The 57,671-nt window shown below is 65.9% G+C and carries 50 protein-coding genes (2 of these 50 cut by a window edge); 40 read left to right on the top strand and 10 right to left on the bottom strand.

The window, feature by feature from the left end; all coding sequences use genetic code 11:
• Positions 1-205, top strand: partial view of a histidine--tRNA ligase gene (gene hisS / locus AC5RT4_RS03380; protein WP_494104859.1) — the final stretch only. The gene continues 1,172 nt to the left of window position 1, outside the view; the window shows 205 of its 1,377 coding nt (coding positions 1,173-1,377); its start codon lies beyond the left edge, outside the window; its stop codon occupies positions 203-205.
• 6 nt (positions 206-211) lie between these two features.
• Here hisS and AC5RT4_RS03375 read toward each other — a convergent pair whose 3' ends face one another.
• Positions 212-1,453 (bottom strand): APC family permease, encoded by a 1,242-nt coding sequence (locus AC5RT4_RS03375; RefSeq protein WP_494104858.1) that lies wholly within the window; start codon positions 1,451-1,453, stop codon positions 212-214.
• A gap of 109 nt (positions 1,454-1,562) precedes the next feature.
• Here AC5RT4_RS03375 and aspS point away from each other — a divergent pair, with 109 nt between their 5' ends.
• Together aspS and AC5RT4_RS03365 are read left to right on the top strand one after the other, a co-directional pair.
• The gene (aspS, locus tag AC5RT4_RS03370; RefSeq protein WP_494104857.1) at positions 1,563-3,341 is read left to right on the top strand and encodes an aspartate--tRNA ligase; all 1,779 of its coding nucleotides are present in this window, start codon (positions 1,563-1,565) and stop codon (positions 3,339-3,341) included.
• A 134-nt stretch (positions 3,342-3,475) separates the two neighbouring features.
• Positions 3,476-4,210 carry a GNAT family N-acetyltransferase gene (locus AC5RT4_RS03365; protein ID WP_494104903.1) on the top strand — a complete coding sequence of 245 codons (735 nt, stop codon included), beginning with the start codon at positions 3,476-3,478 and terminating at the stop codon, positions 4,208-4,210.
• A 111-nt stretch (positions 4,211-4,321) separates the two neighbouring features.
• On the opposite strand, the gene AC5RT4_RS03360 is transcribed toward AC5RT4_RS03365, so the two are convergent.
• Positions 4,322-4,996, bottom strand: coding sequence for an acVLRF1 family peptidyl-tRNA hydrolase (locus AC5RT4_RS03360; RefSeq protein ID WP_494104856.1), 675 nt, complete (start codon positions 4,994-4,996; stop codon positions 4,322-4,324).
• Between the two features lie 73 nt (positions 4,997-5,069).
• On the opposite strand from AC5RT4_RS03360, the gene AC5RT4_RS03355 reads away from it, so the two are divergent.
• From AC5RT4_RS03355 to nusB, 14 genes are all read left to right on the top strand, one after another.
• Positions 5,070-6,476, top strand: coding sequence for a replication-associated recombination protein A (locus AC5RT4_RS03355; protein ID WP_494104855.1), 1,407 nt, complete (start codon positions 5,070-5,072; stop codon positions 6,474-6,476).
• A 169-nt stretch (positions 6,477-6,645) separates the two neighbouring features.
• Positions 6,646-7,272 (top strand): 30S ribosomal protein S4, encoded by a 627-nt coding sequence (rpsD, locus tag AC5RT4_RS03350; protein WP_494039796.1) that lies wholly within the window; start codon positions 6,646-6,648, stop codon positions 7,270-7,272.
• A gap of 146 nt (positions 7,273-7,418) precedes the next feature.
• Positions 7,419-7,793, top strand: a complete 375-nt coding sequence (locus AC5RT4_RS03345; protein ID WP_494039795.1) for a DUF948 domain-containing protein — start codon at positions 7,419-7,421, stop codon at positions 7,791-7,793.
• A 17-nt stretch (positions 7,794-7,810) separates the two neighbouring features.
• Entirely contained in the window at positions 7,811-8,053 is a 243-nt protein-coding gene (locus tag AC5RT4_RS03340; RefSeq protein WP_494039794.1) for a hypothetical protein, read from the top strand.
• Between the two features lie 132 nt (positions 8,054-8,185).
• Positions 8,186-10,864, top strand: coding sequence for an alanine--tRNA ligase (alaS, locus tag AC5RT4_RS03335; RefSeq protein WP_494104854.1), 2,679 nt, complete (start codon positions 8,186-8,188; stop codon positions 10,862-10,864).
• A 7-nt stretch (positions 10,865-10,871) separates the two neighbouring features.
• A complete protein-coding gene (ruvX, locus tag AC5RT4_RS03330) occupies positions 10,872-11,465 on the top strand; it encodes a Holliday junction resolvase RuvX (RefSeq protein WP_494104853.1) in 594 nt (197 codons plus the stop codon).
• Entirely contained in the window at positions 11,462-13,054 is a 1,593-nt protein-coding gene (gene mltG / locus AC5RT4_RS03325; protein WP_494104852.1) for an endolytic transglycosylase MltG, read from the top strand. Before ruvX ends, mltG begins: the two co-directional genes overlap by 4 nt.
• Positions 13,051-13,911: a shikimate dehydrogenase gene (locus tag AC5RT4_RS03320; protein WP_494104851.1), complete on the top strand. Its 861-nt coding sequence runs from the start codon at positions 13,051-13,053 to the stop codon at positions 13,909-13,911. The genes mltG and AC5RT4_RS03320 overlap by 4 nt, the downstream gene beginning before the upstream one ends.
• A gap of 26 nt (positions 13,912-13,937) precedes the next feature.
• Complete coding sequence (gene aroC, locus AC5RT4_RS03315; protein ID WP_494104850.1) at positions 13,938-15,137, top strand: chorismate synthase; 1,200 nt, start codon at positions 13,938-13,940, stop codon at positions 15,135-15,137.
• A 54-nt stretch (positions 15,138-15,191) separates the two neighbouring features.
• The gene (locus AC5RT4_RS03310; RefSeq protein WP_494104902.1) at positions 15,192-15,701 is read left to right on the top strand and encodes a shikimate kinase; all 510 of its coding nucleotides are present in this window, start codon (positions 15,192-15,194) and stop codon (positions 15,699-15,701) included.
• On the top strand, positions 15,698-16,789 hold the full coding sequence (aroB, locus tag AC5RT4_RS03305; protein ID WP_494104849.1) for a 3-dehydroquinate synthase: 1,092 nt from the start codon (positions 15,698-15,700) through the stop codon (positions 16,787-16,789). The genes AC5RT4_RS03310 and aroB overlap by 4 nt, the downstream gene beginning before the upstream one ends.
• Positions 16,789-17,307, top strand: coding sequence for a tetratricopeptide repeat protein (locus AC5RT4_RS03300; protein ID WP_494104848.1), 519 nt, complete (start codon positions 16,789-16,791; stop codon positions 17,305-17,307). Before aroB ends, AC5RT4_RS03300 begins: the two co-directional genes overlap by 1 nt.
• Before the next feature lie 171 nt (positions 17,308-17,478).
• A complete protein-coding gene (gene efp / locus AC5RT4_RS03295; RefSeq protein WP_494039786.1) occupies positions 17,479-18,042 on the top strand; it encodes an elongation factor P in 564 nt (187 codons plus the stop codon).
• On the top strand, positions 18,042-18,452 hold the full coding sequence (gene nusB, locus AC5RT4_RS03290) for a transcription antitermination factor NusB (protein WP_494039785.1): 411 nt from the start codon (positions 18,042-18,044) through the stop codon (positions 18,450-18,452). The genes efp and nusB overlap by 1 nt, the downstream gene beginning before the upstream one ends.
• 57 nt (positions 18,453-18,509) lie before the next feature.
• On the opposite strand, the gene AC5RT4_RS03285 is transcribed toward nusB, so the two are convergent.
• Positions 18,510-19,790 (bottom strand): PrsW family intramembrane metalloprotease, encoded by a 1,281-nt coding sequence (locus AC5RT4_RS03285; RefSeq protein WP_494104847.1) that lies wholly within the window; start codon positions 19,788-19,790, stop codon positions 18,510-18,512.
• Positions 19,791-19,969: 179 nt separating this feature from the next.
• Here AC5RT4_RS03285 and pyrR point away from each other — a divergent pair, with 179 nt between their 5' ends.
• The 13 genes from pyrR to AC5RT4_RS03220 all read left to right on the top strand — a co-directional run bounded on the left by pyrR (position 19,970) and on the right by AC5RT4_RS03220 (position 35,100).
• The gene (gene pyrR, locus AC5RT4_RS03280) at positions 19,970-20,557 is read left to right on the top strand and encodes a bifunctional pyr operon transcriptional regulator/uracil phosphoribosyltransferase PyrR (protein ID WP_494104846.1); all 588 of its coding nucleotides are present in this window, start codon (positions 19,970-19,972) and stop codon (positions 20,555-20,557) included.
• Complete coding sequence (locus AC5RT4_RS03275) at positions 20,554-21,579, top strand: aspartate carbamoyltransferase catalytic subunit (RefSeq protein WP_494039782.1); 1,026 nt, start codon at positions 20,554-20,556, stop codon at positions 21,577-21,579. The genes pyrR and AC5RT4_RS03275 overlap by 4 nt, the downstream gene beginning before the upstream one ends.
• Positions 21,579-22,913, top strand: a complete 1,335-nt coding sequence (locus tag AC5RT4_RS03270) for a dihydroorotase (RefSeq protein ID WP_494104845.1) — start codon at positions 21,579-21,581, stop codon at positions 22,911-22,913. Before AC5RT4_RS03275 ends, AC5RT4_RS03270 begins: the two co-directional genes overlap by 1 nt.
• The gene (locus AC5RT4_RS03265) at positions 22,913-23,434 is read left to right on the top strand and encodes a PH-like domain-containing protein (RefSeq protein ID WP_494104844.1); all 522 of its coding nucleotides are present in this window, start codon (positions 22,913-22,915) and stop codon (positions 23,432-23,434) included. Before AC5RT4_RS03270 ends, AC5RT4_RS03265 begins: the two co-directional genes overlap by 1 nt.
• Positions 23,415-24,734, top strand: coding sequence for a glutamine-hydrolyzing carbamoyl-phosphate synthase small subunit (carA, locus tag AC5RT4_RS03260; RefSeq protein WP_494104843.1), 1,320 nt, complete (start codon positions 23,415-23,417; stop codon positions 24,732-24,734). Before AC5RT4_RS03265 ends, carA begins: the two co-directional genes overlap by 20 nt.
• On the top strand, positions 24,734-28,048 hold the full coding sequence (carB, locus tag AC5RT4_RS03255) for a carbamoyl-phosphate synthase large subunit (RefSeq protein ID WP_494104842.1): 3,315 nt from the start codon (positions 24,734-24,736) through the stop codon (positions 28,046-28,048). Before carA ends, carB begins: the two co-directional genes overlap by 1 nt.
• Positions 28,041-28,913 carry an orotidine-5'-phosphate decarboxylase gene (gene pyrF, locus AC5RT4_RS03250; protein ID WP_494104841.1) on the top strand — a complete coding sequence of 291 codons (873 nt, stop codon included), beginning with the start codon at positions 28,041-28,043 and terminating at the stop codon, positions 28,911-28,913. The genes carB and pyrF overlap by 8 nt, the downstream gene beginning before the upstream one ends.
• A gap of 110 nt (positions 28,914-29,023) precedes the next feature.
• Entirely contained in the window at positions 29,024-29,341 is a 318-nt protein-coding gene (gene mihF, locus AC5RT4_RS03245; RefSeq protein WP_494040136.1) for an integration host factor, actinobacterial type, read from the top strand.
• 46 nt (positions 29,342-29,387) lie between these two features.
• A complete protein-coding gene (gene gmk / locus AC5RT4_RS03240; protein WP_494039776.1) occupies positions 29,388-29,984 on the top strand; it encodes a guanylate kinase in 597 nt (198 codons plus the stop codon).
• A gap of 15 nt (positions 29,985-29,999) precedes the next feature.
• Entirely contained in the window at positions 30,000-30,260 is a 261-nt protein-coding gene (rpoZ, locus tag AC5RT4_RS03235) for a DNA-directed RNA polymerase subunit omega (RefSeq protein WP_003800778.1), read from the top strand.
• Positions 30,261-30,295: 35 nt separating this feature from the next.
• Positions 30,296-31,537 (top strand): bifunctional phosphopantothenoylcysteine decarboxylase/phosphopantothenate--cysteine ligase CoaBC, encoded by a 1,242-nt coding sequence (gene coaBC, locus AC5RT4_RS03230; protein ID WP_494104840.1) that lies wholly within the window; start codon positions 30,296-30,298, stop codon positions 31,535-31,537.
• Between the two features lie 87 nt (positions 31,538-31,624).
• Positions 31,625-32,860: a methionine adenosyltransferase gene (gene metK, locus AC5RT4_RS03225; RefSeq protein ID WP_494039774.1), complete on the top strand. Its 1,236-nt coding sequence runs from the start codon at positions 31,625-31,627 to the stop codon at positions 32,858-32,860.
• A gap of 92 nt (positions 32,861-32,952) precedes the next feature.
• Entirely contained in the window at positions 32,953-35,100 is a 2,148-nt protein-coding gene (locus AC5RT4_RS03220; protein ID WP_494104839.1) for a primosomal protein N', read from the top strand.
• A gap of 3 nt (positions 35,101-35,103) precedes the next feature.
• Here AC5RT4_RS03220 and AC5RT4_RS03215 read toward each other — a convergent pair whose 3' ends face one another.
• From AC5RT4_RS03215 to AC5RT4_RS03200, 4 genes are read right to left on the bottom strand one after another with little or no spacing between them, the layout of a single operon-like run.
• Positions 35,104-36,198 (bottom strand): glycosyltransferase family 4 protein, encoded by a 1,095-nt coding sequence (locus AC5RT4_RS03215; protein WP_494104838.1) that lies wholly within the window; start codon positions 36,196-36,198, stop codon positions 35,104-35,106.
• On the bottom strand, positions 36,195-37,124 hold the full coding sequence (locus AC5RT4_RS03210) for an alpha/beta fold hydrolase (protein ID WP_494104837.1): 930 nt from the start codon (positions 37,122-37,124) through the stop codon (positions 36,195-36,197). The genes AC5RT4_RS03215 and AC5RT4_RS03210 overlap by 4 nt, the downstream gene beginning before the upstream one ends.
• 7 nt (positions 37,125-37,131) lie before the next feature.
• Positions 37,132-38,001: an aldo/keto reductase gene (locus AC5RT4_RS03205; RefSeq protein ID WP_494104836.1), complete on the bottom strand. Its 870-nt coding sequence runs from the start codon at positions 37,999-38,001 to the stop codon at positions 37,132-37,134.
• A gap of 10 nt (positions 38,002-38,011) precedes the next feature.
• Entirely contained in the window at positions 38,012-38,944 is a 933-nt protein-coding gene (locus tag AC5RT4_RS03200) for a sugar-binding transcriptional regulator (RefSeq protein WP_494104901.1), read from the bottom strand.
• Positions 38,945-39,109: 165 nt separating this feature from the next.
• On the opposite strand from AC5RT4_RS03200, the gene AC5RT4_RS03195 reads away from it, so the two are divergent.
• The 3 genes from AC5RT4_RS03195 to glpK all read left to right on the top strand — a co-directional run bounded on the left by AC5RT4_RS03195 (position 39,110) and on the right by glpK (position 43,322).
• Positions 39,110-40,921: a glycerol-3-phosphate dehydrogenase/oxidase gene (locus tag AC5RT4_RS03195; protein WP_494104835.1), complete on the top strand. Its 1,812-nt coding sequence runs from the start codon at positions 39,110-39,112 to the stop codon at positions 40,919-40,921.
• An 85-nt stretch (positions 40,922-41,006) separates the two neighbouring features.
• A complete protein-coding gene (locus AC5RT4_RS03190; protein ID WP_494104834.1) occupies positions 41,007-41,756 on the top strand; it encodes an MIP/aquaporin family protein in 750 nt (249 codons plus the stop codon).
• Positions 41,757-41,807: 51 nt separating this feature from the next.
• Positions 41,808-43,322: a glycerol kinase GlpK gene (gene glpK / locus AC5RT4_RS03185; protein WP_494039766.1), complete on the top strand. Its 1,515-nt coding sequence runs from the start codon at positions 41,808-41,810 to the stop codon at positions 43,320-43,322.
• Positions 43,323-43,396: 74 nt separating this feature from the next.
• Here the strand turns inward: glpK and AC5RT4_RS03180 are convergent, their stop codons facing one another.
• Positions 43,397-45,775, bottom strand: a complete 2,379-nt coding sequence (locus AC5RT4_RS03180) for a PEP/pyruvate-binding domain-containing protein (protein WP_494104833.1) — start codon at positions 45,773-45,775, stop codon at positions 43,397-43,399.
• 292 nt (positions 45,776-46,067) lie between these two features.
• On the opposite strand from AC5RT4_RS03180, the gene leuS reads away from it, so the two are divergent.
• The 5 genes from leuS (at position 46,068) to holA (ending at position 53,698) form a co-directional block, all read left to right on the top strand.
• Positions 46,068-48,593, top strand: a complete 2,526-nt coding sequence (gene leuS / locus AC5RT4_RS03175; RefSeq protein ID WP_494104832.1) for a leucine--tRNA ligase — start codon at positions 46,068-46,070, stop codon at positions 48,591-48,593.
• Positions 48,594-48,648: 55 nt separating this feature from the next.
• Positions 48,649-49,626, top strand: a complete 978-nt coding sequence (locus tag AC5RT4_RS03170) for a DegV family protein (RefSeq protein WP_494039763.1) — start codon at positions 48,649-48,651, stop codon at positions 49,624-49,626.
• Between the two features lie 68 nt (positions 49,627-49,694).
• A complete protein-coding gene (locus tag AC5RT4_RS03165; protein ID WP_494104831.1) occupies positions 49,695-50,609 on the top strand; it encodes a ComEA family DNA-binding protein in 915 nt (304 codons plus the stop codon).
• 90 nt (positions 50,610-50,699) lie between these two features.
• The gene (locus AC5RT4_RS03160; RefSeq protein ID WP_494104830.1) at positions 50,700-52,748 is read left to right on the top strand and encodes a ComEC/Rec2 family competence protein; all 2,049 of its coding nucleotides are present in this window, start codon (positions 50,700-50,702) and stop codon (positions 52,746-52,748) included.
• Positions 52,682-53,698 carry a DNA polymerase III subunit delta gene (holA, locus tag AC5RT4_RS03155; protein ID WP_494104829.1) on the top strand — a complete coding sequence of 339 codons (1,017 nt, stop codon included), beginning with the start codon at positions 52,682-52,684 and terminating at the stop codon, positions 53,696-53,698. Before AC5RT4_RS03160 ends, holA begins: the two co-directional genes overlap by 67 nt.
• 146 nt (positions 53,699-53,844) lie before the next feature.
• On the opposite strand, the gene rpsT is transcribed toward holA, so the two are convergent.
• Both rpsT and AC5RT4_RS03145 read right to left on the bottom strand, forming a co-directional pair.
• Positions 53,845-54,105, bottom strand: a complete 261-nt coding sequence (gene rpsT, locus AC5RT4_RS03150; RefSeq protein ID WP_011692086.1) for a 30S ribosomal protein S20 — start codon at positions 54,103-54,105, stop codon at positions 53,845-53,847.
• Positions 54,106-54,274: 169 nt separating this feature from the next.
• Positions 54,275-54,802 (bottom strand): type II toxin-antitoxin system PemK/MazF family toxin, encoded by a 528-nt coding sequence (locus AC5RT4_RS03145; RefSeq protein ID WP_494104828.1) that lies wholly within the window; start codon positions 54,800-54,802, stop codon positions 54,275-54,277.
• 174 nt (positions 54,803-54,976) lie between these two features.
• Between AC5RT4_RS03145 and lepA the strand changes: the two genes are divergently transcribed.
• Complete coding sequence (gene lepA, locus AC5RT4_RS03140) at positions 54,977-56,830, top strand: translation elongation factor 4 (protein ID WP_494104827.1); 1,854 nt, start codon at positions 54,977-54,979, stop codon at positions 56,828-56,830.
• A 36-nt stretch (positions 56,831-56,866) separates the two neighbouring features.
• Positions 56,867-57,671, top strand: partial view of a radical SAM family heme chaperone HemW gene (hemW, locus tag AC5RT4_RS03135; protein WP_494104826.1) — the 5' portion only. Its footprint extends 425 nt past the window's final position; the window shows 805 of its 1,230 coding nt (coding positions 1-805); the start codon lies at positions 56,867-56,869; its stop codon lies beyond the right edge, outside the window.

Below are 57,671 nucleotides of genomic sequence, written 5' to 3'. Positions count from 1 at the left end.
GAAATTCGGCAAGCAGATCAAGTTCGCCGACCGCCGCGGGATTCCCTTCGTCTGGTTCACCGACGAGGACGGCACGCACCAGGTCAAGGACATCCGCACCGGTGAACAGGTCATCGCCTATCCGGAAACCTGGATGCCGCCCGTGGAGGACCTGGCAGTACAGGTAGCGGCAACCGCGCAGGTGGCATCCGCAGCCTCCGTGTAGCTGCTGCTACCGCCGGAACCGCAGCACGAGCCACCGCCCCGCCACCCCTGCCAAGAGGATCCCCGCCATGGTCAGCACGGAGGCCGCCGGAAGCGTGAAAGCCAGCAACAGGCAGGCCCCGAAACCGACGGCATTCAGCCACTTTGGCGCGTACCCCGGGTGGGGGCTAAGGGTAAAGGCGGACGCGTTGGCCACGGCGTAGTACACCAGCACGCCGAAGCTTGAGAAGCCCACCACCGTCAGAACGTCGGTGGTCAGCAGGAGCAGGATTACGACGGCGGCCACAGCGACCTCTGCAACGTATGGAACGGTGTGCTTGCCGCCCACCCGGGCCAGGGGCCGGGGGAGGTCACCTTCACGGGCCATCGCCAACGTGGTTCTGCCAACGCCCGTGATGAGCGCAAGGAGCGCGCCAAGGCAGGCGGCTGCCGCACCTGCCTGCACTACCGGCGCGCCGCCTGCGAGCTGTGACTCCAGGACGGCTTCCAGCAGCGGGGTCTTCGTGGCCGCCAATTGACCGCCGGGAAGATGGTTGAGCAGCAGCAACGCCAGCGCCAGGTAGATGGCGAAGGCGGCAGCCAGCGCCGCCAGGACCGCCCGGGGGATGGAACGGGAAGGGTCCTTGACTTCCTCGCCCAGTGTGGCGATGCGGGCGTAGCCGGCGAAGGCGAAAAACAGCAGGCCCGCAGCGGGCAGTACGCCGGCGGGGCCGCCGGGAGACGCGTCGGCCACTCCCGCGGCTGGATGCGGCCCAATGATGGCGGCGACGGCGACGAACACCAGGGTGGCCAGCACCACGCACAGCAGGATCCTGGTCAGCAGTGCCGTCCTCGTGATGCCCAGCAGGTTGACCACGGTCAATGCCACCACCGCCGCGATGGCCACCGGTACTGCGTAACTGCCGGCGGCATAGGTGCCGAACGTCAACGCCATCGCCGCGCACGAGGCGGTTTTTCCGGTGACAAAACCCCAGCCTGCCAGGAAGCCCGGCCACTCGCCGAGCCGTTCCCGGCCGTAAACGTACGTTCCGCCGCTGGTGGGATATTTCGCGGCCAGCGCGGCAGAGGCGACGGCGTTGCAGTATGCCACCACCCCGGCGATGACCACCGAAAGTACCAGGAAGTTTCCGGCCAGCGCGGCGGCCGGTGCGAAGGCTACGAACACGCCGGCGCCCAGCATGGAGCCAAGGCCGATGGTCGTGGCATCGAAGGTGCCAAGCCTTCGTTGGAGTTGCTGGTGCGCGCTCATGCGGTGACAGTTCCTTTGCAGCGGGTAAACTCGAACGGAATCGTTCCCCGAACGATCCTATTGAACTTCGTGTTTATCTTCCCGCTGTTACCCCGCAGAAAGGCGTGCTGTGCTGCGCACACATGACCTCGGATCCCTTCGCTCCGAGCACATTGGACAAACCGTAACCCTCGCTGGCTGGGTGGGCCGCCGTCGTGATCACGGTGGTGTGGCCTTCGTTGACCTCCGCGATGCTTCCGGCGTGGCACAGGTTGTGGTGCGCGAGGAAGAAGTCTTCCACGGCCTGCGCAACGAGTATGTCCTGCAGATCACCGGCACCGTTTCCAAGCGGCCGGAGGGCAATGAGAACCCCGCCCTGGCCACCGGCGAGATCGAGGTCATGGCGGATAAGGTAGTCATCCTCAACACTTCCGAGCCGCTTCCGTTCCAGATTGACGAGCACGTTGAAGTGGGCGAGGAAGCCCGTCTGAAGCACCGCTACCTGGACCTGCGCCGTCCCGGCCCGGCCCGCAACCTCCGGCTGCGCTCGGAAGCAAACCGCGTTGCCCGTGAGCTGCTGCACCAGGACGGCTTTGTGGAGGTTGAAACCCCCACACTGACCCGTTCGACGCCGGAAGGCGCCCGTGACTTCGTGGTCCCTGCACGCCTCGCCCCGGGTTCCTGGTACGCCCTGCCGCAGTCCCCGCAGCTTTTCAAGCAGCTCCTGCAGGTTGGCGGGTTCGAGAAGTACTACCAAATCGCGCGCTGCTACCGCGATGAGGACTTCCGCGCAGACCGCCAGCCGGAATTCACCCAGCTGGACATCGAAGCCAGCTTCGTGGACCAGGACGACATCATTGCGCTGGGCGAAAACATCGTCAAGGCACTGTGGAAGCTGATCGACGTCGAGATCCCCACTCCCATTCAGCGGATCACCTACGCCGACGCCATGGCCCGCTACGGCTCGGACAAGCCCGACCTCCGCTTCGGCGTGGAATTGACCGAGCTCACCGAGTTCTTCAAGGACACGAACTTCGGCGTCTTTAAGGCTCCGTACGTGGGCGCCGTGGTGATGCCCGGCGGGGCCTCGCAGCCGCGCCGTACTTTGGACGGCTGGCAGGAATTCGCCAAGCAGCGCGGCCACAAGGGCCTTGCATACGTGCTGTTCAAGGAAGACGGCGAACTCGCCGGCCCGGTTGCCAAGAACCTGACCGACACAGAGCGCGCAGGCCTGGCCGATGCCGTCGGCGCCAAGCCCGGTGACTGCATCTTCTTCGCCGCAGGCGAGAAGTCCGCGGCCCGCGCCCTCCTCGGCGCCGCCCGCGTCGAAATCGGGCACCGCACCGGCCTGATCGACCCCAACGCCTGGGCCTTCTGCTGGGTAGTGGACGCTCCGATGTTCGAACCGGCAGCCGCAGCAGTGGCATCCGGCGATGTCGCTGTCGGGGCCGGCAAGTGGACCGCTGTTCACCACGCCTTCACGTCACCGAAGCCCGAGTTCCTGGAAACCTTCGACCAGGACCCGGAGTCGGCCCTGTCCTACGCGTACGACATCGTCTGCAACGGCAACGAAATCGGCGGCGGGTCCATCCGTATCCACGAGCGCGACGTCCAGGAACGGGTCTTCGAACTGATGGGCCTCGGCAAGGAAGATGCCCAAACCAAGTTCGGCTTCCTCCTGGAAGGCTTCAAGTACGGCGCCCCTCCGCACGGCGGCATCGCCTTCGGCTGGGACCGCGTGGTGGCTCTGCTGGCAGGTGTTGAGTCCATCCGCGACGTCATCGCCTTCCCGAAGACGGGCAACGGCTACGACCCCCTGACCGCGGCCCCTGCCCCGATCACCCCGCAGCAGCGCAAGGAAGCCGGCGTGGACTTCAAACCGGAAGCGAAACCTGCAGAAGGCAAATAAGTCATCACCCGCTTGACCTGAAGGCTCTCCCGCCAAGGAGGGCCTTCAGGTTTATCAGCACAATTAGTCCGCAGACAGGAGTCCCCGTGGTCGAAGGTGTTCGTGGTACGGAAACCGGCGGCTTCGAAACGCTCATGGACGCGGCCTGGCCCGCCGTCGAGCGTTACGACACGGGGGAGTGGGTCCTCCGGGCTGCCGCAGGAGTCACCCAGCGGGCCAACTCGGTGTGGCCGCGGGAGGCTGCCGCAGAGCTCCAGGCCGCGCTGCGCGAGGCGGCCCAGTGGTACCGGCAGCGGCGGCTGCCCCTGATTTTCCAGGTAACGGACACGCCTGCCAATTCCGGACTGAACGCTTTGCTGGACCAGGAGGGCTTCACCCGCCAGTCGGAGACGCTGATTATGGCCCGGCCGGCCGAAGCCGCGCCTCTGCTTCCGCGGTCCGCGAAGGTTGATGTCACGGACCGCCCAAGCAGGAAATGGCTGGATCTCTGGTGGAGCGTTGACGGCCGCGGCGGTCAGGCAGAACAGGACACAGCGCGCGCCATCCTTGCCGGCTGCCCATCGCTCTATGCGCTGGTGAGGGACGACGACGGCCTGCCGGCCGCCGTCGGGCGCCTCGCCCTGGTGGAGGTAACCGGCGGGATCTATTGCATGGCTACGTCCCCCTCGCGCCGCCGGCGGGGATACGCCTCGACGGTGCTGCAGGCGCTCCTGTCCGAAGGGACAGAACGCGGCCTGGACAGCTTCTGGCTGCTGGTGACCGCGGCGAACCATGGTGCCCGGCAGCTGTACAGCGAAGCCGGGTTCGAGGAGTCGGGCCGCTACCTCTACCGCCAGCAGCGGCCCAAGCGGGCGCTGACGGGCTGCTGACCCCAAACTCCCTGCGCCGTTTCGACGGTTCCCTGCCCAGTCGACGATCGGCAGCGCCGAACGCGCAGGGAACCGTCGAATTGGGCGGCGCGCGCCTGTTGATGGCCGGGGTTAAGCCGGTGGGTCGGTGACCTGGATCCGCACCGAGCACGCGTGCGCTGCGGCCTTTTTCAGTACCGCCGCCTTGGGGTCCGGTGCGTCGAGGTAGGCCATCCGCGGCAGGGCGGCGTAATGCTTCAAAGCCGGGTGCTCAAGGACGAAGCCCGCCAAAGCCCTGTCGCCACCGGGAACCACGTATTCGAAGGATTCTCCGCTGAACACCCGAAGCGCGTTCCCGGCAACCGTTTCCACGAGTGCATCCGCCTGGTTGGACCGGCGCCGGGCAAACCGCTGCTGGGACTGACCGCCTGCTGCGGACCGGGACTGCACGTAGGTGGAACCGACCTTCGAAGCCAGCACCAGTCCTTCGCTGACCACCGCAACACCGTAGCCTCCACGCCGGACCAGCAACAGGCCGAGCCGGCGGGGCTGGGACGCGAGGGAGGCGAGCCTTGCCAGGGCGTCCGCTCCGCGGCCCGGCCGGCCGTCGCCGGGCCACGGCGCCTGCAGGAGTGCTGTGGCGCCGTCGTCCGCCAGAAGGCGCAGGCCGTCGTCGTCATCGCGCACCTGGAATCCGCCGTGCCCCTCGCCGAACCTCTCCGCCCAGCCTTGAAGGCGGCTGCCCGGGACATAGGCGGTGCGGACAGAAGACGGTCGCGGCCCGCCGGCGGCGGCACGTGCGGACATGCAGGCATCCTTTCCCTGAAGGGCGGCAGCTTCCGGGCGGAAGCCCCCGGGTAACTGGAAGTAGCCTATCTATGTGGAAGATCTCTTCGGGCACGGGCCCGGCAATGATGACGACGACGGTCCCATTGACGCCGGCGGCGCCCCCGCCACCGGAAGCGCCAAGCAGCGCGGCCCGCTGGCGGTCCGGATGCGGCCCCGCACCCTCGATGAGGTGGTGGGCCAGCAGCACCTTCTGGGCCAGGGCTCCCCGCTGCGGCAACTGGCAGCGGGAGTGGACGCTGCCGGTCCCGCCGGACCCACCTCCCTGATCCTTTGGGGTCCTCCCGGGACGGGGAAAACCACCCTTGCCCATGTCATCGCCAGGGGACCGGGCCGGAAGTTCGTGGAACTGTCGGCCATCACCGCCGGGGTCAAGGACGTGCGGCGCGTAATGGACGACGCCCTGACGGCCCGCGACCTGTACAAAACCACCACTGTCCTGTTCCTCGATGAGATCCACCGCTTTAACAAGGCCCAGCAGGACGCCCTGTTGCCCGGCGTCGAAAACCGTTGGGTGGTCCTGGTGGCTGCCACCACAGAGAACCCTTCCTTTTCCGTGGTCTCGCCCCTGCTGTCCCGCTCCCTGCTGCTGACCCTCAAACCTTTGACCGACGCCGACATCGAGGGGCTCCTTCAGCGCGCCGTTGCAGACTCCCGCGGGCTCGGCGGACAGGTGGAACTCGACGACGAATCCCTGGCGCACCTCGTCAGGCTCTCCGGCGGTGATGCCCGGCGGGCCCTGACAGCGCTTGAAGCTGCAGCCGGTGTGGCATTCGGCGATGCGGACGACGCCAGCGACGGAACGGTGAAGGTGGAACTGAAGCACACCGAGCGGGCCCTTGACGTGGCGGCCGTCCGCTATGACCGGGCAGGGGACCAGCACTATGACGTGGCCAGCGCCTTCATCAAGTCCATTCGGGGTTCGGACGTGGACGCCGCCCTGCACTACCTGGCGCGGATGCTCGAAGCGGGGGAGGACCCGCGCTTCGTCGCCCGCCGGATCGTCATCTCCGCGGCGGAGGATGTGGGAATGGCTGATCCCACTGCCCTGCAGACCGCGGTGGCCGCAGCCCAGGCCGTGCAGCTGATCGGAATGCCCGAGGGGCGGATCATCCTGGCGGAGGCGGTGGTGCACCTGGCTACAGCCCCCAAATCCAACGCCGCCTACATGGGGATCAACAAAGCCATTGCCGATGTCCGCGCCGGGCTGGGGAACGGCATCCCTGCCCACCTGCGGGACGCGCACTATCCGGGTTCGAAGCAGCTGGGCCACGGCCTTGGCTACAAGTACGCACACGACGCGCCCCACGGCGTGGCAGCACAGCAGTACCCGCCGGACGATCTGGTGGGGAAGGACTATTACCAGCCCACAGCCAACGGTGCGGAGCGGGACATCGCGGTGCGGCTGGAGCGGCTGCGGAAGATCGTCCGGGGCAAGTAGGGCCGTGCTAGGATAGTACGTTGTCTGGCAAGGCGCGGACGCACAATCTCCCCAATTTCACGTTGAGAAGGTTATGCCTGCGCCCAGTAGCAAAAGGCAGCGGTTGGCCGATGCTCTCCATCGTGGAGGCCAGTAACATTGACACACCGCAGATATTGGAAGGACACAAGTGGCTAACAACACTCGTGCTCGCCGTCAGGCCCGCCTCTCGCGGTCCCTCGGCATCGCTCTGACCCCCAAGGCCGCCAAATACATGGAGCGCCGCCCGTACGGCCCCGGTGAGCATGGCCGTGCCCGCAAGAAGCAGGACTCTGACTACGCCGTACGTCTGCGCGAAAAGCAGCGCCTGCGCGCCCAGTACGGCATCCGCGAAGCACAGATGACCCGTGCCTTCGAAGAGGCCCGCCGCACCAAGGGCCTGACCGGTGAAAACCTCATCGAACTGCTCGAAATGCGTCTTGACGCCCTGGTCCTGCGTGCCGGCTTCGCCCGCACCATCGCCCAGGCCCGCCAGCTGGTTGTGCACCGCCACATCATGGTTGACGGCATCCGCGTTGACCGCCCGTCGTTCCGCGTCGGCGAGGGCCAGCTGGTCCACGTCCACAGCCGCAGCGAAACCATGGCTCCGCTCCAGGTTGCAGCAGCCGGCGCCCACCGCGACGTCCTGCCCGCCGTCCCGGCATACCTGGACGTCAAGCTGGAAGCCCTGCAGGCACGCCTGGTCCGCCGTCCCAAGCGCTCCGAGGTCCCCGTGACCTGCGAAGAGCAGCTGGTCGTCGAATTCTACGCACGCTAAATCCAGGCAGCGTATACAAGGAAGCCCGTGGCAAGCGCCGCGGGCTTCTTTGTATGTAAGGTACTTGGGGGGACATCCGCGGAATGCGCTTTACGACGCGTCCGCCGGTGGGAACGAACCACAGAATTTCTAGGAGATGAACGTCTATGTCTGGTGGCGATATTGCCGGCCTGATCGCTGCCGGAGTGTTTGCGCTCCTGGTGCTGCTGCTTGCGGTGCCCATCCTGAAGCTGGGCAAAGTCCTGGACGAGGTCCGGACCACCATCAGGTCCCTCAGCGACGGCGCCACACCGCTGATGGACGAGGTAACGGCCACCGTGTCCACCACCAATCAGCAGCTGAAGAAGGTGGACGGCATTTCCTCCAACGTCTCCGACGCGTCGGCAAACCTCTCGGCACTGTCCTCGCTGGTTGCCGCCACCGTTGGCTCGCCGCTCATCAAAGTGGCAGCGTTCAGCTACGGCGTCCGCACCGCCCTGGCAAACCGTAAGAAACCCGCTGCCGGCCGCCGCAGCCGCTGAACACCGGAGAACCTAAAATGAAACGACTTGTCTGGATGGGAATCGGCGTGGCGATCGGAGTCATTGCGCTCCGCAAAGTCACGGAGGCACAGGCCAGCATGCAGTCCACACTGGGCCCGCAGGGCCTCAACCGGGCAGTAGGCCGGCTCGCCGACGGCGTCTACGACTTCGCCGATGCCATCCGCGACGGCATGCGTGAACGGGAAACGGACCTCCGCGCCGCCCTCGGGGTGGAGTCCGCAGAACTCGTCCGCCGCTGACCCGGCAAACGGCCAGGCCGCAGCCCGCACTCGGCCTGCCAGAACCAACCGGCAGTAGCCGTGCTCACGGAACTGCCAAGAGAACGAACTTCCACGCACACGTGTGGACCAAGAAGGGTAAGTAAACAGCTCATGAAGTCGCAGGAGATTACCAAACGCTGGGTGGACTTTTTTGTCAGTAAGGGCCACACCGCGGTTCCCTCCGCATCGCTGGTTTCCAGCGACCCCTCGCTGCTGTTCACGGTTGCCGGCATGGTTCCGTTCATTCCCTACCTCACCGCCCGCGAGGAACCGCCCTACTCCCGCGCCACCAGCGTGCAGAAGTGCATCCGCACGGGCGACATCGAGGAAGTGGGCAAAACCGCCCGTCACGGCACCTTCTTCCAGATGTGCGGAAACTTCTCCTTTGGCGACTACTTCAAGGAAGACGCCATCAAGTTCGCCTGGGAGCTGCTGACCAAGAGCGTGGACGACGGCGGCTACGGCCTCGCACCCGAACTGCTGTGGGTAACGGTCTACGAAGAAGACGACGAAGCCAAGGAACTGTGGCTGAAGAACACCGGTGTTCCGGCCGAACGCATTCAGAAGATGGGCAAGTCCGACAACTACTGGCACACGGGCCAGCCGGGCCCCGCAGGTCCCTGCTCGGAGATCTACTATGACCGCGGACCTGCCTACGGCATCGAGGGCGGCCCGCTGGCTGACGAGACCCGGTACATCGAAATCTGGAACCTCGTGTTCATGCAGTACCAGATCGAAAATGTCCGGTCCAAGGAGGACTTCGACGTTGTGGGCGAACTGCCCAAGCGCAACATCGATACGGGTCTGGGCATGGAACGCCTGGCCATGATCCTGCAGGGCGTCGAGAACATGTACGAGACCGACCAGGTCCGCCCCGTCATCGACAAGGCAGCCGAGCTCTCGGGCAAGGAGTACACCTCCGCTGAAACGCCTGACGACCCGCACCACACCGACGATGTGCGCATGCGCGTCGTGGGCGACCACATCCGCTCTGCACTGATGCTGATTTCCGACGGCGTGACCCCCTCCAACGAAGGCCGCGGCTACGTCCTGCGCCGTCTCATCCGCCGTGCTGTGCGGTCCATGCGCCTCCTCGGCGTCGAACAGGCCTGCCTGCCGGAACTGCTGCCGGCCTCACGGGATGCCATGAAGGGCGTCTACCCCGTGGTGGAGACCGACTTCGCCCGCATCAGCCGCATCGCCTACGCCGAAGAAAAGGCGTTCCTGCGCACCATCGCCTCCGGAACCGCCCGGCTCGAGGACGCCGTCAAGGAATCCAAGGCCGCCAGCAAGCCCCTGTCCGGCACCGACGCTTTCGCCCTGCACGATACCTACGGGTTCCCCATCGACCTGACGCTGGAAATGGCCGAGGAGGCCGGGCTCGAAGTGGACGAGGCAGCATTCCGCAGCCTCATGCAGGAGCAGCGCCAGCGCGCCCAGGCTGACGCCAAGGGCAAGAAGGGCGGCCACGCCGACCTCAGCGCCTTCCAGGAAATCCTCGCCCAGGGTGAGACCGTCTTCACCGGTTACACAGAGCTCGACGGCGAATCCCGCGTCCGCGGCATCCTCACCGGAGGACAGCCGGTTCAGCAGGCATCCACGGGCGACGAGATTGAACTCATACTCTCCGAGACCCCGTTCTATGCAGAAGCGGGCGGCCAGGCAGCCGACACCGGCCTGATCACCGGCGACGGGTTCGTCGTTGAGGTCCTCGATGTCCAGCGCCCGCTCAAGGGCCTGAGCGTCCACAAGGCCATCGTCCGCGAAGGCGAAATCGGGGCGGACTCGATGGTACGTGCCGCCGTCGACCGTGAACGCCGCCACGCGGCCGAGCAGGCGCACACCGGCACGCACATCGTGCACGCCGCACTCCACCAGATCCTGGGCCCGGAAGCCACCCAGCGCGGGTCCTACAACAAGGCAGGCTACCTGCGCTTCGACTTCGCCTGGGGCGAGGGGCTGAGCACCGCCACCCGCTCGGAAATCGAAGAGGTCTCCAACCTCGCCATCCGGAACAACTACGCCGTGGAAACAAAGGTGATGGGACTGGCTGAAGCCAAGGCCCTTGGCGCCATGGCCCTGTTCGGTGAAAACTACGGCAGTGAGGTCCGCGTTGTGGAGATCGACGGCGCGTGGTCCCGCGAGCTTTGCGGCGGAACCCACGTGGCCAACACCTCGCTGATCGGCAGTCTCTCACTCCTGGGCGAACAGTCGGTGGGCTCAGGAAACCGCCGTGTTGAGGCTTTCGTGGGCATGGAGGCGTTCCGCCACCTAGCCGCCGAGCGTGCCCTGGTTACAGAACTGACCGACCTGCTCAAGGTCCCGTCCGGTCAACTGGCCGACAGGATCGCGGCCACCCTTGCCAAGCTGAAGGCAACGGAGAAGGAGCTCGACAGGCTCCGCAAGGAGCAGCTGGCCGCTTCCGCTGCCCAGCTTGTCAACAGCGCCAGGGACGCCTCCGGAGTCAGCGTCATCGCGCACGACGCCGGGCAGGTCAGCGGTGCCGACGACCTCCGCGGCCTGGCGCTGGATCTGCGGAACCGCCTGGGTTCAGCGGCCGCCACGGTGGCAGTGGCCGGCGTCGCGAACGACCGCCCGATGATCCTGGTTGCCACCAATGAAGCCGCACGGGAAGCCGGCGTCAAGGCCGGTGCCCTGGTACGTCTCGCCGCAGGGATCCTCGGCGGCGGCGGCGGCGGCAAGGACGACGTTGCCCAGGGCGGCGGAACGGACGCTGCCAAGGTGGCCCCTGCCCTGGCAGCGGTCGTGGACGCCATTTCCGGGCGATAACCCACCCATGACCAATCCTTCCGCAGCCGGCGCCCCCCAGGGCATTAAACTGGGGGTCGACGTCGGTACCGTCCGGGTAGGCGTGGCCGTCTGCGACCGCGATTCGATCCTGGCCACGCCGTACAAGACGCTGGACCGCAACGCCAGGAAAAACTCGGACGTGCGGGTCATCGCCAACCTGGTTGAGGAACTTGGCGCGGTACAGGTCATCGTTGGCCTGCCCCGGACCATGAAGGGTGAAGAGCACGCGTCCGCGAAAATGGCCACGGAGTACGCGGAGCTCCTGGCTGCAGAGCTTGGGTCACGGGCTTTGTCCGTGCCGGTGAACCTGGTGGATGAGCGCCTGAGCAGCGTTACAGCCCACCGGAACCTGCATGAAGCTGGCATGAGCAGCCGGAACCACCGTAAAGTAGTTGATCAGGTCGCGGCGGCAGGTATCCTTCAGCACGCCCTCGACATGCAAAAAGCCAGGGGAGCGGACGTCGGCCGACGCGTGGCGCCGCCCTCCCCTTCCGGGGACCCGGGGGTCAGCGAAGTGGATGATTCTGTCTGCGCCACCCCGGACACGGACCAATCTTCAAATGATGGAAGGCAACAGTGAGTCCTGCCAATATTGACGACGCTTCCGGCCCCTTGGACGCCGGGGGAGCGAGGCCGCTGACCCGCAAGGAACTCCGGGCGCTGGAAAAGACCTCTGACACCGGACTCCAGGCCGCCGTGCCCGAACAAGCCTACGAGACGGGGCAGGACGTTCCGGCGCTGCCATCCGGACCGCCGGCCGCCGCCGCACCACGGCTTCCTGCGGGCGCCCCGGCCCCGGGGGATCAGCCGCTCCCGGCCGCCCCGGAGGCGCCGCCGTCCATCCAAAACGTCCAACTCGACGACGCCCCTCACGACGACGATTCCATTTCCTACCCGGAGCCTGTCCTCGCCGGGCACAGGGACTCAGCGGAGGGGCATTACGACGACGACGCCCACTATGCCGAGGGACACTACTACCAGGAGGGCGTGCACCACGACGATGCCCTCCATCACGAAGGACGCTATGACCAGGGGCACTACGATGATGCGCACCACGCAGGGCACCACGAGTTCCTGCCCGCTGCGGCAGCGCCCGTAGTGGCCAAACCGTCCAGAAAGGTCCGCCGCCGCCGGAGACTGCTGGCGCTGTTCCTCACACTTGCCGTTTTCGTCACGGCGGTCGCCGTCGGTGCGCAGTTCCTGAAGCCGCTGCTTGGCAGCGGCAAACCCAATGACTTCCCTGGCCCGGGTTCAGGCCAGGTCCTGGTGACGGTCGAGAACGGTGAAGGCACGCGTTCTGTCGCCAGCAAGCTGGAAGGTGAGCGCGTCGTCGCCAACTCCGACACCTTCCTCCAGGCGTTCAATGCATCGGGCGGTGTCCTGGCTCCAGGTGACTACACGTTCAAAACGGAAATGAAGAACACCGACGCCGTCAACGTCCTGCTCGGCAAGGACCAGGAGAAGGTAATTTACTTCGCCCTGAGTGCCGGCCTCCGTATCGGCGAGTCGCTGCAGGCGATCTCTGAAGGTTCCGGGATCTCCATCCAGGATCTCCAGGCCCTCAGCAACCAGCCGGCCCAGTTTGGCCTTCCCGCAACAGCCAAGAACCTGGAAGGGTACCTGGCCCCGGGCGAGCACCGTTATCCGCTTGGCACGCCGGCAAAGGACATCCTCCAATCGCTGGTCAAGGTCACCGTGGATGAACTGAAGTCCCAGGGCATCAACGATCCTGCCAAGCAGTACGAGGCAGTTATTGTCGCCAGCATCGTCCAGGCCGAGGGCGGCCAGGCCGAGTACGGCGACGTGGCCGGGGCCATCTACAACAGGCTCAAGCCCAACGATCAAACCAACGGCTTCCTGCAGGTGGACTCAGCCGTCACCTACGGCCTGGGAACCAAGAGCTACAACTTCACGGACGAGCAGCGCCAGGACAAGTCCAACCCGTACAACACTTATGCGAATCCGGGCCTTCCCCCCGGGCCGATCGGTTCTCCGGGTAAAACGGCCATTGACGCTGCCGCCAAGCCCAAGTCCAACGATTTTCTGTACTGGGTGACCATCAACCTGGACACGAAGGAAACGAAGTTCTCCCGGACGCTCGCTGAACACAACACCTACGTTGAGCAGTACAACGCCTGGTGCACGGCGAACGTTGGCCGCTGCACATGAGCTTGCGGGCAGCCGTCCTGGGCCACCCCATCAGCCACTCAAAGTCTCCGGCGCTGCATCACGCGGCGTACAGCAAGCTCGGCATCGGCATCAGCTACACGGCAATCGACGTTACTGAACAACTGCTGCCCTCGCTGATGCGGCAGTTCCGGGACCAGCCAGGCTGGCGCGGCCTCTCGGTCACCATGCCCTTGAAGGCGGCCATGGTCGGCGAGGTGGACGAAGTCCGCGGCGTTGCCCGGACCCTGGGAGTAGTGAACACCGTGGCCTTTGAGGAACACGGGACCGGTTCCCGGGCCGTGGGGTTGAATACGGACGTCACCGGCATCGTCAACGCCATCCGGCACGCGGGCGGCAAGACACCGGAGTCCCCCGTTATCCTCGGCGGGGGAGGGACTGCGGCCGCCGCTGTTGCAGCCCTCAGGGAACTTGGAGCCGGCTCCGCGAGGCTCTTTGTACGTGATCCGTTACGCACAGCAGAAGTCCGCGCCGCAGCAGAAAGCCTCGGCCTCGCACTGGAGGTCCGTCCCCTGGCGGAGGCGGTAGAAACAACAGCCGCCGCCGACGTCGTTATCTCAACCCTGCCGCCGCGCGCTGCGGACGGGCTGGCGGCAGAGATCGCGACACTGAAGATGCCGACGCCGGGCATATTGCTGGACGTCGCCTACGACCCCTGGCCCAGCCGCGTTGCAGCTGTGTGGGCGGCCGGCGGCGGTGCGGTGGTGCCCGGCCTTGAAATGTTGCTGTACCAGGCGGTGGAACAGGTGCGCCTGTTCAGCCGGCTCGACGAGGAAGTTAACTCCTCTGTCATAGATGTGATGTGCGACTCAGTCGGCCTTCCCCGACGGGCGCTGTGACCGCCATACGTGGCAGGATGGAAAATATGTTGCGTTGGTTGACTGCCGGTGAATCCCATGGTCCGGCTCTGATGGGAATTATTGAAGGCGTCCCCGCCGGTGTGGAAATCACCAGTGGGCACATCGCTGATTCACTGGCCCGCCGCCGCCTTGGCTACGGACGCGGCGCGCGCATGAAGTTCGAGCAGGACGTTGTGACCATCCTTGGCGGAGTCCGGCACGGGCGTACCCAGGGCGGCCCCGTGGCCATCCAGGTAGGCAACACCGAATGGCCCAAGTGGGAACAGATCATGTCCGCCGATCCCGTCGACGCCGGACTCCTTGCCGACCAGGCCCGCAACGCGCCGCTGACCCGCCCCCGCCCCGGGCATGCCGACTTCACCGGAATGCAGAAGTACGGCTTTGATGAAGCCCGCCCCGTCCTCGAGCGCGCCAGCGCCCGGGAGACTGCCACGCGCGTAGCAATGGGTACCGTCGCTGCGCAGTTCCTGAAGCACCTGGGCATTGAACTCGTCAGCCACACCGTCTCCATCGCGACCGTCACGGTGCCCGAAGGACGGCCCCTGCCGGTTCCCGCCGACGTGCTGGCCCTGGACTCCGATCCGCTGCGCTGCTTTGACCGGGAAACTTCCGATGCGATGGTGGCCGAGGTTGATGCCGCGCATAAGGAAGGCGAAACCCTGGGTGGCGTGGTTGAAGTCCTCGCCTACGGGCTTCCGCCGGGACTTGGAAGCTACGTGCACTGGGACCGCCGGCTCGACTCCCGGCTCGCTGCAGCCCTCATGGGCATTCAGGCCATCAAGGGCGTGGAGGTTGGTGACGGCTTCCTCACTGCCGCGCGCCGCGGTTCTGCTGCCCACGACGAAATCGTGCGCGATGCAGACGGACGCATTGTCCGCACCAGCAACCGTGCCGGCGGCATCGAGGGCGGCATGAGCATTGGCGACGTGCTGCGCGTACGGGCCGCCATGAAGCCCATCGCCACCGTGCCGCGGGCCCTCAAGACCATTGACATCAGCACCGGTGAGGCCGCCAAGGCGCACCACCAGCGGTCCGACGTTTGTGCCGTCCCGGCCGCCGGCGTGGTTGCGGAAGCCATGGTGGCGCTGGTCCTGGCCGAGGCGGTCACAGAAAAGTTCGGCGGCGATTCGGTGACGGAGACCGCTCGGAACATCAAGGGCTACCTGGACAGCATCCCGGCGTCCCTGGACTCGATCGGCCAGTAAGTGCCCTCCAGCAACAAAACCTCGCCCACGGGCCCGGTGGTGCTCATCGGGCCCATGGCCGTCGGTAAATCCGCTATCGGGCGGCAACTGGCCGATCAGCTCGGTGCTCCGTTCGTGGACACCGACGCCGTCATCGTGGCGGCCCACGGATCCATCTCCGACATCTTCGCCGGACGCGGGGAGCACACGTTCCGCGAGATCGAGGCCAGGACAGTGGCCCACGCCGTCGAAGCAGCGGAAGGCACGGCCACAGTCATCTCCCTGGGTGGAGGTGCTGTCCTTGACTCCGGAACCCAACAGCTGCTCAACAGGTGCACGGTGGTGTACCTGGAATGCGATGCCAGCACAGTTGCCGGACGCATAGCCCGCAATTCGGGCAGGCCGCTGCTGGCGGGGGATGCGGTTGGCCATTGGACGGCCGTGTTTGCCACCCGCAGGCCCGTCTACGAACGGCTGGCTGACATAACCCTGGACGTGCGCCACGGCTCGGTTTCCGAGCTGGGACGCCGGCTGGAAGCAGCACTGCGCGACTACGCAGCTGCCAAACAGGAAGTTGAAAAGTGAGCGTCGAATCAACAGTCATCAAAGTGACCGGCGAATCCGCCGGCAACAACTACGACATCGTGGTGGGACGCGGATTGCTGGGTGACCTTCCCGGCCTGCTCGGTGAGCGTGTCCGCCGGGTCCTCGTCATTCACCCGCGTGCCCTGCGCCTCACCGGGGACACCGTCCGCGACGAACTGGCGGCAGCAGGTTTCACCTCACTTACGGCGGAAATCCCGGACGCCGAAGAAGGCAAGCACATCCAAGTGGCGGCCTTCTGCTGGCAGGTCCTGGGGCAGAACGATTTCACCCGGTCCGACGCGATCGTGGCCGTGGGGGGAGGGGCCGTCACGGACCTCGCCGGCTTCGTCGCCGCCACCTGGCTGCGCGGCATCAAAGTCATCCACATGCCCACCAGCCTGCTTGGCATGGTGGACGCCTCGGTGGGTGGAAAGACTGGCATCAACACCGCCGAAGGCAAGAACCTCGTGGGCGCCTTCCACCCGCCGGCAGCTGTGCTGGCGGACCTGGACACGCTGAATACCCTGCCGAAAAACGAGATCATCTCTGGAATGGCAGAGGTCATCAAGTGCGGCTTCATCGCGGACCCTGCGATCCTGGACCTCATCGAAAAGGAACCCGAAGCGGTGGTGGACCCGCAGTCAGCCGTCCTCCGGGAACTCATTGAGCGTGCTATCACGGTCAAAGCCAAAGTCGTCTCGGAAGACCTCAAGGAATCGGGGCTGCGGGAAATCCTGAACTATGGGCACACGCTGGGGCACGCCATAGAGCTGGTGGAACGCTACTCCTGGCGTCACGGCGCCGCTGTGTCCGTGGGCATGATGTTCGCCGCCGAACTGGCCCGCAGCGTCGGGCGGCTCAGCGACGCCGACGCCGACCGGCACCGCACCATCCTCGACGGACTGGGACTGCCCGTCACTTACCGCCGGGACCGGTGGCAGGGCCTGCTGGACGGAATGCGCCGGGACAAGAAGTCCCGCGGCGACCTGCTGCGTTTTGTTGTCCTGGACGGCGTTGCCAAACCGGGGATCCTCGATGTGCCGGACACGTCACTGCTGTTCGCCGCGTACCAGGAGATTGCTTCCTGATGCACGGCCACATGGAAGGTACGGCAGACTGGCCGGAGGCTGGCTTCCCGGGAATCCGCATCAACCCGGAAACGTTGCTGCCCCAGATCGTGAACCAGGACGCGTGCCGTGAGGCGCTGGCGGTGTCTGCCGATCCGGCCGACCATATCTATGTCCTGCTGGTGGAAGGGCATTCCGCAGAGGCAGCGGAACTGCTGGCCGAAGCGCGGTTCAAGGATCCCGAGTCCTTCAAGCTGCGGGCTTTCGAAGCCGAGGTGCTCCGGGTTTCAAACCGGCTCGACCGCGCCGTGGAGCTGTTCCGTCAGCTGCTTGCCGAGGTGCAGGGGACGCCGCGGGAGGCGCTGGTACTGCAGTTCCTCGGCAAGACCCAGTACACCGCGGGGCAGACCTCGGCGGCAGTCGAGTCGTTCGCCCGCGCCCTGGACCTGCGTGTTGCGGAATCAGCAGACGCGGCCCTGATCTACTCGTCCACGGTGGCGCTGCAGCGGGCCCGGGACGTCCTGGACCTGGCCTGCTGACCGCTCGCCCGGGCTTATCCCGGAAAGGGCCGCCGTTTAACCCGGTAGAATGGTTCTTGGATTTTTCGACGCCCCGATTTTTGACAAAAACGCGCCGGCACGCCGAGAGGCAGGCCCGCCCGGCATACAACGTCTGACAACGCGACCAGACATAGAAACCAGAGGAAACCAGTGGCAACCACTAACGACATCAAGAACGGAACGGTCCTGAAGCTCGAGGGCCAGCTCTGGAACATCATCGAATTCCAGCACGTCAAGCCGGGCAAGGGCGGCGCCTTTGTGCGTACGAAGATGCGCAACGTGATGTCCGGAAAGGTCGTGGACAAGACGTTCAACGCCGGGCTCAAGATCGAAACCGCCACCGTTGACCGCCGTGACTACCAGTACCTGTACCAGGACGGCGCCGACTTCGTGTTCATGGACACCTCGGACTACGACCAGATCACGGTTTCCGGGGCAACGGTGGGGGACGCCACCAACTTCATGCTCGAGAACCAGATGGTCAACATCGCCATTCACGAGGGCAACCCGCTGTACATCGAGCTGCCGCCGAGCGTCGTCCTCGAGATCACCTACACCGAGCCGGGCCTGCAGGGCGACCGCTCCTCTGCCGGCACCAAGCCCGCCACCCTGGAGACCGGCTACGAGATTCAGGTTCCGCTGTTCATCGAGAACAACACCAAGGTCAAGGTGGACACCCGTGACGGCAGCTACCTCGGCCGGGTCACCGACTAGTGAGCGCACGCGGTAAAGCCCGCAACAGGGCCCTGGATGTTCTTTTCGAAGCCGAGCAGCGCTCGGTTTCGGCCTTTGACGTGCTCCGGGCACGCCGTGAGAAGACCGACCAGATCGTCAACCCCTACACCCTGGAGATTGTGGAGGGCGTGGTGTCCCAGCAGGCCGCCATCGACGAGTTCCTCGAAACGTACTCACAGGGCTGGACCCTCGAGCGGATGCCGTCAGTGGACCGCATCATCCTGCGCATTGGCACGTGGGAGCTCCTCTACAACGACGACGTCCCCGACGGTGTGGCTGTGAGCGAGGCTGTGGCGCTGGCCAAGACGCTGTCCACCGATGAGTCACCGCAGTTCATCAACGGCCTCCTGGGCCGCCTGCAGCAGCTGAAGCCTTCCCTGCTCGCTTAGCTTGCAGAATCACTGGAAGGGCTGGCCCCCGTGGGGGCCGGCCCTTCCAGCGTTTAATCAGCCGGCGACGGCGGCCCGCAGGGCCAGGACCCGCTGCAGCTGCCGGCGCTCCTCAGCCTGGTGCAGCTGCACGTCGCGGCCGCTGAGGATGCGCTGGCGGGTGTTGGCCAGCTGGGTCGCCGCCTTCAGGAACTCCTTCATCTGCCGCTTCCTGCCGTAGCTGCCCGCCCAGGTAAGGGCAGTTCTTCGCCCGCCCAGCGTGGCCAGGAGCTCCACCTCCGCGGGGGTGAACCAGCCGGCGGCGGAGTATTCGAGCAGGCGCTGGCGGGTCAGCCGTTTCTCCGCGACGCGCAGGAGGATGATACCGGCTATGGCAAGGAAGAAAATGGGAACCTGGATCAGGATGTAATCCACCAGGAAGCCCTGGCCCATGCTGTTCCAGCGGTTGTGCAGGATCATGGCCGGCACCAGTCCCACGAAGAAGGCAGCCACCGAAGCGCCCGCGTGCCAGCGCCGGGCGGCGTAGCCCATGATGAGTCCGGTGGTGCCCGTGAAGATCGCATGGGCAAAGGGGGACATCACGCCGCGAAGGAAAAATACCTGGGCGAAATCGCTGGCCGGGTCTGCTGATTCCGCAATGGCCCTGCCGAAATACAGGATGTTCTCCGTGAACGCGAAGCCTCCCGCGATGGTGAACGCAAAGACCACCCCGTCCACCGGCCCGTCGAAGTGCTTCCTGGCCAGCAGGAGCAGAAGCAGCAGCCCCAGGGACTTGGCAAACTCCTCCACAATCGGCGCCTGCACCGTGGCCATGTAGGTCTGCAGGTCCGAGCCGTCGGATAACTGGAACCCCAGCACAAAAAACGGCTGGATCAGCAGTGTGACGGCAATGGATACCGCCGCGCCCCAGGTAAAAGCGAAGTACAGCAGTCGCTTCGGCTCGGGTTCCCACTTATCAATGACATACACAGCCAGAAGGACGACGGACAGGGGAATGAGCGAGGCCAGGAATCCCACCAGGAACCCGGCCGGGCCCGTGTTCGAGAGCAGGAACGGCACCACCAGGAACAGGCTGAGGAAGGCCAGGGCGCTGCCGCCGACGGTGAGTCCCACCAGCCCGCCGCTGCGTGTCCGGCCGGCCCGAACCACCGTTCCCTGGACCTGCGGCGGCACTACCGTATCCAGGGCGCGGCCCTGATGCCCCGGAGCAGGCCGGTAATTCTCCGGCTGCACATGACCCATCCAGCTCGGGTTGGCGTCGCGGGGGAGCGGGCCGCCCGCTCCACGGTACGGATCTTCGGGCGGCCCGGACGCAGGGTAGCGGGGATGCATCGACATAACCGAAAGCCTAGGTGGCCCGCGCCACGTGTCCAAGGATTCCCGGCACAAGTCCGCTGCAGTGTGACCATCAACGCGTCCGGCCGGCACGGGCCCGGCCATGCGCCTGTGGTAATTTTGGAATGCACAAGATCCTTTTTTAATTCCGTCCTGTGAGGCGGGGAAAGGGGAGACGAGCGTTGACTTCTGTCACCAGCGCACCGGTTCCAGCCAGGGTAGTCCTCAGCCAGGCGGACATAGACCGGGCCCTCACTCGTATCGCCCATGAAATTCTCGAGGCCAACAAAGGTTCCCAGGACCTCGTCCTTCTTGGCATTCCCCGCCGCGGTTACCCGCTGGCCGCCAGGCTTGCCGAAAAAATTGCCGCCGCTGACCCAAGCGTGGACGCCGCGGCCATCGTCGGGCAACTTGACGTCACCATGTTCCGCGACGACCTCTCCCACCAGGGCACGCGCCCGCCGTATCCTACGAAGCTGCCGCGAACGGGCATCGACAACAAGGTGGTCGTCCTCATTGATGACGTCCTGTACTCGGGCCGCACCATCCGCGCCGCGCTCGACGCCCTGGTTGACCTGGGCCGGCCCCGCATCGTCCGGCTGGCAGTGCTGATAGACCGCGGCCACCGCGAGCTGCCCATCCGCGCAGACCACGTGGGCAAAAATCTCCCCACCTCATCCGCGGAAAAAGTCAGGGTCCGGCTCGAGGAAACCGACACCGCCCCGGGCGGCTCTCCGGTCAACGAAGTAGTGATCGAGGGCCGCTCGTGAAGCACCTGCTCTCCACCGAAAACCTCAGTCTCGCCAATGCCGTCCGCATCCTCGACACCGCGGAGGAAATGGCTGCCGTAGGGGACCGTGAAGTCAAGAAGCTCCCTGCCCTTCGCGGGCGTACCGTAGTCAACCTCTTTTTCGAAGACTCCACCCGCACCCGAATCTCCTTCGAAGCCGCCGCCAAGCGCCTCTCGGCAGATGTCATCAACTTCGCCGCCAAAGGCTCCTCGGTCTCCAAGGGGGAGTCCCTCAAGGACACAGCCCAGACACTGTCCGCGATGGGTGCGGACGCCGTCGTGATCCGGCACTGGGCCTCCGGCGCACCGCACCGGCTGGCCGCGACAGACTGGATCGACGCCGCCGTCATCAATGCCGGCGACGGCACCCACGAACACCCCACGCAGGCGCTGCTCGATGCCTTCACCATGCGGCGCCACTGGGCGCGCCTGTCCGGAACCGGCTCCGAGGGCGCAGACCTGAAGGGCATGCGCGTGGCGATTGCCGGTGATGTCCTGCACTCCCGCGTGGCCCGCTCCAACGTCTGGCTCCTGCGCACGCTCGGCGCCGACGTCACCCTGGTGGCGCCGCCCACCCTGCTGCCCATCGGCGTCGAAAAATGGCCCTGCAAGGTCAGCTACAACATGGACGAAACCATCGGGCAGGGCGTCGATGCAGTGATGATGCTCCGCGTCCAGGGCGAACGCATGAACGCTTCCTTCTTCCCCAGCACCCGGGAATACTCCCGCCGGTGGGGCTTCGACGACAACCGGCTGCGGGCGCTGGACGCACTGGGGATGAAGGACACCATCATCATGCACCCCGGCCCCATGAACCGGGGCCTGGAAATTTCGGCTGCAGCCGCCGATTCACCGCGCTCCACGGTCCTGGCCCAGGTCCGCAACGGTGTCTCCGTGCGCATGGCAGCCCTTTACCTGCTGCTGTCGGGGGATACCCGCGAACCAGCCGCTACCCCCGCCCTGGCCTATACCGGCACCCATTCCACCAAGGAGAGCAACTGATGGCAGGCAACACCGGAACCTATCTGATTCGCGGAGCCTCGATCCTTGGCGGGGCGCCCGCAGACCTGCTGATCCGCGACGGCGTTATTGCTGAAACCGGAACGGGTATGTCAGTTGACGGCGCAGAAGTCATCGAGGCGGCCGGCCTGGTGGCTCTGCCGGGCATGGTTGACGTCCACACCCACCTCCGCGAGCCGGGCCGCGAGGACGCCGAAACCGTCGAAACCGGAACCCGGGCTGCTGCGCTGGGCGGCTACACCGCCGTCCATGCCATGGCCAACAGCACTCCCGTTGCGGACACGGCCGGCGTGGTGGAGCAGGTCTACAGCCTGGGCCGGAAGGCCGGCTGGGTGGATGTGCGCCCCGTGGGCGCCGTTACCGTGGGGCTGGCCGGCGGGCAGCTCGCCGAGCTCGGCGCCATGGCTGACTCCCGCGCCCGTGTCCGCATGTTCTCCGATGACGGCATCTGCGTCCATGATCCTGTCCTCATGCGCCGGGCGCTGGAATACGTCAAGGCGTTCGACGGCGTGGTTGCCCAGCACGCGCAGGAGCCGCGGCTCACCGCCGGTGCCCAAATGAACGAGGGCGAAGTGTCAGCGGTGCTGGGACTGGCCGGGTGGCCCGCAGTGGCCGAGGAAAGCATCATCGCCCGGGACGTGCTGCTGGCACAGCACGTCGGCTCGCGGCTGCACGTGTGCCACGTCTCCACTGCCGGTTCGGTGGAAATCATCCGCTGGGCCAAGGAACGCGGCATCAACGTCACGGCCGAGGTCACCCCGCACCACCTGCTGCTGACCGATGACCTGGTCCGCAGCTACGACCCCGTCTACAAGGTCAACCCGCCGCTGCGTACCGACGCCGACGTCCAGGCCCTGCGGGCAGGCCTCGCGGACGGCACCATCGACGTCGTCGGCACCGACCACGCCCCGCACCCCAGCGAGCACAAGGAATGCGAGTGGGCGCAGGCAGCCATGGGCATGACCGGGCTGGAAACGGCCCTGTCCGTAGTGCAGCACACCATGATCGAGACCGGCCTGATCACATGGGCCGATTTCGCCCGGGTGACCTCTGCCGCAGCCGCAAAGATCGGCCGCCTTGAAGACCAGGGCCGGCCGCTCGAAGCAGGGGAACCTGCCAACATCATTCTGGTGGACCCGGCGGCGCGCTGGACGGTTGAGCCTTCGAAGATGGCCACCATGGGCCGTAACTCCCCGTTCAAGGGCATGGAACTTCCCGGCAAGGTGGTCGCCACCTTCTTCAAGGGACACCCCACCGTCCTCGACGGCGCCCTCAACACCCCCTACCCGCACGCCGCTTCCGTGGGCGCCGCCTGATGGACACCCAGCTGCTCTCGCTGGCCATCACGCTGGCCCTGATCGCCATCGCCTTCGTCCTTATCGGGCTGGGCTGGCGGAACCGCCTGAAGCGCCAGGCCGACGTCGAACAGTTGCCGTCGGTGCCCGAGGCACCGGGGGAGGCGCTCACCAGCGCCGAGGGGCAGTACGTCGCGTCTACCACCGGCGGCGACTGGCTGGACCGCATCGCAGTGCATGGGCTGGGCATCCGGACGAATGCCACCCTGGCGGTCTACCCGCATGGCGTCCTCTTTGACCGGGCAGGAGCGCCGGCGCTGTACATTCCCGCCGAGTCCCTCACCGGCGTACGGCTCGACAGCGGCATGGCCGGCAAGTTCGTGGAGAAGGACGGGCTCCTGGTCCTGTCATGGACCCACGGCAGCCACGAGCTGGACACCGGCTTCCGGACCCGCCTCGCCGGAGACAGGGACGTGGCTTTCGCAGCACTTCAGGAATTGATTTCTTCGGCCCCCGCGGCTGATGCCACTAGTGGAAAGTAAGACAGTGACAACAAACGCAACAGTATCCGCCCCAGTTTCCGTTCCTGAATCAGCTCCAGCGGCGCTGGTGCTCGAAGACGGCCGCATCTTCCGCGGGCGCAGCTACGGTGCCACCGGAACCGCCCTGGGTGAGGCAGTCTTCGCCACGGGCATGACCGGCTACCAGGAAACCATCACCGACCCGTCCTACGCCCGCCAGCTCGTGGTCCAGACGGCCCCCCACATCGGAAACACCGGTGTGAACAATGACGACGCCGAGTCACGCCGCATCTGGGTGGCCGGGTACATTGTGCGTGACGCGGCCCGCCGCCCTTCCAACTGGCGTTCGGAGCGTTCGCTGGACGAGGAGCTGGTGGAACAGGGCATCGTGGGCATCCAGGGCGTGGACACCCGCGCCATCACCCGCCACCTGCGCGAACACAAGACCATGCGCGCCGGCATCTTCTCCGGCGAAGCCGCGCAGGCCACGGATAAAGAGCTGGTGGCCGCCGTGCTTGCCAGCGCCCCGATGGAGGGCGCACGGCTGGCTGAGGAAGTCAGCGTTGACCAGGCGTACGTGGTGGACCCGAAGGACCACGGCTGGGAAGGCGATGCCCGCTTCAGCATTGCCGCCGTCGATCTCGGCATCAAGGCCATGACCCCGGTGCGGTTCGCCGAACGCGGCGTCCGCGTCCACGTGCTCCCCGCCACCGCCACCCTGGAAGACGTCAAGGCCGTCAACCCGGACGGCTTCTTTATGTCCAACGGCCCCGGCGATCCCGCCACGGCAGATGCCCAGGTCAACCTCCTCCGCTCCGTCCTGGACGAAAAGCTGCCCTACTTCGGCATCTGCTTCGGCAACCAGATCCTGGGCCGGGCGCTGGGGTTTGGCACGTACAAGCTCCGCTACGGCCACCGCGGCATCAACCAGCCCGTGATGGACCGCCGCACCGGCAAGGTGGAAATCACCTCCCAAAACCACGGCTTCGCTGTTGATGCTCCGCTGGACGGCGCCACCCAGGCCCCGGAGGAACGGTACGGCCGCGTCGAGGTCAGCCACGTCAGCCTGAACGACGACGTCGTGGAAGGCCTCGCGTGCCTGGACATCCCCGCTTTCTCCGTCCAGTACCACCCCGAAGCAGCAGCCGGCCCGCACGACGCCGCCTACCTGTTCGACCGCTTCATTGAGCTGATGGAGGGCACCCGGGACGGCAGGACCGCCAACTTGTCCAAGGACCCGGTGGACTCTGCCCATCCCGCGCAGGCGGACAACACAGGCGCTGAACACAAAAACGACAACAAGACTGAGGACAAGAAGTAATGCCGAAACGTACAGATCTCAAAAGCGTCCTCGTCATTGGTTCGGGCCCGATCGTCATCGGCCAGGCCGCCGAGTTCGACTACTCCGGCACGCAGGCGCTGCGCGTCCTCAAGGAGGAGGGCCTGCGGGTCATCCTGGTCAACTCCAACCCGGCCACCATCATGACGGACCCCGAGTTCGCCGACGCCACCTACATCGAGCCCATCACCCCTGAGGTGGTGGAGAAGATCATCGCCAAGGAGCGCCCGGACGCCGTGCTGCCCACTTTGGGCGGACAGACGGCACTGAACACCGCCATCGCCCTGGACAAGAACGGCGTGCTCGAGAAGTACAACGTGGAGCTCATCGGCGCCAACATCGCGGCCATCGAACTCGGCGAGGACCGCGAGAAGTTCAAGGGCGTGGTGGAGCGCTGCGGCGCCGAGTCCGCGCGCAGCCACATCATCCACAGCATGGACGAGGCCCTGAAGGCCGCCGACGACCTGGGCTACCCCATGGTGGTCCGGCCCTCCTTCACCATGGGCGGGCTGGGCTCGGGCCTGGCCTACACCGAGGACGACCTTCGCCGCATCGTGGGCCAGGGCCTGCAGTACAGCCCCACGTCCGAGGTGCTGCTCGAAGAGAGCATCCTCGGCTGGAAGGAATACGAGCTCGAGATGATGCGCGACAAAAACGACAACGTCGTTGTGGTCTGCTCCATCGAGAACTTCGACCCCGTAGGCGTCCACACCGGTGACTCCATCACCGTGGCGCCCGCCCTGACCCTCACTGACCGCGAATACCAGCGGCTGCGCGACATTTCCATCGCCGTCATCCGTGAAGTGGGCGTGGACACCGGCGGCTGCAACATCCAGTTCGCCATTGATCCCGCCACCGGCCGCGTAGTGGTCATCGAAATGAACCCCCGCGTGTCCCGCTCCTCGGCACTGGCTTCCAAGGCCACCGGCTTCGCCATCGCCAAGATCGCCACCAAGCTTTCCCTGGGCTACACGCTCGATGAAATCCCCAACGACATCACCCAGAAGACGCCCGCGTCCTTCGAACCGACGCTCGACTACGTTGTGGTGAAGGTCCCGCGCTTCGCGTTCGAGAAGTTCCCGGCAGCGGACAACACCCTGACCACCACCATGAAGTCGGTGGGCGAGGCCATGGCCATGGGCCGCAACTTCACCGAGGCCCTCCAGAAGGCGCTCCGGTCACTGGAGCAGAAGGGCTCCCAGCTGGACTTCAGCTCTGTCCCGGAATGGGAAGTTGCTGAGCTCATTGAAAAGGCGAAGCGCCCGACCACGGACCGGCTGCACCAGGTCCAGCGCGCCCTGCTGGGCGGCGCCACCGTTGAGGACCTCTTCGAGGCCACCAAGATCGATCCCTGGTTCCTGGACCAGCTTCAGCTGCTCAACGAGATCTCCCGGGAGATCCGCCAGGCCGGTGCACTCACCGCAGACATGCTGCAGCGCGCCAAGCGCCACGGCTTCTCCGACGAGCAGATCGGTGCCCTGACGCACAACTCTGAAGCGGTGGTCCGCGGCGTCCGCCAGGCGCTGGGCATCCGTCCCGTCTACAAAACCGTTGACACCTGCGCCGCTGAATTCGCCGCGTACACGCCCTACCATTACTCGGCCTATGACCAGGAGGACGAGGTGGCGCTGCACTCCAAGCCGTCCATCCTGATCCTCGGCTCGGGCCCCAACCGCATCGGCCAGGGCATCGAGTTCGACTACTCCTGCGTCCACGCCTCCATGGCCCTGCGCAAGGCCGGCTACGAGACGGTGATGGTCAACTGCAACCCGGAAACCGTTTCCACTGACTACGACATCTCCACCCGCCTGTACTTCGAACCGCTGACGCTCGAAGACGTGCTTGAGGTCATCGCGGCCGAGGAACGCACCGGCGGCGTCATGGGCGTCTTCGTCCAGCTCGGCGGGCAGACCCCCCTCAAGCTGGCGCAGCAGCTGGCGGACGCGGGCGTACCCATCCTCGGCACCTCCCCGGAGGCCATTGACCTTGCGGAGCACCGCGGAGCGTTCTCCCGGGTCCTGGACAAGGCCGGCCTGATCTCCCCGAAGAACGGCACGGCCGTGTCCTTCGAGGACGCCAAGAAGATCGCGGACGAAATCGGCTACCCCGTCCTGGTCCGCCCGTCCTACGTCCTGGGCGGCCGCGGCATGGAGATCGTCTACGACGAGCCCAACCTGTCCCGCTACATCGCCAACGCCACCGAGATCACCCCGGACCATCCGGTGCTGATCGACCGCTTCCTCGAGGACGCCGTCGAAATCGACGTCGATGCCCTCTTTGACGGCACGGACATGTACCTGGGCGGCATCATGGAGCACATCGAGGAAGCCGGTATCCACTCCGGCGACTCCGCCTGCGTCCTGCCGCCCATCACGCTGGGCGCCAATGTCCTGGAGCGTGTGCGCACGGCTACCCGTGCCATCGCCGAAGGCGTGGGTGTCCGCGGCCTCATCAACATCCAGTTCGCCCTGGCCTCGGACGTGCTGTACGTCCTCGAAGCCAACCCGCGGGCGTCCCGGACCGTGCCGTTCGTGTCCAAGGCCACCGGCGTGCAGATGGCGAAGGCGGCTGCCCTGATCGGCACCGGCGTCACCATCGGCCAGCTGCGCAGCGCCTACAAGATGCTGCCCGAGGCCGGCGACGGCTCCACGCTGCCCCTGGATGCCCCGGTGTCCGTCAAGGAGGCAGTCCTGCCGTTCAGCCGCTTCCGCACCCTGGAAGGCAAAGTGGTCGACTCCCTGCTCGGACCCGAAATGCGCTCCACCGGCGAAGTCATGGGCATCGACAAGCACTTCGATACGGCGTTCGCCAAGAGCCAGGCAGCGGCCAACAACGCGCTGCCCACCGAAGGCAAGATCTTCGTATCCGTGGCCAACCGCGACAAGCGTTCGGTGATCATGGGCGTCAAGCGACTCTCGGACCTCGGCTTCGAGATCGTCTCCACCGGCGGGACCGCGGACGTGCTCCGCCGCAACGGCATCCAGGCCACCCCGGTCCGCAAGGTGGCAGAGGGCAGCAGCGCCGAAGGCGAAGGCACTATCGCCGACCTCGTGATCGCCGGTGAGATCGACATGGTCTTCAACACCCCCTCCGGCGGTGAAGCCCGCAGCGACGGCTACGAACTCCGCGCCGCCGCGACGTCCATCGGCATCCCCTGCATCACCACGGTGGCCGAATTCAACGCCGCCGTACAGGCCATTGAGGCGATGCGCACCTACGAATGGTCCGTCACCAGCCTGCAGGAGCACGCCGCGGCCCTGGCTGAGTCGCAGAAGGCGGCCCTGCAGAATGCCTGAGCAGGCCGCAGCATCCGCTGAAGCGCCAAGCCGGGAGTCCTTCGGTTCCCGGCTTGGCGCCGCCATGGCCGCCCGCGGTCCGCTGTGCGTGGGTATTGATCCCCACCCGGCCCTGCTGTCCGACTGGGGGCTTAACGACGACGTCGAGGGCCTTCGCGCCTTTTCCCTGACAGTCCTCGGCGCTGTCGGTTCCCTCGCTGCCGCGGTGAAGCCGCAGGTGGCCCTGTACGAGCGCCACGGGTCAGCCGGTCTGGGTGTCCTCGAGGAACTCCTCGCTGTTTCCCGGGACGAAGCGGTGCTTACCATCGCTGACGCAAAACGCGGGGACATCGGATCCACCATGGCGGCCTATGCCGATGCGTGGCTCCGGGACGGTTCGCCGCTGGCCGCTGACTCGGTGACGTTGAGCCCCTACCTTGGCTTCGAGTCGCTGCGTCCGGCCCTCGATCTGGCGGCCGCGACGGGACGTGGTGTTTTCGTCCTCGCCCTGACGTCCAACCCGGAGGGCGCGTCGGTCCAGCACGTCGGGGGAGCTGACTCGGTGGCACGCAGGATCGCCCTGGCAGCCGGGGGCGAAAACCGCCGTTACCCGGGTGGGCTTGGTTCGGTAGGGCTCGTGGTTGGGGCAACCGTCGGCTCGGCCCTCGCTGACCTCGACGTGGACCTTGCAGCCATGCGCGGGCCCATCCTGGCACCGGGCCTGGGAGCGCAGGGCGCTACGCCGGCCCATCTTCGGGCCACTTTTGGCAGTTCGTACCCCCAGGTGCTGGGAACGTCCAGCAGGGACATTCTTTCTGCGGGCCCGGAGCCGCGGGCGCTGCGGGAGGCGGCCCAGCGGACGCTTGACGGGTTGCTGGGCGAATAGCTCTGCTTTCCTGCTGATGCATTGATTCGGGCTGCACCAAAGGGTAGTTTCAGGACATGTCCAACGGCGGCCGCCGTGGACGTATCCACCCAGATCCGGGGGTGTCCACCATGGTGCTGCGACCCTTATCCGCATCGGAACGAACTGATGCCCTGAACAAGGCGGCGGCAGCCAGGGCAACGCGCGCGGCGGCCAAGGAAAGCCTCAAGAACGGTGCCAGGTCGGCCGCCGACATCATCAATGCGGCCGTGGAGGATGAAGCCATGGCGCGGATGAAGGTATCGGAGCTGCTGGAGGCACTGCCGGGCGTTGGCAAAGTCAGGGCGGCCGCCATCATGAAGCAGCTGGGCATTGCCGCGTCCCGCAGGCTCCGCGGCCTGGGCGTCCACCAGCGCCGGGCGCTGGTAGATTTTATAGACGAAAACTAGCGCGGATACCTCCGCGCTTTCCCCGAACTCAGGCTCAAAGGAATACGTGCGTAATAAACCTGGACTGACAGTCCTCGCTGGTCCGACGGCTGTTGGCAAAGGCACCGTGTCCACCTTCATCCGGGACAACTACCCCGAGGTTTGGCTGTCCGTTTCGGCCACTACCCGGGCACCCCGGCCGGGGGAAGTTGACGGCGTCCACTACTTCTTCAAGTCAAAGGATGAGTTCGAACGGCTTGTGGCTGACGGCGAGCTTTTGGAATGGGCAGTAGTCCATGGACAGAACACCTACGGAACGCTGAAGAGCACCGTAAACCAGGCCATCGCCGAAGGCCGGTCCGTGCTGCTGGAGATCGATCTGCAGGGCGCCCGCCAGGTCAAGGCTGCGGTTCCGGACGCCCAGTTTGTCTTCCTCGCGCCGCCGAGCTGGGATGAAATGGTCCGCCGGCTGGTAGGCCGGGGCACCGAAACACCCGAGGAACAGCAGCAACGGCTGGAAACCGCTAAACTGGAGCTTGCTGCTGAACCGGAGTTCGACCATACCGTCATCAATGACGACGTTCGCCGGGCAGCGGACGAGCTTGTTTCACTCATGGGGCTGACCCCGCATCCGCAAGGAACGCCGGAACGGTCAGCCCGCTAGAATTTTGGAGAATTCGTGTCCACGAACCTTGAAGGCATCATTAACCCGCCGATCGACTCGCTGCTTGAAGCAGCAGACTCCAAGTACGGCCTGGTGATCTTTGGTGCCAAGCGTGCTCGTCAGATCAACGCTTACTACGCCCAGCTGCACGAGGGCCTCTTCGAATACGTCGGCCCGCTGGTAGACACCAAGCTGAACGAAAAGTCGCTTTCGATCGCCCTGCGCGAGATCAACGAAGGCAAACTGGTTTCCACGCCGATCGAAGCTGCAGAGTAATACCTGCTGCCTGACGTGCTGTTGACGGAGTTCACGTGCGCATAGTCCTCGGAGTCGGGGGAGGGATAGCCGCCTACAAGGTGGCATCGCTCCTCCGGCTTTTTACTGAAGCCGGCCATCACGTCACAGTGATCCCCACGGAAGCAGCCACCCGTTTTGTTGGCACCGCCACCTGGGAGGCCCTGTCCGGAAATCCGGTCAGCAACAGCGTCTTCGACGACGTCCATCAGGTCAACCACGTCCGCCTCGGCCATGAAGCCGATTTGGTGGTCATCGCCCCGGCCACAGCCGACCTCCTGGCCAAGGCAGCCACCGGCCAGGCCGGCGACCTCCTTACCAATACCCTGCTGATGGCCCACGGTCCGGTGCTGTTCGCTCCCGCCATGCACACCGAGATGTGGCAGCATGCTGCCACGCAGGCCAACGTGGAAACCCTGCGGGGCCGCGGAGTGGCCGTGCTGGAGCCGGCCACCGGCAGGTTGACGGGTTCTGACTCCGGTCCGGGCAGGCTGCCCGAGCCCGAAGTGATCTTCGATGCCGCCATGGCCTTGGTCCAGGGCGACTCTGACTACCAGCTGCCGCTGGCAGGCCGCACGGTCACCATCACCGCAGGCGGAACCCGCGAACCCCTGGACCCGGTGCGGTTCCTGGGGAACCGGTCCTCCGGCAAGCAGGGTGTCGCGCTGGCCGTCGCCGCCCGGAATGCGGGCGCGACCGTCCGCCTGCTCGCAGCGCACATGGAAGTTCAGGCCCCTGCCGGAGTGGAAGTGGTGCCGGTGGAAACAGCCCTGCAGCTGCGCGAGGCGGCGCTGGCGGCTGCGGCCGATTCCGACGTCGTTATTATGTCCGCCGCAGTGGCCGACTTCCGCCCTGCCGAGGTCTCGGACACCAAAATCAAGAAGCGTGATGACAGCGCCGACCCCGTCATCACCCTGGTCCGCAACCCGGACATCCTGCACGAACTGGTGGAACTGCGGAACAGCGCCGGTCACGGGAAGAGGCAGCAGCTGATTGTTGGCTTCGCTGCGGAAACCGGTGACAGCCAGGGGGACGTGCTGGCCTATGCCGAAGCAAAGCTGGAGCGCAAAGGCTGCGATTTGCTGGTGCTGAACCACGTGGGTGCTGACAAGGTCTTCGGGCAGGACACGAATGCCGTTGTCATTCTGTCCCGGGCCGGTTCCGAGCCCCAGGAGGCGGCCGGAACCAAAACGGAAGTATCGGCGGCCATCATCAGCCGGATCGGCTTTGAACTGAATCACGTTTCGCCTCGGGCCTGACGTGTTCCCGCGCACGTTCGCTTAGTACAGGGACATCTGCTGCCGTCTCCTGCAGGGAGTACGGATCCCAACCAGTAAGGTAGTTGAGTGACTTTACCGCTGCACCTTCCCCCATCCCACGCGGCCACCCCGTCCGCGCTCCGGCTCTTCACCTCCGAGTCGGTCACCGAGGGCCACCCGGACAAGATCTGCGACCAGATCAGCGACGCCATCCTGGACGCGCTGCTGGACAAGGACCCGGAATCGCGTGTCGCGGTGGAAACCATGGCCACCACCGGCCTGGTCCATGTGGCGGGTGAGGTCACCACTGACGCCTACGTCGAAATTCCCCAGATCGTGCGCGAAACGATCCTGGGCATTGGGTACGATTCCTCGGCCAACGGATTCGACGGCGCCCGCTGCGGTGTGTCCGTATCCATCGGGCAGCAGTCCAACGACATCGCCGGGGGAGTCTTCAATTCCCTTGAGGCCCGCGAGGGACGCCAGGAAGACGATTACGACCTTCAGGGCGCCGGAGACCAGGGCCTGATGTTCGGCTACGCGAGCGACGAAACCCCTTCTTACATGCCGACGCCCATCTGGCTGGCGCACCGCCTCTCGGAGCGGCTCACCGAAGTCCGCAAGTCAGGGGAATTGCCTTACCTCCGTCCCGACGGCAAGACCCAGGTCACCGTCGGCTATGACCGGGACCTGCCGGTCTCGGTGGAAACGGTGGTCATTTCCAGCCAGCATGCCGAGGGCGCAAGCCTGGAACAGCTCCGTGCGGACCTCGCCTCCATCGTCATCGAGCCGGTCCTGGCAGGTGCCAACCTGGACATTTCCCGCGCGGCGAACATCCTTAACCCCGCCGGCGAGTTTGTCATCGGCGGTCCCGTTGGAGACGCCGGCCTGACCGGGCGCAAGATCATCGTTGACACCTATGGCGGGATGGCCCGCCACGGCGGTGGTGCCTTCTCCGGCAAGGATCCGTCCAAGGTGGACCGCTCAGCTGCCTACGCCATGCGGTGGGTGGCCAAAAACGTTGTGGCCGCCGGGCTCGCAAAGCGCGCAGAGATCCAGATCGCCTACGCCATCGGCCAGGCGCGCCCCGTGGGCACCTACGTGGAGACGTTCGGAACCGAAACCGTGGACCCCGCCCGGATCAGCGCTGCCATCGCAGAGATTTTTGACTTGCGGCCCCGCGCCATCATCGACGCCCTGGACCTGAAGCGCCCCATCTACGCCAAAACGGCGGCCCACGGCCATTTCGGCCGGGACGATCCCGACTTCACCTGGGAGCGGCTGGACCGCGTGGATGACCTGAAGGCGTTCTTCAACGCCTAGTCCCTGTCGTCCAGTTCCTGCAGGGAATGCCGGTGCCGGTTGAAATGTCAGTACCGGCTGGTCTACTGGCCACGTCCACCCGGTCATGCTGAATGGAGGTAGCCACCTTGGTTGCTGACGATTCCGCACAGCCGTTACTGGATCTCCCGGGAGCAGTGCAGCCGTCCCTGCTGCAGGGCTTCCCGTCCCGCAAACAGCAAACCGGCCCTCAGTTCGCTGCCCGCCTCCCGGTAGCCAGGGTGCTCGTGGAATCCTCCCTGCCGCATCTGGACCGGCCGTTTGATTACGGCGTTCCTGCCGCCCTCGATGAGGATGCGCAGCCCGGTGTCAGGGTCAGGGTCAAGTTTAACGGCCAGGACCTGGGCGGGTTCATCCTGGAACGGGTTGCCGGGTCCGACGCCGGCCACACCCTGCTGCCGCTGGCGAAAGTTGTTTCCCCGGTTCCCGTCCTGACGTCCGGGATCACCGAACTGGTCACCGCCGTCGCCGCCCGGTACGCCGGGACCATCAGCGATGTCCTCCGGGTTGCGGTTCCTCCGCGGGTGGCGCGCCTGGAGAAGACGTATCCCGCAACCGGGGAAACCCCCGGCGACGGGCCTGTTGAACACGCTGCGGCCGCAAAGGAGCCCGGCGAAGGAAATGCGTGGGCCAGCTACCGCAACGGCTCCGCGTTCCTGCGCCACCTGACTGATGGCGGTTCACCTAGGGCCGTGCTGAATCCTCTGCAGGGTTACGGCACTGCCGGCTGGCCGCAGCTGCTGGCCCAGGCCGTTGCCGCTGTCTACGCCTCCGGCCGGGGTGCCGTGGTGGTGGTGCCGGACAACCGAGACCTGGACCGGCTTGAAGAGGCAGTTGCGGACCTGTTGCCGGACTCTGCCGTCGCCCGCCTGACGGCGGAGGACGGGCCCACGCCGCGCTACCAGAACTTCCTGCGGCTCCTTGCCGGAACCGCCCGGGTCGCTATCGGGACCCGGTCCGCCGCCTATGCTCCCGTCAAGGACCTGGGGCTCGCCGTTTGCTGGGACGACGGCGACGACCTCCACATCGAACAGCGCGCGCCCTACGCCCACGCCCGAGAAGTCCTGCTCCTGCGTACCGAACAGGCGGGAGCGGCATGCCTCCTGGCCGGGCACGCCCGCAGCACCGAGGTCCAACGGCTTGTCGAGACGGGCTGGGCCCTGCCTGTCGAAGCCGACCGTACGCTGGTCCGCAGCACCGTCCCGCGGGTGGTGAACACCGCGGACAGCTTCGAGCAGGACTGGGATCCGCTTGCCAGGATCGCCCGCCTTCCCGGTGCTGCCTGGAGGGCAGCCAAGGAGGGCCTCGAACGGGGGCCCGTCCTGGTCCAGGTGGCCCGGGCCGGCTACGCGCCGTCGCTGGTGTGTGACAGGTGCCGGGAGCCGGCACGCTGTGGTGCCTGCCAGGGTCCCCTGGCCGTAGCCGGACCGAGTGGCACAAACGCCCTGCCCCAATGCCGGTGGTGCTCCACTCCTGACCCTGAGTGGCACTGCACGCACTGCAACAGCCGGAAGCTGCGCAGGGGCGCAACCGGCGTGATCCGGACGGCTGAGGAGCTGGGCCGGGCATTTCCCGGCAAGACGGTCATCACGTCCTCGGGTGACCAGGTGAAGGCACGCGTAACCAGCGGCAACGCCCTGGTAGTGGCTACGGTGGGGGCCGAGCCAATCGCGGAAAACGGATACGCCGCGGCCTTGCTGCTGGACGGTGACTCCCTGCTGCGCCGGGAAACCCTGCGGGCCGGTGAAGATACGGTGCGCCGCTGGTTCAACGCCGCTGCGCTGGTGCGTCCAGGGGCAGAGGGGGGCCTTGTAGTGGTTACCGCATCGGACACCGGCCCGGTGGGCGCGCTGCTCCGGTGGGATCCTGCAGGTTACGCCCGGCGTGAGCTCTCCCTGCGGGCTGAGCTGCAGCTTCCTCCAGCGGTGCGCATCGCCTCGGTCACGGGGCCTCGGGCCGCCGTCGAGCATTTCTCCGGGGCAGTGGCGGCGCAACTGGAACAATCCGGGGTCCTGCTCCGGACTGCAGGCCCTGCACCGGTGATCCTCAGCGCTGCACCCTCCGCCCGCCGCTCCGCGGAGGATGTCCGGACCCTTCTGTTCTTCCCCTACGCCCAAGCTGCTGCGGTGACCCGCGTCCTGCGGGCCACCCGCGCTGCAACGGCCGCGAAGCGCGCCACCGAACCTGTGCAGGTGCGCCTGGACGGGGTGGACGTGCTCTAGCGGCTACCTGCGAAGGCCCTGCCCGCCGCGGCGCCGGGCCACGATCCCGTGGGCCACGTCCACCAGTTGGCGGGCCGATTCATCCCAGGTGAACTCCGCTGCACGGGCTGCAGAACGCCGCGAAATGTCCTCCCACCGCTCCGGGTCCTGCAGCTTCTTCACAGCGTCCGCGAACTGCAGGGGAGAGGCCGGATCGACGTAGCTCGCGGCGTCGCCGCCCACCTCGCGGAAGATGGGAATATCGCTGGCGATGACCGGCGTACCCAGCGCCATGGCCTCCACCAGAGGCAGGCCGTACCCTTCGGCACGTGAAAGGCTCACCAGTGCGGTGGCCGTTTTCAGGAGCGCGCTGTACTCCTCATCGGTGACGCCATTGCGGAAGACCACCCGGGCTCCCGGGGGAATGAGCTTCTCAAGTTCGGCCCGCCGCTGCGGGGTTATCCGGCTGAGCAGGTGCAGTGTAAAGCCGGGCAGTTCAGCCATGCCGGCCACCATGGTCTCCACGTTTTTGTACGGCATGAATGAGCCCATGTACACAAGGGAGGGCTCGGCGCCGGCTTCCGGTACGCGGGGCTCCTGCGCCGGTTGCGGTGCGTTGCTGATGATCCGGACGGGACGGCGCGTGAGCCGGTACTTGGCCATCAGGGCCTCGGTGGTCCTGCTGATGGTGGCGACGACGTCGGCCCGGTTGAGGAGGAGCCGCTGCGGCCAGTACGCCTTGTGGTAAAGGCGCCAGAGCAACCGCACGGGGGCGGGCAGGAATCCCGGGGGTGCGGGGTGCTCGTAATAGATGAGGTCGTGCAGGGTCAGGACCAGCCCGTACTTCCGGCCCCAGGTGCCCATCGTCTGCATGGGGCAGACCACCACGTCCGCGCCCAGCAGGTTGATCCTGCGGGCAACGAGAAGTTCCGCGGGGGACAGGGGGCTGTTGATCAGTGTGTATGGCACGTCCGGCAGCAGGGTGAGCTGGCGGATGTCGCAAATAAGCATGGAAACGTCGGCGATTTTCGACGTTGCCGCAATGAGGCTGGCACCGTAGCGGCTGATGCCGTCGTGGTGGTCAGTCCGGGTGAAACGGGCGTCAATGACAATTTTCACGCGGGGTGGTCCTTCAGGAAGCTGCGGATGTAGCGGGCGGCCGGCTCCGGCGTTTCGTAGTGGATCAGGTGGCCGACGCCCGGGATGACCTGGAGTTCGCCGTCGGGCAACAGCGCGGCCAGCCGGTGCTGGTCCGGCAGCATGGCGATTTCGTCCTTCTCTCCCGCGATCAGCAGCACCGGTAGGGTCAGGCGCTTGGCCACCTCGGCCACGTGGCTGCTGACGGAGGCGGTAAAAGACTCAAGAAGGCTGTCCCGGCTGGCAAAGGCACTGAAGTATGCGTGGTGCTGGCCGTGAATGAAGCGCCGAAGGTCCCGGTCGGCCGTTTTTGCCATGGTTTCACTCATTACCCGGACAATTGCAGGGCTGCGCAACAGGGCAAGCCCCAGCGGTCGGGGCAGGCGGGCCGCGAGCCGGTAATAGAGCACGGCCAGCCTGGTCATCACGCCTTTCGGTCCCTCCAGCGCCGGCGCGGCGATGGGGTTGACCAGGATCAGGGGATGCACCGTGCCCGGATTGGCTGCCACAAAATGCGCGGCAATGATCGAGCCGAAGGAATGCCCTAACAGAACGGTGTCCGCGCCCAGACCCAGGGCCGCCATGAATTCCGTAATGAACGCCCCGTAACCCCTTACGGTGTGGCCACCGGACCCGAACGCGTCTGAACTGCCAAAGCCGGGCAGGTCCGGCATGATGATCTTCATCTCCGGGAGCTGATCGGCCACCCGGAGGAGCCCATGGTGGTCGCCGCGGAACCCGTGGATCACCAGGATGGTCCGGGTTTCAGGGGTCACCAGCACGGGTTCGTAGGTCCAGTAGGCAACCTTTCCGCCTGCGAGCTGCACTGAAGAGGCGCGGGTGCGGCCCGTTAGGTCCGGGCTGAAGAATGCGGGCGCGGGGGACTGCCCCGGAGATGTTGTTTTCATGCAGGTCCTAATTGACGTTGTCCGGGTGGGAACCAACCCGCTGTCCGCGGTCCAGTCCGGCGAGCGCATCCATGTCCCTGGCTGTGAGCTCAAAGTTGAAAACGTCGAGGTTTTCCCGGATGCGTGCCGCGGAACTTGCCTTGGGAATGGCAATGTTTCCCAGTTCCATGTGCCAGCGAAGAACAGTCTGCGCAGGGGTCCTGCCGTGTTCGACGGCGCAGGCCTGCACCACGGGGTCGGCCAGCACGCGGCCGCGGCCCAAGGGGCTCCACGCTTCCGTCCTGATACCGAGTTCGTCGTGAATCTTCCGCAGCTCGTGCTGCTGGAGCCACGGGTGCAGCTCGATCTGGTTTACGGCAGGGACTACCTCTGCCGTCTGCAGCAACCGGTCGAGGTGTGCAGGCTGGAAGTTGCTGACACCGATGGCCCGCACTTTTCCCTCCCGGTACAGCGTCTCCATGGCGCGGTAGGTTTCGGGAAACAGGCCGCGCCTTGGGCAGGGCCAGTGGATGAGGTACATGTCCACGTAGTCCAGGCCCAGGTTGACCATCGAGGTATCAAACGCACGCAGAGTTGCATCGTAGCCGTGGTGGTCGTTCCACACCTTGGTGGTAACAAAAATGTCCTCCCGGGCGGGCGCCGGAAAAAGTTCGCCGGACCCGCCGCTGCCCGGCTGCGTTCCGAGCTGGGAGCTGATGCCCCGCGCCACGCCGGACTCATTGCCGTACATGGCTGCGGCGTCGAAGTGGCGGTACCCGGAACCGAGGGCCATGGCAACAAGTCCCGCCGCTTCGGATGGCGGCACCTTGTACAGGCCGTAGCCCAGCTGGTCAATCAGCACGCCGTTGTTCAGGCTCAGCCGCGGGGAGATCCTCATAGCCATGACTCTACCTACTCGCCACAGCAAGGCCCTCCAGGCCCACCAGGCGGCGTGCAGTGGCCTCGTCGAGGATCAGGTCCGTAGCCAGGCGCGCCGCAAGTGCACCTTTCAGCCCGTTGATCTTGGAGACACCGGAAACCACACAGATCCTGCGCCGGACCTGGCGAAGTGCGGTGAGGGCCGGCCCGGTGGACCTTTCGTTGAGCACGATCCCGTCCGAGGAGCCGTCGGCGCGGAAGAATACGGTTGCAACGTCCCCTACAACGTCGGAGGTGGCCAGGGTGCGGAGGTCGGCCTCGTCCAGGTACCCGCCGGCATAGACGTGGCTGGGGTAGTCCGCGTCCACGGATCCGACGCCGAAGATCGCGATGCTCATCTTCGCCTGGAGTTCAAGGATGCGCTGCACGCTGCGTTCATTCCACATTGCAGTCTTGGTGCCGGCGTGGTCGAAAAACGCAGGAACCGGGAACTGTTCCACCCGCGCCCCGTAGGCACTGCCGAAGCGGCGCATGATGTCACTCGCGTAGGTGATGCCTGTTGTGTGCATATTTCCCGCGCCATTCAGTTGCACCACCACACTGTCATGGGTGATCTTCCTTGTCAGGTGCCTGCTCACGGCGCTGAGGGTGGATCCCCACGCGACCCCGATGATGGCATTGGAATCCACCAGCGGACCGATGGTGCGGGCCGCCTGCATGGCCACCCGGTCCAGGGTCTCGGCCTCATTCAGTGTTTCCACGACCGGGACAACATGGGCGTCGACCCCGTACCGGCGGCGGATCAGGCCTTCCAGCTCCGGACCGGTGTCCAGGGGGTTCCGGATCTGGACCTGCACCAGGCCCGAATCCCGCGCGGAGGACAACAGCCGTGAAACGGTGGAGCGGGACGTCCGCAGTTCGCGGGCGATCGCGTCCATGGTGAGGTCCTGCAGGTAATACATTTGTGCAGCCCGAAGGGCGTCAGCGTGCCTGGATGGGTCCACGGTAACTCCGTTCTGCACGTTTGTGCATATAGCTTGACTCCATTTTCCATTACTCCAAAGAATAGACGAGAACGGTCAATCACTTAGCCGTGCCCGCGTCAGTCAACGCCCAAGGGAGTCGTTTTGGGACCCAAGGATTCATCCACCCGCGCCGCAGCACCAAAGCCGGGAGCGGAACGCCCCTCGGTGCACAACCTGCGCCTCCGTCCGCATGCGAAAGTGCTGGTGGTGGGAGGTGGAATCAACGGCGTCGGAACCTTCCGGGACCTGGCCCTGCAGGGTGTGGACGTTGCGCTGGTGGAACGCGGCGACTTCTGCCAGGGGGCAAGCGGCGCATCCTCGCATATGATCCACGGCGGCATCCGTTATCTCGAAAACGGGGAGTTCCGGCTGGTTCGGGAGTCAGTGGTGGAGCGCAACCGGCTGTTGCGGATTGCACCGCACTACGTCAAGCCGCTGCAGACCACCATCCCCATCTTCAGTACCTTTACCGGCGTGCTGGCGGCGCCGTTGCGGTTCCTCACCCATAAGCAGGGAAAGCCTGCGGAGCGCGGCGCCTTCCTCATAAAACTCGGCCTCAGCCTGTACGACTCGTTTTCCCGCGACGGCGGTACCGTGCCGCGCCACGAGTTCCGCGGCCGTGAACGCGCCCTCCAGGAACTGCCCCGCCTGCATCCGGACGTCAAGTACACGGCCACCTACTTCGATGCTTCCGTGCACAACCCTGAGCGGCTCACGCTCGATGTCCTGCAGGACGGTGAGAAGGCCGGGCGCGCAACCGGCCCCGGCACCCAGGGCAGCACAGCGCGCGCCAGCAACTACCTGTCACTGAGATCCATGACCGGCGAACCCAACCGGGGCACGGGCAGAGGCAGCACCGTGCGGCTACGGGATGAGCTGACCGGGGAGGAGTTCGACTTTACTGCTGACGTCATTGTCAACACCACGGGGGCGTGGGTGGACCGTACCAATGAAGCCATGGGCACAGCTTCCGCCTTCATGGGCGGCACCAAGGGCTCGCATGTCGTGCTCGACCATCCCGAACTCCTGGCCGCCTGCGGGGGACGTGAAATCTTCTTTGAACATACCGACGGCCGGATCGTCCTCATCTATCCCATGGGTGACCGCGTCCTTGTCGGGACTACGGACGTGGACGCCGACCTAAGCCAGGATGCTGTCTGCACGGACGAGGAAATCGAGTACTTCTTCGACCTTATCGGCCACGTCTTTCCCTCCATCGGCGTTACGCGCGAACAAATTGTCTACACCTTCTCCGGGGTGCGGCCGCTGCCCCGGCATGACGAGACGCAGCCCGGGTTCGTTTCCCGGGACTACCGGATCGAGCGCCGGGAAACAGGCAGCAGCACCGCCGGTGCGGGCGCCGTCGTCCTGAGCCTCGTAGGCGGCAAGTGGACTACGTTCCGGGCGCTGGCCGAACACCTCACCAATGACGTCCTCACCGAACTCGGCATGCAGCGGAAAACCTCAACGGCCCACCTACCCATCGGCGGCGGAGCAGACTTTCCCGCTGACGATGCCGGAGTGCAGAAGTGGATCAAGGCCCACATGACGGCAAGCCGTGACGCGGACCGCACCGCTTGTTTGCTGACCAGGTACGGGACGCGGGCGGAATCCGTGATGGCGTACCTCGACGGCGGGCCGGACCGCCTGCTGCGTTCTACACGGGAACTGAGTGTCCGGGAATTGGAGTTCATGGCTGACCATGAACAGGTGGGGCACTTGGCGGACGTCCTGATCCGCCGTACTTCCCTGGCCTTCCGCGGCCTGGTGACGGGGGAACTGCTTAACGAGGTGGCGGACGTACTCGCCGATCCATTGAAGTGGGATTCTGCGGCACGGGCAGCCGAGATCCGGCACGCGCAGGATGTGCTGGAGCGGTTCCACCGCGTGGAAACACACAGCCTGGTCGCATAGGACAGGCTGGCCGGCCGGGACACGTCCCGGCATCACGGTCCTTCAACCCGCGAAGGACTGACAACAGAAAATAGAGGAGTCAAAGATGTCTCTTGGAATTGTTTTCCTTTCCGAAGTCTTCGGAACGGCGATGCTGACCCTGCTGGGTTGCGGTGTCGTCGCCAACGTTGCCCTGAGGGGAACCAAAGGCAACAGCGGCGGGTTCCTGATGGTGACCTGGGGATGGGGTGTTGCAGTATTCGCGGGTGTCTATGTGGCCGCGAAGTCGGGGGCACACCTGAACCCGGCTGTGACGCTGGGCCTGTTGGCCAATGGCGCTGAAGAGTACGCACCGGATGTCGCCGTCGATTTCGCCTCAACGCTGACTTACTTTGCCGGAGAACTGCTGGGCGCCTTCCTCGGGGCCGTGGTCTGCTGGCTCGCCTACAAGCAGCACTTCGACGCCGAAGAGGAACCGGCAAGCAAGCTGGGCGTGTTTTCCACAGGTCCGGCCATCCGTTCCAGTTCCTGGAATTTGGTGACTGAGATCATCGGTACCTTCGTCCTGGTCTTCGTCATCCTCACCTTCGGCGGGACGCCGTCCGGCCTCGGCCCGCTCGCCGTCGCACTGCTCGTCGTGGGCATCGGTGTCTCCCTCGGCGGCCCCACCGGCTACGCCATCAATCCCGCCCGCGACCTGGGCCCCCGGATCGCCCACGCCGTGCTGCCCATCCGGGGCAAGGGTTCCAGCGACTGGGGCTATTCCTGGATCCCCATCGTTGGTCCGCTGGTCGGCGGCGCCCTGGGCGGCCTGGTTGCCCGCGTCGTGCCGATCATCGCCACAGCAGCAGCTTGACCACTGACCTGAGCCATCCCACAAAACACCGCTAGAGACAAGGACGTCATCATGAGCCAGTATGTAATCGCCATCGACCAGGGAACCACCAGCACCCGCGCGATCGTTTTCGACCACAGCGGCAGCATCGTTTCCTCCGGCCAAATGGAGCACGAACAGATCTTCCCCAAGGCGGGGTGGGTGGAGCACAATCCCGCCGAAATTTGGAACAATACCCGCGAGGTCATCGCCTCGGCCCTCTCCAAGGCGAGCCTGACGCGGCACGATATTGCCGCCGTCGGTATCACCAACCAGCGCGAAACCGCTGTGGTGTGGGACAAGACCACAGGCGAGGCCGTGTATAACGCCATCGTGTGGCAGGACACCCGCACCCAGGACATTGTGGACGAACTGTCACGGGACGGCGGAGCCGACCGCTTCAAGCAGAAGGTGGGCCTTCCGCTGGCCACCTACTTCTCCGGCACCAAGATCAAATGGATCCTGGATAACGTCGAAGGTGCCCGCCAGAGGGCCGAATCAGGTGACCTGGTGTTCGGCAACACCGATGCCTGGGTTTTGTGGAACCTCACCGGCGGGGTGGACGGCGGCGTCCACGTCACTGACGTCACCAATGCCTCGCGGACGCTGTTCATGGACCTGGACACCCTGCAGTGGGACGAGGAGATCCTGGGCATTTTCGGGGTTCCGCTGAGCATGATGCCGCAGATCAAATCCTCCTCGGAGGTCTACGGCACGGTCCACACCTCCCAGCTCCTCCGTGAGGTCCCGGTCGCGGGCATCCTCGGCGACCAGCAGGCAGCCACCTTCGGCCAGGCCGCCTTCCAGACCGGTGAAGCCAAAAACACCTACGGCACGGGCTGCTTCCTGATCTTCAACACGGGCGAGGAAATTGTCCACTCCAAGAACGGGCTGCTGACCACGGTGGGCTACAAGCTCGGCGACGCGGCGCCCCACTACGCACTGGAAGGCTCCATCGCCGTCACCGGTTCCCTGATTCAGTGGCTGCGGGACAACCTGGGAATGATCAGCAGCGCCCCGGAGGTGGAGACCCTGGCAGCCTCCGTGAAGGACAACGGCGGCGTTTACATTGTCCCGGCCTTCTCGGGGCTCTTCGCACCCTACTGGCGTTCCGACGCCCGCGGCGCCATTGTGGGCCTCACCCGGTTCGTCAACAAGAGCCACATTGCCCGGGCCGCGCTGGAAGCCACGGCGTTCCAGACGCGCGAAGTGCTCGATGCCGTCAACGCAGACTCCGGCGTTCCGCTCTCGGAGTTGAAGGTCGACGGCGGCATGGTGGCCAACGATGCGCTGATGCAGTTCCAGGCAGACATCCTTGGTGTTCCCGTGATCCGGCCCAAGGTCGTGGAGACCACGGCCCTGGGTGCTGCCTACGCTGCCGGCCTCGCCGTCGGTTTCTGGAAAGACCTCGGCGAACTGTCCTCCAACTGGTCCGAAGACAAGCGCTGGGAACCCCAGCTGGACCAGGCCGAACAGGACCGCCAGATGCGGCTCTGGAAGAAGGCAGTGACGAAGTCGATGGACTGGGTCGACGAGGACGTGCACTAGGTCTGTCACGGCCTACCCCGAGGCGGCCCCTGGAATTCCGCAGGGGCCGCCTTCCTCGCGGAGTTGAGGCGGGCTCAGTCCGCGTGGAGTTCTACTGTGCCTGCGTTGCCGTCTACTGTTACCAACTGGCCGGTGAACAGGACCTGCGTGGCTGTTCCTGTTCCTACTACTGCCGGGATGCCGTACTCACGGGCTACCAGGGAGGCGTGGGCTGCGAGGTTGCCGCTGTCTGTTACGACGGCGGCAGCGTGGGCGAACAGGGAAGTCCATGCCGGGGCCGTTGCTCCGGCTACGAGCACCTCGCCTGGCTGGAATCCGGAAAAGTCACCGGGGTCCTTGACTACCCGGACGCGGCCCTTGGCCCGGCCGGGGCTTGCCGGGTGGCCCACCAGCGTGCCCTGCGGAGGGTTTGGACTGCTGCGGGCCGTGTTGGCCATCCGGTCAAAAGTGTTGCCGAGCAGCGGCAGCTTGCCCAGCACCAGTGGAGCGGCCAGTTTCCGTTGGCGGAGCCATTCCTCGCGGCGCCGCGCAACGGCTTCCTGCTGCGATGGCGCATCGGGCCGCAGGTCCCGCCTGGTCAGGAAGTAGATATCGTCTTGGCTGGTGATGACACCCGCCTGCTCCAGCCGGGTCCCGATTTCCGTGGCACAACGGCGCAGCAGCGGCCAGCCCAGGGTGAAGTCGCGCGCTTGTTCCTCCCGGATCAGGGCATAGTGCTGGGCAACCGCCAGCAACTTGTCGAACCGGCGCAGGCGGCGCGAACCCTGAAGTATGGAACGGCAGGTCTCCTCGGCGGCGCGCCGCGCGTCAGCTGCGGCAGCGGCACGCGCCGAGCCGCTGCCGGAGGGTACAGATGGACCATGTTCTTCGCCCGCCGTCGGGTGGTACCAGTCGAGGCTGTAGACAGCATGGCCCGGCCTCGCCGGCAGCGCCGGGGCCAGGCCGCCCAGCAGCACCTGGTAGCTGAGGCCATCGTGCAGTCCCTGCTCCTGCCGGGCGGCAACGGTGGGAGCGAGGTGCCGGCGCCAAAACCTGGCCAGCACCAGCTCCATTTTCCAGGCCGCCCCGCCGGTTGCGGCGAAGAACCACAGATATTGCCCTGCGGCGCGTGCTACTTGTTCAACGAGGCTGATCAGACCGTTCAGCGTTCCCGGAAGCGGGACATCCCGGTAGCCGTCAACCAGCGCCCGGTACGCCGGCAGGTGTTGGTTTCGCCATTCCAGCTCAAGGTCCCGGAGTACCGTGCGGTCTGCGCCGGCCGGATCCACCATCGGGCGGATAACGGAGTTGAAAAAGTAAGGCAGCGAGCGGGGCGTGCCGCCAAAAATGAGATGGGGGAGAGCCCGGGGTGTCGGCGGGGCCACGTAGTACCAGCCGTTGACCGCGGCGTTGCCCATCGGGACCCGAAGGCCCGCCGAGCGGAAAACGGCGTCGTTGTAGGCGGTGTCCATGCAGGGAATGATCCAGTCCATAAAAAGCGGTGTGACCGGTTCAGGCAGCCATCCCCCGAGCCGGAAGTTCCGCAGCCAGGCGCCCTTCCCCGGGGCGTCCCACACCACCGGCACGGGGACGGCTGTCATCGGCCGCGCCTGCAGGACCTGGACGCGGCCGGAACGGTCCATAGCCCACTCCACGTCCTGGGGGCAGCCGAAGTGCCGGGCGACCCGCCCGGCCAAAGCGGCAACCGTCGTCGCGCTTTCCCTCGTCAGGGCGGATCCTGACTCCGGCGCACCACCCCTGCGGCGGACCAGCCCGCCGCGGGCCCACCATTCTTCGCCATGCTCGGATCCTCCCACCAGATCTTCCCCGAGACCCCTGACGGCCGAGATCACGGTCTCGTCCCGTGCGCCGGTCAAGGGATTCGCAGTGAAGGCGACACCGGCGGCCGCGGCGTCCACCATCTGTTGAACGAGGACCGCCATGTTTCCGGCGCCGGTGCGGGCGGCTCCAGCGTCCGCAGCAGCGTTCGGCGGGACATCCGGGGCGGCGGCCGGCTGCTGGCGGAGCGATTCCTGGTACGCCCGGACACGTCCGGCATCCGCCGACCCGAAACAGCGGATGACTGCAACGGGAAGATCCGCCGCCGGCACGTTGAGGTAACTTTCATACATCCCGGCGTAGGAAGCGCCGGGCAGGTCTTCAGCCGCCGCCGAGGAGCGAACCGCGTACGGGCCGGGACCGGCGGCCCGGGCAGCGGCCAGCAACTGCCGGTCCCAGAGGCCCTGATTATCTTCCAAACGGGCAGTCAAAGCCCGTTGTGTCACGACGAAACCGGAGGGAACGGGAAACCCCGCAGATTTCAGCTCGGACAACGCGGCGGCCTTGCCGCCGGCGTCCTCCCGGGTCGGCGTGGAAGGTCCGCCAAGCGGCGGGAAGAGGCCGCCGGCAGGGTGACTGGCACTGAAGGCGGCAACAGCGTCATCGCCCAAGTTGTCAGCCAAGTCATCAGCCATGAGTCACCTGCCGGAACATACCCCGATTGCCCGGTTCCAGTGTAGTGAGGCACGGCGCCAACGGTACAGCGCAGCCGCTCACCGGCCTGGCCCCTTCGTGCGCTAAAGTGGTTTTATGCGTGCGATCCTCCTGCTTAGTTAGCCGCCCGGCATCCGAAACAGCGGATAACCGTGCGGCAGCCCCTCCATGGCGAGGGGCTTTTGTGTGTCCGGGCCTGTTTCCGGGCCGCACGCAGGAGGATCAGGCCGTTATGGCAGTACAGATGCCATAACAGAACAGAAGAGGGCAGCAGTGGGCGTTCAGCCGGAAACAGAGACCGGAACAGCAGCAGTGTCGGCGGAGGTGTCCGAGGAGGGCACGTACAGTTTTGCCGCCATGGAGGCCAAGTGGCCGCAGGTATGGGATGACCTTAAGGTCTTCACCCCTGTCGACGACGGGTCCCGGGAGCGGCGCTACGTGCTGGACATGTTCCCGTACCCGTCCGGCGACCTTCACATGGGGCACGCCGAAGCGTTTGCCATGGGCGACGTTGTAGCCCGCTACCTCCGCCAGCAGGGTTACGACGTCCTGCATCCGATCGGCTGGGACTCGTTTGGCCTGCCCGCCGAAAACGCGGCCATCAAACGCAACGCCCACCCCAGTGAGTGGACTTACGCCAACATCGACACCCAGGCCGCGTCCTTCAAGCGGTACGCCATCTCCGCCGACTGGTCGCGCCGGCTGCACACCTCGGACCCGGAGTATTACCGCTGGACCCAGTGGCTGTTCAAGCGCTTCTACGAGCGCGGCCTGGCGTACCGCAAGAATTCCCCGGTCAACTGGTGCCCCAAGGACCAGACCGTGCTCGCCAACGAGCAGGTTGTCAATGGCGCCTGCGAACGCTGCGGCACCACCGTCACCAAGAAGTCGCTGAACCAGTGGTACTTCAAGATCACCGATTACGCTGACCGGCTGCTCGATGACATGGATGAGCTGCGGGGCCACTGGCCCGAGCGGGTGCTTGCCATGCAACGGAACTGGATCGGCCGCTCCGAAGGAGCGCACGTCAGTTTCGTGATCGGGGCCGACGGCGGCAAGCCCGCCAAGGACGTCACAGTTTTCACTACCCGCCCGGACACCCTGTACGGCGCAACCTTCTTCGTCGTCGCAGCGGACGCGCCCCTCGCCGTCGAACTGGTAACGGACGAGCACGCCGCCGCCCTGGACGACTACCGTGAGCAGGTCAAGGCGCTTACCGAAATCGAACGGCAATCCACCGAGCGTGAAAAGACCGGCGTTTTCACCGGCCGGTATGCCGTCAACCCGCTGAACGGGGAGAAGCTGCCGGTGTGGGCAGCCGACTACGTCCTGGCCGACTACGGCACCGGCGCCATCATGGCCGTGCCGGCCCACGACCAGCGCGACCTCGACTTTGCCCGGAAGTTCGGCCTCCCGGTACGGGCCGTCCTGGACACCGGCGAGGAAGACCCTGCAGTGTCCGGCACCGCCACCGCAGGCGAAGGCACCCTCATCAACTCCGGTGAGCTGGACGGACTGCCCAAGGCCGAGGCCATCCCGGCGGCAATAGCCATCCTTGAACGGCAGGGCACCGGAGAGAAGTTCGTCAACTTCCGGCTGCGCGACTGGCTGCTCAGCCGGCAGCGGTTCTGGGGAACCCCCATCCCGATCATCCACTGCCCGTCCTGCGGCGAGGTTCCCGTCCCTGATGAGCATCTGCCCGTCACCCTGCCGGCAGACCTGCGCGGCGAGGACCTGTCGCCGAAGGGCACATCGCCGCTGGCTGCCGCCGAGGCCTGGGTTAATGTCGAGTGCCCCAGCTGCCACGGCCCCGCCAAACGCGATACCGACACCATGGACACCTTCGTGGATTCGTCCTGGTACTTCCTGCGCTTTGTGTCCCCGGACTACACGGAGGGTCCCTTCGATCCGGCCAAGATCAACGACTGGATGCCGGTAGGGCAATACGTGGGCGGCGTGGAGCACGCCATCCTGCACCTGCTCTACGCCCGGTTCTTCACCAAGGTGATCCACGACCTGGGCATGATCGACGCCGACGAGCCGTTCAGCGCCCTGCTGAACCAGGGCCAGGTCCTGAACGGCGGCAAGGCCATGAGCAAGTCCCTTGGCAACGGCGTTGACCTCGGTGAGCAACTGGACAAGTACGGCGTCGACGCCGTCCGTCTCACCATGATCTTCGCCTCGCCTCCCGAGGACGACGTCGACTGGGCCGATGTTTCACCCTCCGGCTCTGCGAAGTTCCTGGCCCGGGCGTGGCGGCTGGCGCAGGACGTCACCAGCGAGCCCGGTTCCGACCCCGGCGCCGGGGACCGTGCGCTGCGGTCGGTTACGCACCGCACCATTGCGGACGCCGCCGCCCTGCTGGACAGCAACAAGTTCAACGTGGTGGTGGCCAAGCTGATGGAGCTGGTCAACGCAACGCGCAAATCCATAGATGCCGGCGCCGGAGGTTCTGACCCTGCAGTGCGGGAAGCTGCCGAGGCAGTTGCGGTGATCCTCAGCCTCTTCGCCCCGTACACCGCAGAGGACATGTGGAACGTCCTGGGCCACCCCGCCTCGGTGGCAAATGCGGGCTGGCCGGCGCACGACGAGTCCCTGCTGGTGCAGGACACCGTAACCGCCGTCGTCCAGGTCCAGGGCAAGGTCAGGGACAGGCTCGAGGTCTCGCCCGGTGTCTCCGAGAACCAGCTGCGTGAACTGGCGCTGGCATCGGAGAACGTCCAGCGCGCCCTCGACGGCCGCGGCATCCGCACCGTCATCGTCCGCGCCCCTAAACTGGTCAACATCGTCCCGGCATAAGCCGGACCAGGCCGCCGGAAAGCCCCGGCGGCCTGCCGTGACTCAGGAGGGCCCTTTGCCCAACAGCGACGCCGCCGCCTGGCCCCGGATCCGGGCGCGCCTGCTGGCCCGCCGCCGGCAGGAGGCCTCTGCAACCCGGGCGGACGCCGTCGTGCGTACTGCCGTGGTGACCGACTCGGCCGCCGCGCTGCCGGCTGACTGGGCCGCCGGACTGACGGGTGATGGACGCCTCACTATTATTCCCATGCCCGTGATGGTGGGGGATGAGATCTACGGTGAAGGCGAAGACGACATCTCGGAAACCATCGCGCTGGCACTGGCCAGCGGGACTTCCGTGAAGACCTCCCGTCCATCGCCGGGACAGTTCGAGCAGGCTTACGCGGCAGCCCGGCGCAAGGGGTTTGACTCGGTAGTGTCCGTCCACATCTCGGCCGGCCTGTCCGGCACGGCGGATGCTGCGCGCCTTGCCGCCGGAAGGGTGGACATACCGGTGGAAGTCGTGGATTCCGGAACGGTGGGCATGGCCTTGGGGATGGCGGTCCAGGAAGCTGCCCGCGTTGCCGGGGAAGGCGCCGATGCGGTGGCAGCGGCCGCTGCTGCCACCAGCCAGGCGGCACGCACCAAGGTTTATTTTTATGTCCCGAGCCTGGAGCAGCTTCGCCGCGGAGGCCGGATCGGTGCAGCCGCGTTGCTGTGGGGCACCATGCTCGCCATCAAGCCCATTCTGGGGGTGGACGGCGGAAAGATCGTACCGCTGGAGAAGGTTCGGTCGGCCAGCCGGGCAGTTGCCCGGCTGGAGGAGATGGTGGCCGCGGACGCTTCTGCCCGCACTGCTGCGGACGTCCGTCTTGCCGTCCACCATTTCGGCAACCAGGCGGAGGCTGAGGGGCTTGCCAAAAGGCTTGAAGCCGCGTTGCCGCAGTGCCCTCCCGCCCAAATCAGTTCCCTCCCTGCCGTACTTGCCGCACATGCCGGGCTGGGCGTTCTCGCCGTCATCGTGGGCGACAACCCTGCCGCCGTCGACGCCGGCTGAGCACGTGCTTTCCACATAGCCTCCGCCTGCCCTGTCTCCCTGGCGCGGCCTGTCCCTAGGTTGGAGGTATGTCACGCCGAAATGCCGGAGCAGCGGAGGAACAGGCTCACCGCGTCAGGAGGCGGCTGAACGCCACCCTGGGTGGCGACTCCCCGGGGCTGCTGGCCGGTGACGACGGCGGGCCCTCCTTTGAATACCGGGGCCCGGGAGGAGCTGGCGGGGCATTAGGTGGCCGTGCCCTGCCCGGAGAAGAGCCTGAAGCCAGGGAGCTCACTGACATTGGCCCTGCCGTCCGCTGGCGCCTCAGCTTTCGGCTGGCTGTGCTCCTGGGTGTCCTTGCAGTTGCCGCCGGTGCCTGGTTCTGGTGGCAGGCCGGGGCCGGCCGGCCGGAGGTTCTGCCGCTCGGCGGCGTCGCTTCCGGAACCGCCGCACCGGCGGCCGGGGACAGCTCCCCGGGCGAGGACGGCGGTGGCGGCAGCCGGGCCGGTCCCGAGCCAGCCCCGCAGGAAAGCGCACCGGAAAGCACAGTGGTGGTTCACGTAGCGGGATCAGTACTGCAGCCCGGAGTGGTGGAACTGCCCGCCGGCAGCCGCCTCTACGAAGCCATAGCCGCAGCCGGAGGGCCGGCCCCTGGAGCCGACCTCAACCGCCTTAACCTCGCCGTGGTGGTGGAAGACGGGCAAAAAATCCACGTCCCGCTGCACGGCGAACCTCTGCCGGCCGGTCCCGCGGAACCGGGGGAGCCGGCGGCCGGGGATGTTCCGGCCGGGAGCGCCGGAGCGCCGGCTGGATCGAAGGTCAATCTCAATACCGCCGGAGTGGATGAGCTGGATGGCCTGCCCAAAGTCGGCCCTGTTCTGGCGCAGCGAATCGTGGATTGGCGCAAGGAGCACGGTCCGTTCAAGGCGGTCGAGGACCTTGACGCCATTGATGGTGTCGGTCCAAGGATGCTTGAAGCATTGCTGCCCCTGGTGACCATATGAGACGAAGGCAAGATTTAATGATGAGGGCTACGGCACCGTGCCATGGGTAACGGGACAGGGGGAACCGGGGCGAGTCCCTGGAGCCACTACGTGGAGTCAGCAGTCCGCGGGCACGCGGCCGGCGGGCATGATGCGCGGCACGCTGATGCCTTCGGTCGGCGGCAGGCCATGGCCTCGAAGGGGTTCCGGGCCGGCACGCCGGGGCAACCGCGGCAGGGGTGGCTGCGCCTGGCCGGTGGCGCCGGCGAAAGCCTCCCCACGTTCTGGATTTCCCGGTGGGCCCGGTTACGGGAGGGCAACCGGAAAGCACTGCAGGACGCAGACACCGGCGGTGAGGTGTTCCGCCGCCGCACAGACCTCCGGCTGGCGCTGCCGGCGGCGCTCGTTTGGGCTGCCTCCGCTGCCGGGCTTTGGCTGCCCCCGATGGCACTGGGCGGCTTCTGCTGTGCACTGCTCGTGGTGGCGGGCCTGCTGCTGGGCCATGCCGCCAAATCCCGGGGCGGTTCATCAGTTTACCGGGGAGGCGGGAATCAGGGCCGGCGCAGCTTCCTTACCACCACGGCGGTAGCCCTCCTCCTTGCGGGAACAACGGCTGCCCATTCAGCGGTGGCCGCCACTCAGCGCCACGAAGGTCCCCTCGCAGCCGCCGTCTTGTCCGGAAAGTCTGTGGTGGCGGTTGTGGAAGTGGCAGGAGCGCCCCGCGCCTTGACTGCCACCAACCAGGCTGGTCCACCTGCCCGCTGGTCGGTGCCGGTTTGGACCCGGGACATCAGTACCGGCGGCGTTGTGCTGCGGGCGCGGGCCCAGTTGGTGGTGGTGGGCGGGGGCGGCTGGGACGCAGTGGTGCCCGGCCAACTGGTCCGGACTACCGGAACGCTCCGCCCCGCCGATCCCGGACGGGAGGAGGCCGGCATCCTCACAGCGTCCTCGCGACCGGGGCTGCAGGTTGGCCCGCCCATCCTGCCGGGAGCTGCCAGGGAATTGAGGGAACGGTTCGTTTCCGCCGCCTCTTTCCTCGCCCCGGATCCGCGCGGCCTGCTTCCGGGAATGGTTACCGGGGATACCACAGCACTCGATGAAGGCCTGGACGCTGCAATGAAAAGCGTGGGCATGACCCACCTAACAGCTGTCAGCGGAGCCAACTGCAGCCTGGTTCTCGGGGCGCTGCTGCTGGTGTGCCGGCGGCTCCGCTTACCCCGGTTGCCTGCGGCCGTGCTGGCAGTGGCAGGCCTCGGGCTGTTCGTGCTGCTTGTTGGCCCCGATGCAAGTGTCCTGCGGGCAGCGCTCATGGGAGCCGTAGCGGTACTGTCCCTGGCCGGTGGCAGGTCGGGGCGTGGCCTGAGCTTCCTGAGCCTTGCCGTGATCGGCCTCCTGCTGATCGACCCCGGGTTGGGAACGAGTTTCGGGTTCCTCCTGTCCGTCCTGGCAACCCTGGGAATCATCGTCCTCGGCCAACGCATCGTGGAGTGGACTCCGGAGCCCGTTCCGCGCTGGGCCGCGGCTGCAGTGGCTGTTCCGTTGTCCGCGCAATTGCTCTGCGGACCAGTGATTGTGGTGCTGCAGCCCCAATTTTCCACCTACTCGCTGCTGGCCAACGTTACCGCGTCGCCGCTCGTGGCGCCCGTGACACTGCTGGGAACGGCTGCCGTGCCTTTGGTGGTGCTGGCCCCGTGGGCAGGAACCGTCCTGATCGCGTTGGCGGGTGCGTTCAGCGCGGGCGTGGCGGCGACAGCCAGGTTCACCTCCCAACTTCCGGGCGCAGCCCTTCCCTGGCCCGAGGGTGTGTCCGGCGTCTTGACCATGCTGTTCCTTTCGATGCTGACGATCGTGGCCGTCTGGGCGGCGGCCCGGCCGCACCGGCTCATTCGGTCTGTGGCGGACGCGCACCGGCGCGTTGTATCCCTGCTGGAAATGCTGGAACGGTACGCGGCCGGGGTGCTAAAGAGCCGCAGCCGGGAACCGCTGCGGCGGTCCGCTGCGCGGGTGCCGCAGAAGCGTGGCCCGGGCTTGGTTCGGGCCACGGGACATGGCAGGCTGGGATACTCCACAAAACTTTCCGGAAGGAAGCTCCGATGGCCGCTGCGCAGAAACGTGCAACCCGTTCGCCGGCATTGGCAGGGCCCACCTGGCGGGACGTAACGCCGGCCGCCGTCGTCCTGGTGAGCGGGCCTGAAGAGTACCTTGGCATCAGAGCAATGGACAGGGTTCGTGCAGAGGTGCGGGCAGCCGCTCCCGACGTTGAGGTCAGCCGCATCAACGCCACATCCTACGAGGCCGGGTCCTTGCTGATGCAGGTCAGCCCGTCGCTGTTTGGCGAAAGCAAGCTCATCGAAGTTGAGGCTGTCGAATCGATGAACGACGCCTTCCTGGCCGACGCCCTTGCCTACATCGGCCACCCGGAGCCGGACGCCGTCCTGGTATTGAGGCATGGCGGGGGAGTGCGGGGCAAGAAGTTGCTGGACGCCATCAAGAAGGGCGGCTGGCCGGTTGTGGACTGCCAGCCGCTTAAGAAGGACGCGGACAAGGTGGCCTTCGTCGCCTCGGAGTTCAAGACGTCCGGGCGGAGGATTGAAGAGGAGGCGGTGCAGGCCCTGGTGAACGCCGTCGGGGCGAATCTCTCGGAACTGGCAGCAGCGTGCAGCCAGTTGATCGCGGATGCCGGCACGACAGTAACCACGGACATCGTCGACCGCTACTACGGCGGACGGATCGAGGCTACGGCCTTCAAGGTGGCCGATGCTGCCATGGCAGGAAACGGCCCGCTGGCATTGTCCACTCTCCGCCATGCCCTTGCAACGGGAGCCGATCCCGTTCCGCTGGTTGCCGCGCTGGCGGCAAAGCTGAGGACGGTGGCCCGCGTGGCCGGCGCTTCCGGCTCTTCGGCCCAAATAGCTGCAGACCTCGGAATGCAGCCCTGGCTGGTCGAACAGGCCCAGCGGGAGGTCCGGCGGTGGACGCCGGAAGGACTGGTCCGCTCCATCCAGGCCACTGCCGAAGCCGACGCCCAGGTCAAGGGGCTGTCCCGCGATCCGGTCTACGCCGTGGAACATGCGGTCACGGTGATCGCCATGTCCGTCCAGGGCCGGTAGTGGGTACCACCTCCAGCCGGTGGCCGCACAGGTGGGACTGCCGGTAGGCCTGCGCCAGGACGCAAGGCCGGGTACGGGCGGTTAAAGATGTGTGGCCGGTACCAACCGGTACCGGCCACAACCATCAGTTCAGGGAACTGGAAACCTTACAGTGCGTTGACCTTCTTGGAGATCGCCGACTTGCGGTTCGCTGCGTTGTTCTTGTGCAGAACACCCTTGCTGACAGCCTTGTCCAGCTTGCGGCTGGCAGCAACCAGGGCAGCAGCAGCTGCATCCTTGTCCGTGGACTCAACGGCGGTGTTGACGGCGCGGATGGCCGTCTTCAGCTCGGACTTGACTGCGTTGTTGCGCAGGCGTGCCTTCTCGTTGGTGAGGATGCGCTTCTTCTGGGACTTGATATTCGCCACGTGTGAACTCTCTTTTTAATGCGGAAATGGTCTAGAGGGCTTTCAGATTGGCCATTGACTGAGCGGCGTGGGGATACCTATGGCGGCCAACCATCAGTGGCCGTCGACCTGCACGGACACACAGCTATAAAGAATAGCAGGTCAGGAGCAGGGCTGGCCATTCGCGAAGCTAGTCCCAGCCGTGTCGCCGGCGGAGCCCTTCGGCCACTTTTTCAAACTGAGCTCGGTCCAGTACAGCGCCTTCCCGCCGGATGCTCTCCGGCGGGAGCCGGACGATGCGGTCGAGCCGGGCTTCGCTGGGCCGGCCCTGCCTGTCCCAGGCGCCAGCCCCAATATCGATATAGTTTGCCGATGCCCCCGCGCCGCGGACCCGGTCCCTGCTGGTGAGCATAAGCCCGAGAAGGTGCCTTCCGCTGCGGCCCACCAGCAGCACAGGGCGGTCCTTACCGCGCGTGTGATCCTCTTCGTAAGGCACCCAGGCCCACACCACCTCACCCGGATCCGGTTCACCGTTCGGGTCCGGTGCGTACCGGACGGAGAACCGGCCCCGAAAGTCGCCCACATATTCACCGTTCCCGGAGGTGGCAGGCGAGGGAGCGCGGCGGGCCGGGCCCGCCGGTGCGGTCCTTCCCGTCTTCTGCAGGACACGCAATCCGGCTTTGACGGCGTTTGCCAGGGAGCGGAAGTCGATAGCCATTCAGCAACCCTAGCGCCGGCCGCCGCGGCGGGCAGGGAACATCACGACGCCGATGATGCAGTGCCAAAGGCCGGGACGTGGGACACTTGAGGTTCCAGATGTGCGGAGAGTCCGCAGGGTGCCCTCGGTGCGCCCTGGCGGCGGCCGCGTGAATGCCAACAGTAAGGACCCTGCGTGTCTCCCATGGCCCGCACCGCCCCGGTGCCCGCCGCGACAGATCCGGCCATCATTCGGAACTTCTGCATCATCGCGCATATTGACCACGGCAAGTCCACACTGGCCGACCGCATGCTGCAGTTGACCGGCGTCGTGAAGCCCCGCGACATGAAGGCCCAGTACCTGGACCGCATGGACATCGAACGTGAGCGCGGCATCACCATCAAGTCCCAGGCGGTCCGGATGCCGTGGGAACTTGAGGGAAGCAGCTACGCGCTGAACATGATCGACACTCCGGGCCACGTGGACTTCACGTACGAGGTTTCCCGCTCTCTGGCGGCCTGCGAAGGAGCCATCCTCCTGGTCGACGCGGCGCAGGGCATCGAGGCGCAAACCCTCGCCAACCTGTACCTGGCCATGGAGAACAACCTCACGATCATCCCGGTCCTGAACAAGATTGACCTTCCGGCCGCCCAGCCCGAGAAGTACGCGGCGGAGCTGGCCAGCCTCATCGGCGGGGACCCGGAGGATGTCCTGCGTGTCTCCGGAAAGACCGGAATGGGCGTCGAAGCGCTGCTCGATAAGATTGTCCGTGATCTTCCAGCCCCGGTGGGAGACGCAAATGCTCCCGCCCGCGCCATGATCTTCGACTCGGTATATGACACGTACCGCGGTGTCGTCACCTACGTCCGCGTGGTGGACGGGATGCTGCACCCCCGTGAACGCATCCAGATGATGTCCACCCGGGCCACCCACGAACTCCTGGAGATCGGGGTGAGCTCCCCGGAACCAACCCCGTCGAAGGGTCTGGGCGTCGGCGAAGTGGGCTACCTCATCACCGGCGTAAAGGATGTCCGCCTGTCCAAGGTGGGCGACACCGTCACCAACCTTGCGAAGCCGGCTGCCGATTCGCTCCCCGGCTACGCCGATGCCAAGCCCATGGTCTTCTCCGGCCTGTATCCGCTGGACGGCACGGACTACCCGGTGCTGCGCGACGCACTCGAGAAGCTGATGCTCAACGATGCCGCCTTGGTATACGAGCCGGAAACCTCCGCAGCCCTGGGCTTCGGCTTCCGCGTGGGTTTCCTTGGACTGCTCCACCTCGAAATCACTCGCGAGCGGCTCGAACGCGAGTACAACCTGGACCTGATCTCCACCGCTCCGAACGTGGAATATGAGGTAACGCTGGAGGACAAAAAGGTTATCCACGTTACCAACCCCAGCGAATACCCCTCCGGCAAAATCTCCGAAGTCCGGGAGCCAATGGTGTCCGCCACCATCCTGGCGCCGAACGAGTTCGTCGGCGCCATCATGGAGCTGTGCCAGAGCCGGCGCGGCGTGATGGGCGGCATGGACTACCTGTCCGAGGACAGGGTTGAGATCCGGTACCGGCTGCCGCTGGCTGAGATCGTGTTCGACTTCTTCGACATCCTCAAGTCCAAGACCCGAGGCTATGGTTCGCTTGACTGGAAGGCCGACGGTGACCAGGTGGCCGACCTCGTGAAGGTGGACATCATGCTCCAGGGCGAGCAGGTGGATGCCTTCTCCGCCATCACACACCGCGGCAAGGCGTACGCCTACGGCGTCATGATGACCACCAAGCTGCGCGAACTCATTCCGCGCCAGCAGTTTGAGGTGCCCATCCAGGCCGCCATCGGCTCAAGGATCATCGCGCGCGAAAGCATCCGCGCTATCCGCAAGGACGTGCTGGCCAAGTGCTACGGCGGTGACATCTCGCGCAAGCGCAAACTGCTGGAAAAGCAGAAAGAAGGCAAGAAGCGCATGAAGATGGTGGGCCGGGTCGAGGTCCCCCAGGAAGCATTCATCGCCGCGCTGACCACCGACGAGTCCAAGGACAAGGCCAAAAAGTAGTGAACACCGCGTCCGGCAACACCGGAGGCCCCTGCAATGCCTAGCACCCTTCCCCTCGGCGACCCCGCGCCGTCGGACGGCCTGCTGCCTGCCCAGGCAGCGGACGGTTCGGCGGAGCGGGCGTTCGGCCTGTACGTGCACATCCCGTTCTGCGCTGTGCGTTGCGGATACTGCGACTTCAACACCTATACCGCCACGGAACTCGGCGGCGGCGCCTCCCAGGATGCGTATGCGGGCACGGCCGCCTCTGAGGTGTCGATGGCGGCCCGGGTACTGGCCCAATCCGGCCTGCCTCCCAGGAAGCTGAGCACGGTGTTCTTCGGAGGGGGCACGCCCACCCTGCTCCCCGCAGAGGATCTTGCCCTGATCCTCCGCCGCGCCATAGACCACTGGGGAATTGAAAACGGCGCCGAGGTCACCACGGAGGCGAACCCCGATTCGGTCACGCCGGAATCCCTCGCCATCCTCAAGGAGGCCGGCTTCACCCGGATCTCCTTCGGCATGCAGTCCGCCGTTCCGCACGTCCTCAAGGTGCTGGACCGCACGCACTCGCCCGCCAGGGTCCCGCAGGTGGTCCAGTGGGCCCGCGAGGCCGGGCTCGCCGTCAGCCTGGACCTGATCTACGGAACGCCGGGGGAGTCGCTGGCGGACTGGAGGTGCTCCCTGGAGACAGCACTGTCCTACGGGCCCGACCACATCAGCGCCTACGCGCTGATCGTGGAGGACGGTACCAAGCTCGCTGCCCAGATCCGCCGCGGTGAGGTACCGGGAATCGACGACGACGACCACGCCGACAAGTATGAGCTCGCCGACCAGCTGATCACCGAAGCCGGCCTCGGCT

The sequence above is a fragment of the Arthrobacter sp. sptzw42 genome (genome assembly GCF_059089685.1).
This window is presented reverse-complemented; position numbering and strand designations above follow the sequence as displayed.

Bases quoted from the DNA above. Each gene is read 5' to 3' on its own strand.
- AC5RT4_RS03165 (WP_494104831.1), top strand. From the start codon at position 49,695: ATGTCACGCCGAAATGCCGGAGCAGCGGAGGAACAGGCTCACCGCGTC.
- AC5RT4_RS03190 (WP_494104834.1), top strand. From the start codon at position 41,007: ATGTCTCTTGGAATTGTTTTCCTTTCCGAAGTCTTCGGAACGGCGATG.
- AC5RT4_RS03375 (WP_494104858.1), bottom strand. From the start codon at position 1,453: ATGAGCGCGCACCAGCAACTCCAACGAAGGCTTGGCACCTTCGATGCC.
- AC5RT4_RS03210 (WP_494104837.1), bottom strand. From the start codon at position 37,124: ATGAAAACAACATCTCCGGGGCAGTCCCCCGCGCCCGCATTCTTCAGC.
- AC5RT4_RS03270 (WP_494104845.1), top strand. From the start codon at position 21,579: ATGGCAGGCAACACCGGAACCTATCTGATTCGCGGAGCCTCGATCCTT.
- AC5RT4_RS03340 (WP_494039794.1), top strand. From the start codon at position 7,811: ATGAAACGACTTGTCTGGATGGGAATCGGCGTGGCGATCGGAGTCATT.
- alaS (WP_494104854.1), top strand. From the start codon at position 8,186: ATGAAGTCGCAGGAGATTACCAAACGCTGGGTGGACTTTTTTGTCAGT.
- carB (WP_494104842.1), top strand. From the start codon at position 24,734: ATGCCGAAACGTACAGATCTCAAAAGCGTCCTCGTCATTGGTTCGGGC.
- aroC (WP_494104850.1), top strand. From the start codon at position 13,938: ATGTTGCGTTGGTTGACTGCCGGTGAATCCCATGGTCCGGCTCTGATG.
- AC5RT4_RS03220 (WP_494104839.1), top strand. From the start codon at position 32,953: ATGGAGGTAGCCACCTTGGTTGCTGACGATTCCGCACAGCCGTTACTG.
- AC5RT4_RS03145 (WP_494104828.1), bottom strand. From the start codon at position 54,802: ATGGCTATCGACTTCCGCTCCCTGGCAAACGCCGTCAAAGCCGGATTG.
- AC5RT4_RS03265 (WP_494104844.1), top strand. From the start codon at position 22,913: ATGGACACCCAGCTGCTCTCGCTGGCCATCACGCTGGCCCTGATCGCC.
- mihF (WP_494040136.1), top strand. From the start codon at position 29,024: ATGGTGCTGCGACCCTTATCCGCATCGGAACGAACTGATGCCCTGAAC.
- AC5RT4_RS03300 (WP_494104848.1), top strand. From the start codon at position 16,789: ATGCACGGCCACATGGAAGGTACGGCAGACTGGCCGGAGGCTGGCTTC.
- AC5RT4_RS03365 (WP_494104903.1), top strand. From the start codon at position 3,476: ATGGACGCGGCCTGGCCCGCCGTCGAGCGTTACGACACGGGGGAGTGG.
- ruvX (WP_494104853.1), top strand. From the start codon at position 10,872: ATGACCAATCCTTCCGCAGCCGGCGCCCCCCAGGGCATTAAACTGGGG.
- holA (WP_494104829.1), top strand. From the start codon at position 52,682: ATGGCCGCTGCGCAGAAACGTGCAACCCGTTCGCCGGCATTGGCAGGG.
- AC5RT4_RS03345 (WP_494039795.1), top strand. From the start codon at position 7,419: ATGTCTGGTGGCGATATTGCCGGCCTGATCGCTGCCGGAGTGTTTGCG.
- AC5RT4_RS03360 (WP_494104856.1), bottom strand. From the start codon at position 4,996: ATGTCCGCACGTGCCGCCGCCGGCGGGCCGCGACCGTCTTCTGTCCGC.
- AC5RT4_RS03205 (WP_494104836.1), bottom strand. From the start codon at position 38,001: ATGAGGATCTCCCCGCGGCTGAGCCTGAACAACGGCGTGCTGATTGAC.
- AC5RT4_RS03200 (WP_494104901.1), bottom strand. From the start codon at position 38,944: ATGTATTACCTGCAGGACCTCACCATGGACGCGATCGCCCGCGAACTG.
- carA (WP_494104843.1), top strand. From the start codon at position 23,415: ATGCCACTAGTGGAAAGTAAGACAGTGACAACAAACGCAACAGTATCC.
- glpK (WP_494039766.1), top strand. From the start codon at position 41,808: ATGAGCCAGTATGTAATCGCCATCGACCAGGGAACCACCAGCACCCGC.
- AC5RT4_RS03180 (WP_494104833.1), bottom strand. From the start codon at position 45,775: ATGGCTGATGACTTGGCTGACAACTTGGGCGATGACGCTGTTGCCGCC.
- pyrF (WP_494104841.1), top strand. From the start codon at position 28,041: ATGCCTGAGCAGGCCGCAGCATCCGCTGAAGCGCCAAGCCGGGAGTCC.
- AC5RT4_RS03310 (WP_494104902.1), top strand. From the start codon at position 15,192: ATGGCCGTCGGTAAATCCGCTATCGGGCGGCAACTGGCCGATCAGCTC.
- AC5RT4_RS03285 (WP_494104847.1), bottom strand. From the start codon at position 19,790: ATGTCGATGCATCCCCGCTACCCTGCGTCCGGGCCGCCCGAAGATCCG.
- AC5RT4_RS03320 (WP_494104851.1), top strand. From the start codon at position 13,051: ATGAGCTTGCGGGCAGCCGTCCTGGGCCACCCCATCAGCCACTCAAAG.